Raw genomic sequence first — 57,671 nt, 5'->3', positions numbered from 1 at the left:
CCACTTCACCTTTTCCCGGAGTATCATTTACATAAATTAAAGCACTTTGATTTTTTCTTTTACCATTCACCAAAACCAATGTTCTGGAAGGCCCTAATCCTCTTAAATCTGCAGGATCAAAATGAGCCGTTGCATCAGAAACAGTTTGTTGGGATGAATTGAAAGATGGAACGGCATAGGTTAAAGCTTTATCAAAAGTTGCCTGCCCAGTGGATTTTAATTGTACGGCAGAAATATTATCAATAGGAATTGCTGAGGTAATGATGGTTCTTGGCTTGGTTCTACCCGTGGTAACCACAACCTCATCTATTTTATTTTGTTTTATGCTGTCCTGAGCATATCCCATTGCACCAGCTCCACTTAATACTAATGCATAGATTTTTCCATTAAATAAATTCTTTCTCATGTCAATTGTTAATTATTCAATAAATCTAATAAAAAAATTAATATTAAACACAAAAATTAAAAATATAATAAAAATACTATTTCATATTTACGAAAATCATACCATTTCGCAAAAACAAGAATTAATCTACAAAACATAAAGCAATTTACTAATAGTATGAAAAAAAATAAATCAATAACACCACATTTGTATAAAAAAAATTAATTAGTTAACATCAGAAATAAACATGATTTCATTCTTACTGGCAAGTGGTTTTCAGTAAATTGGGATTGCTTCGCTTATGACTCGCAGTGAATGGCCACAAAAATGGCCGGGAGAAACCGGCCATATCCAAATTATTTATTTACCTCTACGTATTGTATGATGGTCTGATTTTTTGGGTTGTAGATAATGGTACTACTGTTAGGAAATCTTTTCAGTTTATAATACTGAATATTTTTGTCGGATTTAAGCTCCTCGAAAACCCTGGTATCAAAAGTATTGTCAGGAAGAAATTTTGATATAAAGCTTATTTTATCAATTATATTCTGGCCATCAATCTTTCTGGCAGTTTTATCAGATTTATTTTCATCCGATGTTGGCTGACCTTCCAAAAATGGCAGTAATACTGCAATATCAGCTTTATATTTAAAAATATATCCTTGAGGTCTTCCGGGAATTCTAATTTTCTTCCCTTTTTCCTCCGAAACAATGGAAGTTCCAGTACCAGGGAAAACGGTATTGAACTTAACATCTTCGGAATTGGTTATAGAATTAATAGATTCATTGACGGTTTTCTTTACTGTTTCCTCAACAACCTGTTGTGTTTTTTGCTGTACAGTTTCGGTTGTTTTCTGAACAGTCTGGTCAATTTTTTCCTCTATTTTATTGCATGATACTAATAAAAAACTGGTAATAACAGGCAAAATATACTTCTTCATAATTCTAATAATAGCGATTTTTTTATTAATATCCTTTTCTTCTAACGCAAAAGTAGGGATCAATATTTTAAGAAAGAAAAAAATATTTTTTTAATATGAAAAATCCTGCTGACAAACTGTTGTCATTCTCCTCTCTTACCTTTGTAACAACAACAAACAAAACAAATACATTATGACAACTACAGCAACAGCCACTAAACAATTCATGACTTCTGAACAGCTATTAAACGACTGGCAGGGACACAGGAATCTTACACGAAGAGTCATTGAATCTTTTCCTGAGAAAGAGTTATTCGAATTTTCTGTAGGCGGAATGAGACCTTTCGCAAAACTGGCAGTAGAACTGATCAGCATTGGCGGTCCTGCTTTAAAAGGAATTGTGGAAGGAAATATGGAAGCTTACAGTGAAGAAGCTTTTAATCCGAAAACTAAGGAAGAAATTTTGAAAAAATGGGATGAAGAAACGGAAGTGATCAATCATTATTTCAATCAGATTTCTGAAGAGCGTTTCCAGGAGACCTTCAATTTATTCGGACAATATGAATTTCCGGTGTATCAGAACATTCTTTATTTTGTAGACAACGAAGTTCACCACCGTGGACAAGGTTATGTTTATCTGCGAGCGTTAGGAATTGAACCTCCTTTCTTTTGGGAGAGATTCTAATAAAAGGAAAGGGTAAAATTGCAGAAAGGGTAAACAAAACGGATATCTTTTTTTGCAACACAGCCAATTTGCTTCGTTGCAATTTTGCCTTTTAATCAAACCATTTCATTTATTTGCCTCAATTAAGTTTTAAACCTCAACAGCTGTCTTGTTGGGGTTTATTATTGATGTCTTTCGACCATTTTTACGAGCAGTTCATTCAAACGTATACGAAGGCTTTCTGGTTCCAGAACTGTAGCATAGTCGGCAAAAGTGATGACCCAGCGGGGAAATCCGTCACTGATCCATTCTGTTTCAAAAGTGAGTTCCATCCCATGTTCGGTTTCTACTTCTTCTATCAATCCGTAATATTTTTTAGAATTTACCAGGTGAGACATTATTTTTTTATCTACTAAAAGTCTGGCTCTGACTTTATTTCCATTGGATTTTTTACGGTAATCATTCACCTGCCCATATTCCTGCAGGAAAGGATTCTGTGTTTTTGAAATTTCCAGAATTCTGTCGATACGAAATTGTCTGAAATCTTTTCTCAAGGTACAGTATGCCATGATGTACCAAATATTAAATTCGAAAAACATCCCGACTGTTTCAATAATTCTGTTGCTTACTCTTTCATCTACGGTCTTATATCTGATATTAAGCTGGGTTTTCTCCGCAATGCTTTCGAGAATGATAGGAATCACATTTTTCAGTGAGTCGCCCGAATCCGTATGAAAGCTGAAAACATCAATCTGCTTTTCTATATTTTTTATCAGATTTTTATCAGAATATTTCAGTACCGAACGTACTTTTTCCATTGCTGCCTGATAATGATTCCCTAAGCTTTGGTGGGAAAATTTCTGCATCAGCTTTTCAGCGGTAATGAAACTTAACACTTCTTCTTTGGTAAACATAATCGGAGGAAGTTTATACCCTTCCATTAAAGAATAGCCGTTTCCTGCTTCTCCAACAATAGGAATACCCGCATTTTCCAGGGTTTTTACATCACGGTAAATGGTTCTGATACTTACATCAAACTTTTCAGCCAAATCCTGTGCCCGAACAACAGGTTTCGACTGTAATTGGGTAAGGATAGCCGTTACCCTATCGAGTTTTTTTAGATAGTGATCGTTCATGATACAGCAAAGCTAAAATTCTTTTTTGAGGTATAGGTTATAAATTAGGTCTGCTTTTGAGTTTAGTTGTCTTTAAAAGTATTCACCAGTTTATCAAGATTCAGACTGCGGGCGGAGGCATCAAAAATTTCACGGTAAGTTCCTTCTTTATTGTAGAGTTCATCATGAGTTCCATTTTCAACCACTCTTCCTTTTTTCATCACATAAATGATATCTGAATCCAGAATCTGTGAGAGTGAATGGGAAATGATAATCACCGTTCTTCCTTCTTTTATGGCATCCAGAGAGTTTTTGATCTGTTCTGTGGCAATGGCATCCAGACTGGCTGTCGGTTCATCCAGAAAGATGATTGGAGGATTTTTAAGGAACAGTCTTGCAATGGCAATTCTCTGCTGCTGTCCTCCTGAAAGCTGAGTGGCATCATGCTGGTATTTTTCAGGAAGATCCATAATCTGGTCATGCAGATAAGCTTTTTTTGCAGCTTCCTGAATTTCTTCAAAACCCGCATTCATGTCTCCATAACGGATATTATCTTCTATGCTTCCCTGAAAGATATGATTTTTCTGAAGTACCAACCCAAGATCGCGTCTCAGAAAAGTATTGTCATATTCATTAAGATTTACTCCATCCAAAAGAATTTCTCCGGAATCCGGAAGATAAAATTTACACAAAAGATTGATCACCGTTGATTTTCCTGCACCGCTCAATCCTACCAAAGCTGTAGTTTTTCCGTTTTCAATTTTCATGGAAACATGATGTAATGCTTTTGTACCGTTGGGATAAGTAAAGTCAACATTTTTCAATTCAAAAGTTCCTTTGATTTCTTTTTCTACAAAACTTCCGTTGGATTCTGTCTCATGATCTGCATTCAGAATATCGAAATATCCTTCGGCATAAATCATAGCATCGTTCATATCATCATAAATCCTGTGAAGCTGTCGGATAGGCGCTGAGACATTGTTAAAAAGCATAATATGAAGCATGATTGCACCGATGGTCATTTGCTGATCAAGCACCAGATAAACGGTTAAAAGAATAATCAAAACTACGCCGAACTGCTCAATGAACGTTTTTAACCCATCATAAATGAAATTGGTTCTTCTTGTGATCATCTGGCTTTCCATCAGCTCCATCTGAAGGTCGTATTGTTTTTTACCTTCAAATTTTTCCCGGACAAAACTTTTAATGACCATAATAGAATTGATCAGGTTCAAAAGTCCTGATGTCTTCTTTTCTCTTTGATTTCTAAGCTGGCGTCTCACTCCGCCCAGCTTTTTGGCCTGCAGGGAGCTGATGTAGAAATAAATCGGAACAATAATGGTAGAAACAAGTCCCACATAGACATTCTGCATGTACATAATGATCAGGGCAATAATGGCATTGGAAAAAAGAGGCAGGATATCAATAAAAAAGTTCTGAACCAATCTTGTTAAACTTTCTATTCCACGGTCTATTCTGATCTGTAATTTTCCGGACTCATGGTTTTCATCATTAAAATAAGCAACTCTGTAGGTCAAAATCTTATCAATGGCTGACTGTGCCAGCACGGAGCTCACATTAATCCTTATTTTTTCGCCATAAAATTTCTGCCCGAAGTTGATGAAGATATTCAACAGTTCTTTTCCCAGTAAAATAATGGAAATAATAATGAGAATATGAATTCCCTCTGACATCGGATGTGGAAGATGCGTAAGTTTGGTGACTTCATCCACTGTGTATTTCAGAACAATCGGGTTAACCTGTGCTGCGAGAGCTCCCAGAAAAGTAAGAAACAAAGTTCCGTAAATCATGGGTCTGTAAGGTCTGATGAAGGGGACAAGCTGTTTATAGATTCCGAATAAGGTAACGGTTCTGTTAAAAGGTTTAGCCATAGAAATCATTTTAAATGAAAAACGTACCGCTTTCAAAAGAAAAAGGTACGAATTATTATTAAACCGATCATCTAAGATTTATTTAAAAATCTTTCAATGTACCGTCGTTATTGATATATTTGAATTGATAGTTTGAATCAATTATCTTCCCTCCTATTTGTACAAAAGATCCCCACATTCCTGACCAATCTTCAAAATCATTTTCCTCAGATGTATCCCAACGGATTACTGTTGAAAATTCATGAAACTTTACATTCACTATAATACCATATTCATTATCCAAAAAAACCTTGGTTCCTACTTGAAAATCTTCATATTTATAAGGATCATTCATTTATCCTTCAAACAAATAAGTTGTAAGGTAATGCAGTTCTTTTCTGCTAGCTTCTTTAGACTCTGCTCCTGCCTGTTCTAAAGAGTATTGGGAATTGATTTCTTTTTTCTGCAAAACAAATGAGTTGTTGGCATTCTTATCCACTACCTCATTAAAAATATGCTCAATTTCAGAATTCGCTAAGGTAGCAAAGCTGACCTCTTCAAAGCCATGTAATAATCTAAGATCATCAAACTGACTGAAGTTTTCATTGACAAATCCCTGCAGCTGTACTTTTGAATCAAAGTTACCAGCCCAGATATTGTAAGCGTATTTCTTCTTTTTAGGTTTATCCAGAATACTTTGATAGACGAAGTTTTCACCCAGATAGGCTTCTCTTACCTGTGGATCATTGGCAAGGTCTTCCGGAAGTCCTTCTTTCAGGATCTTTCCTTCAAACATGATATAGGTTTTATTCGTAATTGCTAAAGTCTGCTGTACGTTGTGGTCGGTAATCAGAATTCCAATATTTTTATCTACAAGACTTCTTACAATTTTCTGGATATCTTCTACGGCAATCGGGTCTACCCCTGCAAAAGGTTCATCCAGAAGGATAAAGTTCGGGCTTGTGGCAAGACAACGGGCAATTTCTGTTCTACGCCTTTCTCCCCCGGAAAGAAGATCTCCTCTGTTTTTACGAACGTGCTGTAAAGAAAACTCTTCAATCAGCTCATCACATTTGATCTGCTGTTCACGTTTTGAAAGCTTGGTCAGCTGTAATACGCCCATGATATTTTCCTCTACAGATAGTTTTCTGAAAACCGAAGCTTCCTGAGCCAGATATCCGATTCCTTTTTGAGCACGTCTGTACATGGCATCGGTAGTAATCTCCTGCTTGTCCAGAAAAATTTTCCCTGAAGTAGGCTTAACCAACCCTACAATCATATAAAACGATGTGGTTTTTCCTGCTCCGTTCGGACCCAGCAAACCAACAATTTCTCCCTGTTGAACCTGTACAGAAACGCCTTTTACAACTTTTTTAGGACCGTATTCCTTGATTAAGTTTTCTCCTCGTAAAATCATAGGGCAAATATATCAAAAATATAAACTTCACTTATAGGTTAATATCAACTTGTTTACGTTAAATGCAAACTTATTCATTTACAATCCATTGTAACTTTTCATCATTTTAATCTACTCATCGTAAAACATATCAATCAATTATAAATAGTAAGAAATGGAAAATTACGGGTATACAAAAACAGAAAATGTACAAAACCAGCAAAGCAATGTTCCTTATCGTTCGGAAAAGAAAATCCCTGCCGCTTTATTGGGAATTCTTGTGGGATGGCTTGCATTAAATAAATTTTATCTGGGTTATACAAAAGAGGGAATCATTCAATTGGTTCTGAATGTTGTTACTTTAGGAGCTGCCTCCATCATTCCTTTTATCGAAGGTATTTTATATCTTTTTATGAGTGATAAACAATTCGATGATACGTATGTGTATGGAAAAAAAGGCTGGTTATAAGAATTATAAATATCATCATAAAAATTCCGGCTGTTCTTTTCAGAACAGCCGGAATTTTATTTTAATACACGCTATTTTATTTATTCAATAAGATAGCTGCTTCTTTTGCAAAATATGTAAAGATCATATCTGCTCCTGCTCTTTTGAAACATGTCAAGCTTTCAAGGATCGTTTTATCATTATCCAGCCAGCCGTTTTGAGCAGCAGCTTTTACCATGGCATATTCTCCACTTACATTGTATACTGCGATGGGAAGATCAATGGCTTCACGTACTTTGGAAACAATATCCAGGTAAGGAAGTCCCGGTTTGATCATGATTACATCGGCTCCTTCATCAATATCTTTAAATACTTCATTCAGGGCTTCACGGGTGTTGTGAAAATCCATCTGATACGTTTTTTTATCTTTCGGAATTTCCATATCATCTTTTGGAGCACTGTCTAAAGCGCTTCTGAAAGGCCCATAGAAAGAACTTGCATATTTGGCAGCATAGCTAACAATTCCTACATCTGTAAATCCGCTTTCTTCCAATGCTTCACGGATAACCATTACTCTGCCATCCATCATATCACTTGGTGCTACAAGATCTGCTCCTGCTTCTGCATGCGATACTGACATTCTTGCCAGTGCTTCATTGGTAGCGTCATTTAAAACTTTTCCGTTTTCAATGATTCCGTCGTGTCCGTAGATTGAATAAGGATCTAAGGCTACATCCGGCATTACAATCATTCCCGGAACGGCATCTTTAATTGCTTTGATGGTGTTCTGCATCAATCCGTCTTTGTTCCAGGCTTCTTTTCCTGTATTGTCTTTCAGATGTTCTGACACTTTCATGTACAAATTGACAGCTTTCACTCCCAAAGAAAATAATTCCTTACATTCCTTCACTGTTAAATCTATACTCCGCCTAAAAATTCCCGGCATAGACGGGATTGCCTCCTGCTTGTTTTCGCCCTCCATTACGAAGATCGGCATTACAAAATCATCAGTTGTAAGCACATTTTCTCTTACCAGACTTCTGATAGATTCATTAACTCTAAGTCTTCTATTTCTTGAATGTATCATTTTTGGAATACTTTTTGAATAAGTTTCTACAAATTTAATATAAGTTCTACAATAAACTATTGTATGAAATTGTAGAATTTGTTACATTTGTTACATATATTCGAGAAATTATAAATTTGATGAAAAAACTTTTACTTTTATTTCTATTTGCAGGCACTTTTGTTGGGTTTTCCAACAATTTAAAAGCTCAGCTAAGAGAGCCGGCTTCCACCACTCAAAAGGCGGATGATGGTGTATTGCTTGCCTATCCAAATCCTGCAAAGGATTTCCTTATCATTAAGGCAAAAGATTCTTCTTTAAGAATCAAAAGCGTGACTTTTTATTCAATTTTGGGTATGCAGGTCGCCAATTATACGGTGAATATGAACTCCGGAGAGATTAATATTGAAAAATTAAAGCCCGGAAAATATATGATCCGATATATTTTAAGTGACAACACGCAGAAAGTTACTCAAATCGTGAAACAATAAATTAAAATCCTGATAATCATCAGGATTTTTTCTTTTACATTAATTCTGTTTTAATATTTCCGTAACTTTCGGGACTTTTTCATACTAATAGTAAAAAAGAACAATTTAATGCTAAAAGCTGAACATATTAAAAAGACCTATAATGCCGGAAAAAAGGTCGCCCTGGATGATTTTAGCATCCATGTTCCAAAAGGCAGTATTTATGGCCTTTTAGGTCCCAACGGAGCCGGAAAAACTTCTTTTATCCGTATTATTAACCAAATTACTCAGGCAGATTCTGGAAAAATCCATATCAATGGTGAAAAACTGAACCCAGGCCATATTAAAGATATTGGCTATATGCCTGAAGAAAGAGGACTGTACAAAAACATGACTGTGGGTGACCAGATTCTCTATTTCGGGGAACTGAAGGGAATGAGCAAAAGTGATGCTTTGAACGAAGCCAAAAAGTGGTTTGAAAAACTGAACATCGACCAATGGTGGAAGAAAAAGCTTTCCGAACTTTCTAAAGGAATGGCTCAAAAAATTCAGTTCGTGGTAACCGTTCTTCACAGGCCTCATCTTTTAATTCTTGATGAACCTTTTTCAGGTTTCGATCCTGTGAATGCCAATTTAATCAAGGATCAGATCATTGACCTTAAAAATAACGGAACAACCATCATTCTTTCTACCCACAGAATGGAAAGTGTAGAAGAAATGTGTGATTATGTTGCGTTGATCAACAATTCAAAGAAAATTATTGACGGAAGGGTTTTTGATGTAAGGGAAAAATTCAAGAAAAATATTTTTGGAATTACGCTTTCTGAGGTAAGCAGTGATCAGTTTGAAAATTTCAGAAACAAATATGAGATATTCAACCTATCCAATGAAAATAATCTTGTTTCTTTTGATCTGAAAAATGAAGAGAGCCAGAATAATGTTCTTCTGGATCTTGTACAGGTAGGTAAAGTGAGATCATTCGACGAAAGAATTCCCAGTATGAATGAAGTGTTTATTAATGCTGTAAGTAATCATTCTTAATTTTATGAATAATATTTTTTTAATTACCAAAAGAGAGTTTCTTACCCAGGTTAAGAAAAAGTCTTTCATCATATTAACTCTTCTTGCCCCTGTCTTGATTATTGCTTTCGGAGCAGTTGTAGGATTAATGTTTAAGGCGAATGAATCACACAGTATCATAGAAGTGGTTGATAAGAGCGGATTGTTTACCAATCAGCTTAAATCTAATGATAAATTAAACTACGTTTTTGTTTCTGCAGCGGATGAAAAGTCCAAAATTAACAATTTAAAAGGAAATGAATCTATGGACGGCATCCTGATTCTTCCTGAATTGAAAAATCAGAATTTTGATGGCCTTGAAAAGGAAACCCGACTGATTATCAACAGTAAAATAGGTTTTGATACAAAACAACAAATTGTATCTGATATCAGCAATGTTGTCCGAAAAGAAAAAATAAAGCAACTGGGTATTCAGGAAACTCAATTAAATGATCTTGATAAAAACTTTACTTTAAAAACCATTAATGTTTCGGATAACAATAAAGAGGATTCTGATCTTGCTTTTGGAGTGAAATCCGGATTAAGTATGGTACTGATGTATGTTACTTTTATGTTCATCATTATTTATGGGGTAAGGGTAATGCGAAGCGTGCTTGAAGAGAAAAATAACCGTGTTGTAGAGATCATTATTTCTTCTGTAAAACCTTTTGAACTGATGATGGGTAAAATTCTGGGAGTAACCATGGTTGCACTGACCCAGTTTTTGATCTGGATTACCATGTCTGTTATTGGCGCATTGGTACTCAATACAGGGTTCTCTCCTCTTCAGAAGAATATTCCGGGTGGAAATGAAGAGATTGCAAGTAAACTGGATATGGGACAGCTTGCGACTCAGATTTCACACAGTTTACTGGAGCTGAATTTTCCGTTAATCATCTTTGTATTCATCGTATTTTTCCTTTTAGGATATATTTTCTATAGTTCTATTTATGCAGCTATTGGTTCTGCAGTGGATAACGAAACAGAGACACAGCAGTTTACTTTATTTGCTATTTTACCATTAACATTAGGAATGTATGGAAGTTTCACATTGATGAACAACCCGGAAGGTCCTTTAGGCTTCTGGTTATCCATCATCCCGTTTACTTCACCGGTTGCCATGATTGCCAGAATTCCGTTCGGAGTTCCTGCATGGCAGATTGCTTTGTCTATTACATTATTGTTGCTAACCACTATTTTCATGATCTTCCTTGCCGGAAAAATCTATCGTGTAGGTATTTTAATGTATGGGAATAAAGCTACGTTAAAAGAGCTTTGGAAGTGGATTAAGGGGTAAGAAGTAAAAAGACCAACTGATCAATACCTTTATTTTCTTAAGGTTTGTAATAAAAAAATCCCGGAAATTGAATTTCCGGGATTTTTTTTATTCTGAAATATTCTATTTGAATATATAGCTTAAGGTAAGTGCAATGACCTGTTCTGATTTTTTCTTATCAGTACCCTTGGTTTCTTTTTTAAGACCAGGATAAGTATCACTAAGACCTAAGTCGTATTTTAAGGCTACTTCAAGTTGTCTTTTGTAGCTATATCCTACTCCCAGCCCAAGTCCCCAGTTAAAACTGTTCGCCTTACCATTAACGCCTGCCGGCTGGTTAGGATCAGTAACATCCGGATCATAATAAGGTCTGCTTACAGGAGCATCTTTAACGTTCTGGCTCAGCAAGAAGTTAAATCTAGGTCCTATTAATCCAAAGAATTCTGATTCTGCTTCAGAAAAATATCCTTTGAAATAAAGAGGCACACTCAGGTAGTTATTAGCATATACTGCGTCATAACCGCTTACACCTTTAGCATCCTTATCTTTTCCTGTTTCTCCTGCACCATAGTACTGAACTTCAGGTTGAATAAAGAATTGGTTTGCCTTTCCTACGGGGATCAATGCCAAAGCTCCAGCCTGGAAAGTGTATCTTGGGCCTGAAGGATTGTGGGCGTTCGATACTCTGGAGTAGTTTAAACCTCCTGTTACTCCAAATCTTGTACTTTTCCACTGCACCTGTGCGAATGATAAAGCAGAAAGCATTAAAGCAGAGGCTAATAAAAGTTTTTTCATATGTTGTGGGTTTTATATTATCCTAGAATTTTAGCTACAGTAGCACCAATATCAGCAGGAGAATCAACAACGTTGATACCGTTTTCTCTCATGATTTCCATTTTTGCCTGAGCTGTATCTTCAGCACCACCTACGATAGCACCTGCGTGTCCCATTGTTCTTCCTTTTGGAGCAGTTTGTCCAGCGATGAAACCTACAACAGGTTTAGTAGATCCGCTTGCTTTGTACCATCTTGCAGCTTCAGCTTCAAGACCTCCACCGATTTCACCGATCATTACAACAGCTTCAGTTTCAGGGTCGTTGATAAATAGCTCTAAAGCTTCTCTTGTAGTTGTTCCGATGATTGGATCACCACCAATACCGATTGCAGTAGAGATACCGTAACCTGCTCTTACTACCTGGTCAGCAGCTTCGTAAGTAAGAGTTCCTGATTTTGAAACGATCCCTACTTTTCCTTTTTTGAAAACGAAACCTGGCATAATACCAATTTTAGCTTCTTCAGAAGTAATGATTCCAGGGCAGTTTGGTCCGATTAATCTGCAGTCTCTGTCCGCGATATAAGATTTTACTTTTACCATATCAGCTACAGGAATACCTTCAGTAATACATACAATTACTTTGATTCCTGCTTCAGCAGCTTCCATGATAGCGTCTGCTGCGAATGCCGGTGGTACGAAAATGATACTTACGTTAGCTCCTGCTTTTTCAACAGCGTCAGCTACTGTATTAAATACCGGTTTTCCTAAGTGCTCGCTGCCTCCTTTTCCTGGAGTAACACCACCTACTACGTTTGTTCCGTATTCAATCATCTGACCAGCGTGGAAAGTTCCTTCGTTCCCTGTAAATCCTTGTACAATTACTTTAGAATCTTTGTTTACTAAAATTGACATTTTATTGTTGTTTTAATTTATTTATTATTTTATTAATGCTCACAAATTTACTTAAATTTCTTTGATTTTGGATAAAACCTTTGGAATTGTTTATTTGAGATTTCTCAGTTTTACTTCTTTTTTCAGATAAGTTTTAAAATCTTCTGCAAACATCCCGATATAGGTTCCTTTTTCAAGATCTCTGTTTACTCCTGTTTTTCCCAAAATTACAGATCCTGCCTCTATTTTATTGCCGGAAGCGATTCCTACCTGTCCCCATAATGTCACTTCATCTCCGATGATACAGCATCCTGCAATTCCCACCTGAGAAGCAATCAGACATTTTTTCCCGATAACGGTATCATGTCCGATCTGAATCTGGTTATCCAAAACGGAACCTTCTCCAATGATGGTAGAGTCTGTAACTCCCCTGTCAATGGTACAGCCGTTACCGATCTCTACATTGTTTTCAATGATAACATTTCCCACAGAAATCAGACGATCAAAATTTCCATTTAATTTTCTGTAATAAAATGCATCACCTCCTAACACTGTATTGGACTGGATAATGACGTTATCACCAATTTCCGTACGGTCACCGATTACAACATTAGGGAAGATAAGGGTATTTTTCCCGATTTTCACATTATTTCCGATCACTGCTGAAGAGTGAATCTTTGTACCCTCTCCTATTTCCACGTCGTGAAGTTCTTCCGTGAAATTATAGATTCTGGTAAAATGGGTATTGATTTTATTAAAGTCTCTGAAAGGATCATCAGAAACCAAAAGTGCCTTGCCTTCCGGAGAGTCTACTTCTTTATCAATTAAAATAATAGTGGCTGCAGAGTTTAGTGCTTTGTCATAATATTTAGGGTGATTCACAAAAACGATATCACCTGGTTTTACCATGTGAATTTCATTTGTTCCCAATACTTCAAAATCTTCCGGCCCTACAAATGCTGAGCCTATTAAATCTGCAATCGTTTTAAGCTTTTGCGGAGAATGGAATCTCATAACAATAGATTTTCTTATAAAACAAAATTCGGAGTGCTGATGCAAACCGAATTTATGTAAATTTTATTTATTCTTTTACTCTTTCTAAGTAGCTGCCGTCTTCAGTGCTTACTTTAATTCTGTCTCCCGGTTCAATGAACAAAGGAACCATTACTCTTGCTCCTGTTTCAACGATTGCGTTTTTAAGGGCATTGGTTGCCGTGTTTCCTTTTACACCCGGATCAGCTTCGATAACATCAAGGTATACTGATTGTGGAAGTTCAGCAGAAAGTGGAGTTTCATCAGCCTCTTTCAAAATGATGGTTACTTCTTCACCAGCTTTCATAAACTGAGAGTTCTCAATCATTTCTTTATTGATGTATAGCTGAGAAAAGTCATCATTGTTCATGAAGTGGAATCCGTTCTCATCATCATACAGGTACTGGAACTTTCTGGTGATTACTTTTACTTCATCAATTTTGTGCCCAGCAGAGAAAGTATTATCAATTACTTTACCGTTAGTCACTGATTTTAATTTTGTTCTTACGAAAGCAGGTCCTTTTCCTGGTTTTACGTGAAGAAACTCGATTACTTTAAAAATATCGTTGCTATATTCGATGCAAAGACCTTTTCTGATATCGTTACTTGTTGCCATTAATATATATTATCTTTTTTTACTTAAATTGTATTGGCTGGCAAGCAAACAGGCAGATTTGCAAATTTGCTTTTTAGCATTTCTCTTAATTACTATCTTTACCGGTTCCGTATCCTTTTACGATACCTCTTGGTGAGTTTTGAATAAACTGTAAGATTTCATCTCTTTCAGCCGTTGGAAGCATTTCTTTTTCAATATGGGAAATAGCCTGGGAAACGTTCATCTTCATTTGGAAGATTGCTCTGTAGATTTTCTGAATTTCAAAGATCTTTTCATTCGTAAATCCTCTTCTTCTTAAACCAACAGAGTTGATACCAGCATAAGACATCGGCTCTCTTGCTACTTTTACGTAAGGTGGAATATCTTTTCTTACCAAGGTACCTCCCGAAATCATTACATGTTTCCCGATTTTACCGAATTGGTGAACTGCTGATAAACCTCCCATTACGGTATAATCACCAATTTCCACATGTCCTGCAATACCACAGCCGTTTACAATGATAACGTGATCTCCAATAACGCAATCATGGGCAATATGCGAAGTAGCCATAATAAGGCAGTTCGCTCCTATTTTAGTATATCCCAAAGCCTTTGTCCCTCTGTTTACGGTAACACACTCTCTGATTGTTGTGTCATCACCGATAATTACCTGGGTATCTTCACCATCAAATTTCAGATCCTGAGGAATTGCAGATATTACGGTACCGGGAAAAATCCTACAGTTTTTTCCTATTCTTGCACCATCCATAATGGTTACATTAGGACCAATCCATGTTCCTTCTCCTATTTCTACATCCCCTGCAATGGTAGTGAAAGGTTCTACGATTACATTTTTGCTGATTTTCGCACGTTTATCAACGGCTGCTAATTGATGAATCATTTAATCAACTTTATTTTTTGCAACTTGAGCCATAAGCTCTGCTTCTACTGCCACAGTGTCTCCTACATATCCATATCCCTGCATATGAACAATTCCTCTTCTGATAGGCTCAATCAATTCAATTTTGAATATAAGCGTATCTCCTGGAATTACTTTTCTCTTGAATTTCACCTTATCAATTTTGATGAAATAAGTAGAATAGTTTTCAGGATCCGGAACGCTTGCCAATACAAGAATTCCTCCTGTCTGTGCTAATGCTTCTACCTGAAGAACTCCAGGCATTACAGGTTCTTTAGGGAAGTGTCCCACGAAGAAAGGTTCGTTCATGGTTACATTTTTCAAACCTACAACGTGAGAGTCTGAAAGTTCAAGAACTTTATCAATCAATAAGAACGGAGGTCTGTGAGGCATAAGCTTCATAATTCCGTTGATATCGAATACTGGTTCTTTTGTCAGGTCAAAATCCGGAACATTTTTCTTTTTCTGCAATTTCCACTGGCGGTTTAGTTTTTTTGCAAACTGGGTATTCACATAGTGTCCCGGTTTGTTGGCTATAACTTTACCTTTTATTTTTACTCCTGCCAGAGCAAGGTCACCAATTACATCCAGTAATTTGTGTCTTGCTGCTTCATTAGGATAGTTTAAATTAAGATTATCAAGAATACCGTTTGGTCTGATGGATACATTATCTTTTCCAAAGGCTTTCTTTAATTTTTCTGTTGTTTCAGGAGTAAGATCTTTATCTACATATACAATAGCATTGGAAATATCTCCACCTTTGATCAAACCATGATCTAAAAGCATTTCCAATTCATGCAGGAAGCTGAATGTTCTTGCTGATGAGATTTCGTCTTTAAATTCTGAAATATTTTTAAGAGTAGCATTCTGAGTACCTAATACTTTAGTCCCAAAATCTACCATAGTAGTAACTTCGTAAGTATCTGAAGGAATGATGGTGATTTCCGAACCTGTAGCCGGATCACTGTACGTAAGAACTTCTTTTACCACAAGATATTCTCTTGCAATGGTTTGTTCTGCTACTCCAACACTTTCGATTGCTTCCACAAAGTATTTTGAGGATCCATCCAAAATAGGAGGTTCAGAGGCATCCATTTCTAAAATTGCATTATCAATATCGCAGCCAACAAGGGCAGCCAAAAGATGTTCGCAAGTGGTAATTTTTACCCCTAATTTTTCTAATGTAGTTCCTCTTTCAGTTGCTACAACATAATTTACATCAGCTTCTACCTGAGGATGTCCCTCCAAGTCTGTTCTTACAAATACAAAACCTGTATTTTCTTTAGCAGGTTTAATGGTCAGTTTTACTTCTTTACCGGTATGAAGGCCAATTCCAGAAAGAGTTACCTCTTGCTGAAGTGTTTTTTGCATATCACTCATTAGTATTATCTTTTGAGTTATTCTCAAGATTATTTATTCTATTTACTATTCCAGGTAAGTTCCTGAAATGAACATAACTCCTTAAATAGTCATTGTAACTGATTGCGGGTGAACCATACAATGTTTCTCTGTCATTAACACTAGAATTCACGCCACTCTGAGCCTGAATTTTCACCTGATTTCCTATTTTGATATGTCCTACAACGCCTACCTGACCACCAATCTGGTTCCAGTCACCGATAGTTGTAGAACCAGCAATTCCTGCTTGTGCAGCAATTACGTTGTTCTGACCAATTTTCACATTGTGGGCAATCTGAATCAAATTGTCAATTTTGGTTCCTTTTCCGATGACAGTAGAGCCAATGGTAGCTCTGTCAATACTACAATTTGAACCAATTTCTACATCGTCTTCAATAATTACATTTCCAAGCTGTGGTATTTTTTTGAAGCCTTCAGCTGTTGGCTGGAAACCAAAACCATCACCTCCGATTACGGTATTGGAATGAATTACACAGTTATCTCCAACAATACAGTAGTCGTAAATTCTGGCACCACTGTCTATCTTACAGTTTTTACCAATTTTCACTCCTTTTCCTATATATACATGTGGATAGATCTGTGATCCTTCCCCTATCTTAGCTTTCTCGGAAACATAGGTAAATGCTCCGATATAGGCTTTATCACCTATGACCGCTGAGTCATGAATAGATGAACCATTCTCAATACCTTCTTTTCTTCCCTGCATTTCCTGATATAAATTCATCAGAATCTGAAAAGAAAGATAGGCATCCTTTACAACGATTAAGGTAGGGTTATAATGATTTTTCTCCAGAAGTTTTTCCGAAACGATGATAACAGAGCATTTTGAGCTGTCCAAAAAATGAGAAAACCGATCTTGTGCTATAAAAGAAAGATGTCCTGATTCCCCATTTTCAATTGGTGAAACTCCCGTAATAAGTGCATTCTCGTCACCTATTATTTTTCCGTCAATAAAACTTGCAATTTGCGAAGCTGTAAATTCCATATTCTGCAAAGATAAGAAATTCTATAATTTGCAAACATGTTTTAGTTTCAGATCGTAAATTTTAATATTCTTTAAGAGTCCAGTATGGAGATATCTCTTGGAAACATAAGGATATAGCGGGTTGTTTTATTTACAATCAACCCTGATAAAAGCTGATCTTCCGACTCATGCAGCTTTGTTCTCCTGCCATTTTTATGCAGTAAATAGATGGGTTGTTTCTCTGCATGATAAGGCAGTAATTTTCTTTTAATTTCATGAACCAATTCATTACCATTATCAATTCCGAAAAGTTCATTACTCTTTTTTATTTTTTCATCAATTATTTCCTGGTCAAATGGATGTGATGAAATAATGGTTTTAGGCAGATTTCTCTGAATTACACATTGACACCAATACGACAAAACAAAGTCATCCGAATTCTGCCATTCTTTCATTGCCTGGATCACATCATTGTCATCAAGTTTTGTAAATCGTTCTATATCTTCATCCGTTGCAGCACTCTTTTCACGGTATAAGAAATATTGCAGATTATCCGTTGCGGGAAGTTTTGCTCCCTGAGAAATCAGATACTTTGCTCTTTCAAGGATTTTCACCAAAAGAAACTCTGCCAAAGCTGACGTTTTATGATAATATACCTGCCAGTACATAAACATTCTGGCTGTAAGGAAATTTTCAATGGAATAAATCCCTTTTGCATCAATTACCAGTTCGCCTTCTTCACAGACATTCATCATGGAAATAATTCTCTGCGTATTAATATTTCCTTCAGACACTCCTGTAAAAAAGCTGTCTCTTTTAAGATAATCCAAACGGTCAACATCCAATTGGGAGGAAATCAATTGGTTGAAAAATTTTCTGTGATATTTCCCCTGAAACATTTCAATCGCCATTGAAAGCTGGCCTTCGAATTCCTCATTAAGCTTGTTCATCAACAGCAGAGAAAGATTTTCATGATGCCAGTCATCCATCAGCATACTTTCAAGGGCATGGGAAAACGGACCATGACCAATATCATGCATCAGAATGGCCAGCATTGCTCCTTTTTCTTCTTCCTCAGAAATTTTCACTCCTTTCTGCTTCAATGTTTCAAGAGCGGTAAACATCAGATGCATTGCTCCAAGAGCATGGTGAAACCTTGTATGGGTAGCCCCTGGAAATATCAGATTCAAAAGCCCAGTCTGCCCGATTCTTCTTAATCTCTGAAAGTAGGGATGCTCAATGATATCAAATAAAATTTCGTGTGGTATTTTTATAAATCCGTGAACGGGATCGTTGATGATTTTTAGCTTATTCTGCATTGAAACGTCAGTATTAGTAAACAAAGTTAGGCATTTTAAAGTTTAGCCTTTCATTAAATTACTATTAAAATATTGGGATAAGCCGTTGATCTACCCAATATTTTCATCAAAAACATCATCATATCAATTGTAGAAATTCTCTGCCGGATATTTATTTTCAATTCAATATTTTTTGAAAACCTTTTGCGGCTGTTATATTAAAGGATTATCTTTGAGAGAAAACACGACAACCTTTAATGAGACTCTTCTCGCTTTTCCTCTTTTTACTTTTAAGTTTAAACTTTTCCGCACAAATGATCACTGAGACACAGAAGTTGGAATCTCTGTGCAGAGTTTGGGGATTTTTAAAATATTACCACCCTCGTGTAGCTAAAGGAAATCTGAACTGGGACAAGGAGCTTTTTCAAAAGATCAATGAACTTGAAAATATTAACGATAAGGAATCTCTCAATGATTTGTATTCCGAATGGATTGAAAGCCTCGGAGAAGTCCCGCGATGCAAAGAATGTTCAGTTAAAGATCAGAAAGTGTATTTCCTTAAAAATTTTGATCTGCGCTGGATAGATAATTCGCAAATTTTCTCAGATCATGTATCTCAAAACCTCCGCTATATTGAAAACAACAGGAATCTTGAAGACAATCATTATGTTGGAAAAAGTGGAAGAAAAATATATTTCAGGAATGAAAAATCCTATGGTTCTCAATTTACTTCTAAAAGAAATAGTTTACTGGAGTTATTCAGATACTGGAATTACGTAGAATATTTCTTCCCCTATAAATACGAAACCGATCAGAACTGGAATGACGTCCTTACAGAAATGATTCCCAAATTTTTAATGATTGATAATGATGAAGATTTTCATTTGGCATTGGCAGAGCTGGTCACTAAAACGGATGACTCACACGCCTATATTTCATCAAAAAAGATTCAGCTTAATCTGTATGGTCAACGAAAGGTTCCCGTAGAATATTCCTATGCTGAGGGGAAATTAGTGATTACAAAAATTAATACCACGCGATCCCGGCATAAAAGTACTCTGCATCCGGGAGATGTCATTTATGATATTGAGGGAAAAACTATTCCGCAAGTGATCAACAGTTTGGGAAAATATGTACCCGCTTCCAACTCATGGGGTAAAGTCAGCAAAATAAAAGACAAGCTTCTCTTCAGCAACAATGATTCTATTTCCGTAAAGATTGAAAGAGAAGGTCAAAACCTGGAAATAAAAACCAGAACATACCTTACTAAGGATATTATTCATGAAAAAATTCCCGCTCCCAAAAAGTGGAAATTTATGGATGATGAAAAGAAAATCGGGTACGTCAATATGGGAATTATAGAAAAGGAAGATCTTGATGAAATGTACATCAGTTTAAAATCTGCAAAATCCATTATTTTTGATCTTAGGAATTATCCCAGACAAACGATCATTCCATTAAGTTACCTTCTTCTTCCTACCCCCTCGGTTTATTATCAGTTTACTTTTCCTGATACCAGATATCCCGGCAAATTCTACAGCAGAAAAAATGTCACCGGCAGAAAAAATCCTGAATACTATAAAGGAAATGTCATCGTTTTAGTAGATGAGAATACGCAAAGCCAGGCCGAAACTACTACAATGATGTTCAAACACCATCCTAAGGCGAAAATTATCGGGAGTAATACTTCGGGAGCCAACGGAGATGTTATTGTCTTTAAAATTGCTGATCTTAATACGCGGTTTACAGGTCTTGGCGCTTATTATCCTGATGGCAGAGAGACCCAAAGAATCGGAATTATTCCTGATATCCTTATAAAACCTAGTATAGAAGGAATAAAAAACGGAGAAGACGAAGTACTGGAAAAGGCTTTGGAGTATATAAAAAACACTGATTAAATGAATAGAAAATGTGAATTATTTTACCGTATTTTCATTTAACTAATATTTAACTTTTAATCTTTCGATTTTGTGAGATTTTAAAAGGAATTGGTCAACATTTTGATACTATAACCATGTAAAAAATAAATTATGTCAGAAAAGATATTATGGATAGATGATGAAATAGATTTACTTAAACCTCATATCGTATTTTTAGAAAAAAAGGGTTACCAGGTAACCCCTGTAAATAATGTGAACGAGGCTTTGGAACTTATGGATTCAGAAAAATTTGCTTTAACGCTAATTGATGAAAATATGCCGGGTATTTCCGGCCTGGAGGCTATTCCTATGATTAAGGAAAAAGATAATGCCTTAAAAATTGTCATGGTTACCAAAAGCGAAGAAGAACATATTATGGAAGAGGCTATCGGTTCCCAGATTGCCGACTATATATTAAAGCCCGTAAACCCTAATCAGATATTACTTTCCCTCAAGAAAAACCTTCAGGAGGATAATCTGGTTGAACAAAAAACAATTTTACAATACCAGCAGGAATTCAGAAACCTTTCGATGGAACTTTCTTACCTGAGAACTTATCAGGAATGGGCTGAGTATTATAAAAAGATCCTTAGCTGGGAAATCAAATTTGATAAGGTAGCAGACAATGAATTTGCAGATCTTCTGCAGTCTCAGAAAGAAGAAGCGAATATTCAGTTTGCTAAATTCATTGAGAAAAATTATGAAAACTGGCTTACAGATTCGGATAAACCCATGATGAGCCATACACTTTTCAAGGAAAAAGTGAAACCTGAAGTAGAAAAAGAGAAAGTTCTTTTACTGATGGTAGATAACCTTCGTTATGACCAGTGGAAAGTAATTGAACCTTTATTTACAAAATATTACAATAAAATATCGGAAGATTATTACTATAGTATTCTTCCTACGGCAACACAGTATGCAAGAAACTCTTTCTTTGCGGGATTAATGCCATCCGAGATTGAGAAACGTTTTCCGGATAAATGGTTCAATGATAATGAAGAAGGAAATAAAAATGAATTTGAACGTGATTTCCTGGAAGACCAAATGAAAAGAATTGGTCTTGGATCAAAATCGATGAAGTATCTTAAAGTACTGAATGCTGATTTTGAAAGAAAGATCTACGATGATTTCAATCAGCATAAAAATAATGACCTTTTGGTCATTGTATACAACTTTATTGATATCCTGTCACACGCGAAAACAGACAATCACATTGTAGATCAGCTAATCCGTGATGATAAGACTTTCCGTTCTCTTACCTTCAACTGGTTTGAAAATTCTTCTTTATTGAAGATCATTAAAGCGGCTGCAGAAAATGGCTATAAGCTGGTGATCACCACAGATCACGGAACCGTATACGTTAAAAAACCAAGTAAAGTGGTGGGAGACAGAGAAACGTCTACCAATATCAGATATAAAACCGGTAAAAGCTTAACGTACGATGACAGTGATGTATGGGCCATTACCAACCCGGAAAAACTTTTCCTTCCAAAAGGAAACCTGAGTTCGAAATATATTTTTGCTAAAAACAATATATTCCTGGCTTATCCTAAAAATTACAATCATTTTGTAAATTACTATAAAGAAACTTATCAGCATGGAGGAATTTCACTGGAAGAATGTATCATTCCTATCAGCGTATTAGAACCCAAGTAGTTTTTTTCATAGTTTATTTAATTTTGGGTTAAAGGCGGAAAAAATCGAATGATTTTTTCCGCCTCTTTTTAAGGCACTCATTTTGCATAACAGAAGGCAACCTTAAATAAATATAATCTTATGAAAAAGCACATTTTTATTACAGCAGCATTCGCAACATTATTTTTAACTTCATGTAATAAAGAAAAGAAAGCAACAGATTCCACACCCACTACTGTAGACAGTATTGCTTCTAAGCCTTCTGATTCAGCAGCTGTTTCAGGTACTCAGGATGAAATTGTAAAAAGTACTTCGAAAGACAAGAATGGGAAAACCCTGGACATGACCTTCAACAATACCAAAAATACGGCTACTGTAGTATTCAACAATGAAACCATTGAGCTTCAGGGACAAAAGCCTGCCTCAGGAATATGGTACAAGAATGACCATTATGAACTGAGAGGAAAAGGCGAGGAAATAGAACTGACAAAAGACGGTAAAACAGTTTTTAAAAAATAAAATCACATAATTAAAATATAAAAAGTCGGCTTTGAAATTCAAAACCGGCTTTTTTATTTCCCTACATTTGAAAAAATTTATTTTGTTTATGAAATTAATCACTTATAATGTCAACGGGATTAGAGCAGCTTTTACAAAAGATTTCCTGGGCTGGCTTAAGACTGCCGATCCGGATATCATCTGTATTCAGGAGAGCAAGGCCGGAAATGATCAGATAGATATCGAAAGTCTTGAAAAATTAGGGTATCACAGTTATTGGCATTCTGCAGTAAGAAAAGGCTACAGCGGAGTCGGAATTGCTTCAAAAATAAAACCTAATCATGTAGAGTATGGTTGCGGTATCGAAAGCTATGATAATGAAGGAAGAATCATCCGGGCAGATTTTGACGGATTTTCTGCCATTTCCGTCTATGTTCCTTCCGCTTCTAATATTGAGAGGCTGGATTTTAAAATGCAGTTTTGCCATGACTTTCTTGAGTATATCAAGAATTTAAAAAAAGAAATTCCTAACCTCATTATATCAGGTGATTTTAATATCTGCCATGAAGCTATCGATATTCACAACCCTGTTGGCTTAAAGAATGTTTCCGGTTTTCTTCCCATGGAAAGAGAGTGGATGACCAACTTCATCAATGAGTGTGAACTGATTGACAGTTTCAGATTCTTTAATAATGAACCGGATCATTATACGTGGTGGAGCTACCGACAAAATTCAAGGGAAAGAAATAAAGGCTGGAGGTTAGATTATAACTTCACTTCCTATAGTTTAAAAGATAAGCTCACAAGAGCTGTTATTTTAAAGGAAGCTGTACATTCTGACCATTGTCCTGCATTACTGGAATTGGATGTATAATCAACAGGGCATTCATCCATACAAAAAGCCAGCTGAATCAGCTGGCTTTTTTTAATTTAAATCATAAAATTAATCGACAATTTCATATTCGACTGGAATAGTACCATGATTGATATCTCCAATCTCATCGAACGCAGCTTTAGACATGTCTAATGCTCTTGATGAAGGGCCACCATAAGGGCCTCGGTCATTAATTCTCACTATAACCTCTTTACCATTTCTAAGGTTAGTTACCTTAACGTTTGTTCCAAATGGAAGCGTTCTGTTTGCTGCAGTAAACTTTGAGTTATCAAAGATTTCTCCGCTAGCGGTTTTTCTACCGTTAAATCTATCGTGGTAGTACGATGCATAACTTGTTTTTTTCGTATCTAAGGTATTACTTGTAAATGAGTAAACACCTAGGGTTGAAATCATCATTATGATTACGAGAATGAATCTTTTCATCATTTTGAACTTTTATTGGTTTTGACGGGACAAAAGTATCAGGAATCTTTATAAAACCCTACTTCACATGTTAAAGACAGTTAATAAAATCTTAAATAAACGTTAACAATCCTCGTCATACACTATGAATAGGGCTTTCAGACTGCATTGTTAAAAAGTGTTAAAAAAAAGCTTAAAAAGTTAACATAATTAACTAATTCTTGCATAATTTAAAAATTTAAAATTAAAAAATAACTGAAAATCAATAAATTACAAAACACATAGTGTTAAGATCCAAGTCTAAAAATTTATACCGAGAAATATAAAGTCTTAAAATCTGCCTTTGAAGAAAACAGGTAACACAGGTCGTTCAACCTTATAAAACAATATTTATGGATCAAAATTTTAACGTCTATAAATTCTGTTAAAATTTAAAGTCTGATTCATTATTTTAATAATCTCCGGATCATGGATAAAAAATTGACCAATATTTTTTTATTGCAGAAAAATTGATGAACATTGTATCTTTAAAATAAAAAACCAATGATCTCTCATTGGTTTTATGATGTAATTAAAAATAAATTTTATTTATTTTAAATATTCTAATACGTAATCATATGTTCCATTCGGATATACTACAGACATGCTAGGAGATCCTGTAACAGCAGCTCCTGTAGCTGGGTCATATGAATATAATTCTCTAGAATACACTGTATTACTACCAGCTTTATAAATAGTAATTGTATACAGAGCAGTCATTCCGGTTGGAGCAGGAATTGTAACTGAGGTACTCGTACCACTTGCAGTAAAAGTTCCTTTTATACCGTATACCTGTGCACTGTTAATTTGTCTGTTTGTAATCGTTTCAGTAGTAAGAATGTTTTCTTTTGTATTTGCAGCAGCAGCGATAGGTCTCCAAGTACCACCACCAACAGTAGTGGACTTATTATCATAATACCAATACCCTGGGGAAAGAGTACCTTGAGTAGCTCCTACTCCGGCAACTCCACTAGCAGCTGTATTATAAACAATCATACCATCAAAGCGAGTTGGAAAAGACGTTGCTAAACCTGTAGGCGAACCTCCAAACGCTGTAAATGCAGTTAAATCTGTTCTAGGGAAAATTAATCCTTTTCCTACATTGGTTGTACCATTGGCCGTTGAATTAGAAGATGCATCAATAAAAGCAGACATATTATTAACGGCCGTATTTGAAGTATTATTTACAATTCTGACTTGTGCAAAAGTTAAACTTGCACCAGCTGTCATTAATATAACAGCTAAAAATTTGTTAGTGAACTTTTTCATTACTTTAATTTTTAAATGTTATACAATTAATATCCAGAAATTATTGACCAAGGGCTGGTAGCATCACCAGTATACATTAAAATATTCCCTTGTCCTGCAATCAAAGTCTGATTAGCAGTTTCTCTTGGAGCCGGGCTTAGTGTAATATCTGAAGTACCAATTACAGAAACATAAATTCTTTTTCCAACTGTTACACCAGTTGTAGGCAATGTCAATTGAGTTGCAGTACTGGTTGTGAATAAAATTATGTCATCCGTTGGAAGTGCAGTATAGCTACTACTCTGGCTTGTAACATTTAAAGCAGTATTTACAGGAGCAGCTCCGCCTACAGCTTTCCAAGTAGAAGATGTAGCATCATAATAATAGAATCCTACAGCTGTAACGTTTGCTGTTTTAGGAGTTGCAGTACCATCAATAGTTGTAACAAAAGCTAAAGCACCATTTTGGGCAGCAACATAAGCAGCATCTTTTGCATACAACTGAGATCTTGTCATACGAGGGACTAGTAAGGCATCAGGTTTTGCATTGTCTGTAGTATTGGCTACTACGTCTAATGTTGCGGCAGGTGTGGTTGTGTTAATCCCCACTCGCCCCTGTTGAGCCTTAGAAACGGCCGAAAGGCCAACAAGCATAATTGCTGTTAATAAAATTTTTTTCATAAGTTTTTAAAGATTTTTAATTACATTTTTTTCATCAATATTTTCTAAAAAAGAATATGTATCTCAACTTGTGAATATTAGATTAAAGCTAAAATAATCATTTCAATTAAGCTTTAACCACTTTTAATATTAACTAATTGAAAAACACATCATTTAAAAATATCTTTTCCTTCGCAAATTTAAGACATAATTTTCGAATTTATATACACTATAAAAGAAAAATTAAAAAACCTAAATCAGTCCAAATTATAAGATGTTAATTATCAGTATTTTAAAAAAATACTATTGAGAAAATTCTATATTAATTTATAATTAATAATTTAATTTCAAAGATGTTATTTTCACTTGATTAATAAGTATTTAGCTAAACCAAATCTCCGTATAAGTCAAATTCTTCGGCAGAGGTAATTTTAACATCTGCAAATTCGCCAATAGAAATATAAGTATTTTCAGCTGAAACCAAAACCGTATTATCTACATCCGGTGAGTCATACTCTGTTCTTCCGATGAAATAATTCCCTTCTTTACGGTCAAAAATACATCTGAATACTTTCCCTAGTTTTTCCTGATTTTTTTCCCACGAAATTTGAGACTGCAATTCCATAATTTCTTCTACTCTTGCCTCTTTCACTTCTTGTGGAATATCATCTTCCAAAACATAAGCGGTAGTATTTTCTTCGTGAGAATACGTAAAGCAGCCTAATCTGTCAAACTTCTGCTCTCTTACCCATTCTTTAAGCTCCTGAAATCTTTCTTCCGTTTCACCTGGATATCCAACGATAAGTGTTGTTCTGATCGCCATATCAGGAACTTTTTCTCTGAATTTTCCTAAAAGGGCATTTGTTTTCTCATGGGTAGTTCCTCTCTTCATAGATTTCAGCAAATCTGAATTGATGTGCTGAAGAGGAATATCTATATAATTACATACTTTAGGTTCTTCACGGATAATATCAAGAACATCTTCAGGGAAACCGCTTGGAAAAGCATAATGAAGACGAATCCATTCTACCCCTTCTACTTTAACCAATTCTTTTAGGAGGTCACCCAATGCTCTTTTTTTATAAAGATCCAACCCATAGTAAGTAAGATCCTGAGCAATAAGAATTAATTCTTTGGTCCCTTTTTTTGCCAGTTTCTGAGCTTCTAAAACCAGTTTCTCGATTGGAGTTGAAATATGGCCTCCTCTCATCAGCGGGATAGCACAGAAAGAGCATGGCCTGTCACAGCCTTCAGAAATTTTAAGGTATGCGTAATGTTTCGGAGTTGTTGTTAATCTTTCTCCTACCAATTCATGTTTATAATCTGCTCCAAGATGCTTTAAAAGTACCGGAAGGTCTCTGGTTCCGAAATATTGGTCTACATCCGGAATCTCTTTTATCAAATCCGGTTTATATCTTTCAGATAAACATCCTGTAACAAATACTTTCTCAACCTCGCCTCTGTTTTTGGCATCAACATAATCAAGGATGGTATTGATAGACTCTTCTTTAGCATTATCAATAAATCCGCAGGTATTGATGACCACAATGTCCCCACGGTCTTCGTGAACCACTTCCTTGCCATTGGCTTTCAGCTGGCTCATTAATACTTCAGAATCATATACATTCTTGGAACATCCAAGAGTGACTACATTGATTTTCTTCTTCCCTACAGATTTTGTACGCATCGTTTTGATTTTGAGTCTGCAAAGATACAAAATATTGGAGAGTTAAGATTAAAAAATGAAAACCACTTTATAAAAGTGGTTTTCAGGGATATACTTTAAAAGTTTTTTTCTTTAAATGCAGGAGCGTTCTGGTCTTTTTCTGAAAGTATGGCATCTTTTTCATCAACCTTCCAATCAATATTAAGATCCGGATCATTAAATTTTACGCTGCCTTCTGATTCTTTGTTATAAAAATTGTCACATTTATAAGAAAATACAGCATGGGTGCTCAGTACTGAAAATCCGTGTCCGAAACCTCTCGGTACATAAAGCTGTAATTTGTTTTCTGCAGTAAGTTCTACTCCGAACCATTTTCCAAATGTGGGAGAATCTTCTCTAAGGTCTACCGCCACATCCCAAACGCTTCCTTCAAGGCAGGAAACCAATTTTGCCTGAGCATGTTCTCCTTTCTGAAGATGCAGTCCTCTCAATACTCCATAGGAAGATTTGGAAATATTATCCTGCACAAAGTGCCCGTTCATTCCGGTAAGTTCTTCGAATTTTTTTTCGTTGAATTTTTCAAAGAAGTAGCCTCTTTCATCTTCAAATATAGTAGGCTCTATGATGTAGCAGTCTTTAAGCGGGGTTTCTTTAATTTTCATAATAGTCAAAAACTCTATTTCAATGTGGTTATTAATGTTTTAAACAAGATCTTTGTATCGTTTTTGAAAGACATATTTTCAAAATAGTCCAGATTCATTTTTACTTTGTTCGGAAATAATACCTTATCATTGTAAGCTAAAGGATCTTCCTGGTTATTCAGAAGGTATTCTTCGTCTCTGTACTTAATGCTTGCTTCGCAGGTAAGTCCTGGTTTGAGTTCCAGAACTTTCCTGTCTTCTCCGACAAGTTTATCGTAATAGCCTTCGATATCGGGTCTGGGACCTACAAAACTCATATCCCCTTTTAAAATATTAAACAATTGCGGAAATTCATCCAGCTTAAATTTTCTGAGAGTCTGCCCTACTTTTGAACATGTTCTCTTCTGCTCATGAATTGTTTTAATTTTAAAAATGGTAAAGGGTTTTCCATACTGTCCTATCCGGGTCTGAAAAAAAATTCCGTTGGAAGAGGTGTCCAAACTTGCAATTACAAATAAAATAATCAGTACAGGCATAAGAAAAAGGATCAATATTGCCGCCAAGACAAAATCAAAAACTTGTTTCCAATATTTATACTGATTCATTAAATTCAAATGATATTAAACTCCAAAGTAAGTATGAACAACCTTTGCTATTCTTTCTCTGTCGTTTTCTGACAGATTAGAACCTGAAGGAAGACATAATCCGTTATCAAAAAGTTTTTCAGAAACATTCCCGCCATAATAAGGAGAGGTTTCAAAAACCGGTTGTAAATGCATTGGTTTCCAAAGCGGTCTTGATTCTATATTGTCTTCTAAAAATGCAAGTCTTAAACCTTCTCTGTTTTTTCCTGTGATTTCCGGATCAACAATCACGGCAGATAACCAGTGGTTGGAATAAAAATCATCATTCGGCTCTGAGAATACAGTTACCCCTTCAATATTGCGGAAAAGGTCAATATAGAAATTGTGCATTGCTCTACGGGCAGCCACTCTGTCCTTAAGCACTTCCATCTGTCCTCTTCCTATTCCTGCTACAATATTGCTCATTCTGTAGTTGAAACCAATATGTGAATGCTGATAGTGAGGAGCATTGTCTCTGGCCTGTGTAGAAAGGAAAACCGCTTTATCTTTATCCTCCTGAGTATGACAGACCAAAGCTCCACCTCCTGAAGTGGTAATAATTTTATTTCCGTTAAAACTTAAAATACCAAAACGTCCGAATGTTCCACATGCCTGGCCTTTATAAGTTGAGCCAAGAGCTTCTGCAGCATCTTCTATCACAGGAATCTGGAATTCCTGAGCAGTGGCTATAATTTCGTCCATTTTTGCCGGCATACCGTAAAGGTGAACTACAATGATTGCTTTAGGTTTTGTTCCTTTCCGGATTCTGTCTTCGATAGCTTCTCTTAGTGCTTTCGGGCACATATTCCATGTAACAGACTCACTATCAACAAAAACAGGTATTGCTCCACAATATGCAATTGGATTGGCTGAAGCAGAGAAAGTCATGGATTGGCAGATTACCTCATCCCCATGTACAACTCCACATTCAATAAGAGCAAGGTGTAATGCTGCAGTACCTGCAGAAAGCGCAGCTACTTTTGCATTTTCACCTAAAAACCGTTCCAGATCATTTTCAAATCCGTTAACATTAGGACCTAATGGGGCTACCCAGTTTTCTTGAAATGCTTCGTTGATATATTTTTGTTCATTCCCTCCCATATGCGGTGAGGATAACCAGATTTTAGTATTCATATTATTATCTTATTTACTTCGATACAGGGGGAAAAAATTAATATTTTTATCAACTATATCTTTTGATAGTTCATTATATTTTGTAATATCAGTTATATATTGCCAAACCTTAAATTCACACTGTTTATTTGAAAACCCAGATTTGAATCTAAAAAGAGAATCGTCATCACTTCCTCCTACTCCACCTCCTAGATGCAAAGACTCCATGCCGAGTTTATTTCCCAATAACCTTGCTTCATCCAGTATCAATTTCATAGGCGTATCTCTTATATATTGTTCAGAGGTTCCAGCCAAATGATATTGCATTATTTTTTTTGTTATTGTAAAAATTGCACCGGCTGTTATTTCTCCATCATATTTAGCTAAAAGAAGCTTGCTGTCAAAATTATCATTATTTAGAAAAGAATTAAAATATTCTTCTGAAAAAAAATATCCCGGGGTTGCATTTACTCGTTTCATGGTTTCATAATAGATTGCAACAAAATCATCAATATCTTTCTGAGAAGCAGCCTCTACAATAGAAAAGCCTTTTCTTTTTAATTGATTTATTTCTGATTTATTCGATTTTCTATACTTAACCCTTTGTTCCTCTGGAGAAATTGTAAGATCAATAGCAATTGTTTTATTAATATCAACTACTTTTCCAAAATTGTTGAAAAAGATACTATTATCAATTAAAGGATGTAATCGGGAGAAAACAGATACAATTAAATTTTCTGAACAGTATTTATCAAATGATTCCTTAAAAAAGATTTGAAATTCCGGATCAAAATTGAAATTTTTCTGATTTGTAATAGGTCCTGCGTAACCATATACCGAAGTACAATCAAAAAAACCGGACTCTCCAATTGGTCTTATTACTAGTGGTAAAGCTACAAATTCATCATTACGATATGCTACAAAAAGTTTGTTAACAAAGTTATTATCTATTGAATGATAAAATGAGGTATGATGAAAATCATATAAATTTGAAGACTTTACTATTTCATTCCATTCAGGTTGTAATTGATCAATAATTTCAAATTTATACATATTGAAAAAAATTATTTATGGTGTTGGCAATATGTTTAATTTCTTCATGAGAATATCTGAAATCCATATGGATACATAATATCCTATTTTGCAAGTCTTTATCATTTTCAAGAATTTGATCTGGCCATAAAATAGCTGGAAATATTTTATTCTCAATTAAATATTCTCTCAATCCATTTCTCCTCTCATAATTTTTGAAACAAAGAACTAAACAGAAGCCATTTTTATTGTTTAGTATTTGAAATTCATCTGTATGTTTAATTTCTCTTATTCCCAATAAAAGATTTTCTCTTGTACTTGTAATTAAATCAAATACAGGCAATGTCTGTAATTGTGATACAGCCTTTATAGGCAATAAGGAGTTCGTCTGCTGGCTTTCAAACATATTCTCAGCTTCCTTATAATATTTTCTATATAAATTATTATCAACTAGTCTATCCTGAAGATATTCTGCTTTTAGAAACATGGCTACCTCTTTTTTCTGATAGGTCTGTTCTGCAGCAAGTGAAACCTGCAAATCTTCTGAAAAATTTTCATTCTCTTTAAGGCTGCAAAACCCACCGGCTCCTATGGGTAGTTGTTTACGTAACGATCCAAAATAATAATCAGCAGATCCTTTACCAATACTCAGTAAATCATGAGTTACATCCTCTATAATAACCGCTTTATTAAGAAAATCCAGATCAGGTTTTGTAATGCCAAAAAAATTAACATTAACAATTACTGAGCCTTCCTCATCATTCCAACTAATATTATTATTCACAAAAGGATTATATTCATATAAAATAATCTCGATATCTAAGTCCTGACAAAAAGTCATAACCTCATGGCAATAGTAACTAGGAAATCCTACCTTTTGCCATCCATATTTCGTAATTCCAAACTTAAGTAGATTATATATAGCTGTTCGTCCGGAAAAAAACAAAGTTATATTATCATGATGATTCAAAAATCTTGCTTCACTTTTTTCCGGATATATAAAATGAAAATCCGAACCAAATTCTTTATTCATTATTATTTTTCCCAATAATTATTTTCCTTGATAAGATTGAAATAATCATCACGTGTGATTCCTACCACAACTTCATCCCACCATTGATTTTTTCTGAAGTAATGATTTTTCTTAATACCTTCTGTAACCCAACCACATTTTTTTGTATATACTCCTATTGAAGCTTCATTGTAAGAAATCATGGAACCATTCATTCTCATTAATCCCAGCTCTTCAAAAGCAAAACGATTAACAGCCATGATAGTATCAACACCATACCCTTTTCCTCTCATATCTTTATCTCCCAATAGCATTCCGTGAAATGCATTGCGATCTTTCCAATTAATATTAACCAGGTTCGCCATACCTATAAGTCCTAAATCTTCAGTATCAATAGCAAATCTCTGATTAGTTGAATTTAATGACAATGTTTCAAACCATTTTTCCTGATCACTCATTCCAGAAGGAAAATGCCAACCACCCAACATATAATTAATCTCAGGATCATTAGACCATTTATGCAATAACTCCAAATCATCCTTTTCAATGGCTCTTAAAACTACTTTTTTTCCTCTAATATTCATATAATTATTTTTTAAAATGATTTTTACTTAAATTTTTACTGATCCCTAAATCATCTACTTCATCTACGGTTTGCCCGTTCACAATTGTTGAAGATTTAAATAAGATGGATTTAACAGTCAAAAATACAATCTTAATATCTAAACTAAATGAAAGATTCTCCACATAATATACATCATTATTGAATCTTTCTGAAAACTTCATTTGATTTCTTCCTTTTACCTGTGCCAGACCAGTGATACCGGGCCGCACTAAGTGTCTTCTCTTATGATAATCTGAATAAAATTCTAAATACTCTGGCAATAAAGGTCTGGGACCAATAAGACTCATCTCTCCCTTTAAAATATTAAAAAATTGAGGCAGCTCATCCAGCGATGTTTTTCTCACAAATGAGCCAAATGGCGTAAGTCTTTCATTATCTGACAAAAGGACACCTTCACTATCCTTTTTATCATTCATTGTTTTAAATTTAACAATTTTAAAAATTTTGTCATTTTTACCCGCTCTTTTCTGAAAGAAAAAAGGACTTCCATGATTAACAATGGAAAGGCCTACCATTACAATCAAAAAAATGGGGCTAAAAACGAGTAAAAAGATTAATGTTAAAATAAAATCAATAATACTTTTAAAAAAAAATTTATACATCTGCATTTATATTTTATGCTTCTAAATTAGTTTATAGTCTTTTAAATTGTGTTAAGATTGTATTATTTTATGATAAGAACCTGATACCTGAAATTCTCTTTCAAGAAATGCCCAGCTATTTTGTTTCATTTCTTCAAATATAATACGATCCATCTCTATAAATTGGTCAATTGCCTGAACCATTTCGTTTAAGTCTCCTGAATAAACTGATAATCCACAATTATTTTTTACAATATCTGTTCCAATATCAGTATTATTATCAGTAGCTGCAAGGACAGGCATCTTATATTCAAGATAAGAAAGAAGCCTTGATGGGTAATTTGGAATTTTAAAATCTTTATGTAAAAAGATCAACCCTACATCACAGGTTTGAACCAATAGGTCATAATCACTCTTTGCAACAGCTGAAAGCAGCAATGCATTTTTGGGTTGAAAGCTGTCAAACCAATTTTTTATTTTATCATATTCTGTTCCGGATCCTACTATAACAAAAAAGGCTTTATCATCTTCTGCTTTTGCTTCTAATGTTTCTATAAGAAAATGTATACCTTGTGGTTTTCCAAAATTTCCACCATAAATAAAGGTCTTCTTTTGTAAAGGAATCCCATATTTTTCTTTAATTGCTTTTTTCAGTTCATCAGATACATTATTGTTGGGCTGGAGCCGAATAGAGTTTGGATTGATTTCAACTTTATTTTTTGGAATATCTGAATTATGGTCCAATACAAATTTTACATTTGCTTCAGACATACATCCTATCTTATCCGAAATCATGTATAATTCTTTCTCTTTCTTTCTAAAGTATTTGTACAGGATGCTTGTATCAGACAAGAGTTTCATGTCTACAGCATTCTGTGGAAAAATATCTTTTAAAAGCAGGTATGTCTTGGCATTATCTCTTTTTTTTATGTATTTAATAAGACCTGTAAATGTAATAGGTGGTGTTGAATAGATAATCAAATCAAATTTTACATTTGAAAAATATTTTTTTACGGCCTTTAAAAATATCTTTTCAATGGTGAGAGTAGAAATTCCTTTTTCTATTAGATTTGTTTTCTGAATATTTAATGTTTTTACATTTAGAAAAGTTGCATTTTCTTCTTTTCTCAGGTTGGTTTTTTTATTCTCTCTCCTTTCTACCGGGCTTACAATATATACATGATGATTATGATCTGAAAACTCGCGCATCAAATCCTGGTAAATACCCCGCTCCTGCAAAGTATTCATTTTAGCTAAGGTAAGAAACAATATATTCATTCTTATATCTTTCTCCAAACTACTCTATTAATATAATCTGTGTAGCTAAGAATAATTCTCACTACTTTTTCTGATACATTTGGCATTGAATAATCTGATACTTGTCTATAATTTCTTTCACTTCCAATTTTTTGATTTTTTAGCTGAACCAGCCCTTGTAAGATTCTTTCCGGAGATAGCCCTACCATCATTACTGATGCTTCTTCCATTGCTTCAGGTCTTTCATGGGCATCTCTGATATTAAGTGCTCTGAAATTTAGAATTGAAGATTCCTCTGAAATTGTACCTGAATCTGAAAGTACAGCATAACTTCTCATCTGCAGTGCATTATAATCATGGAAACCAAGCGGTTTCAGAAACTGAATTTCGGGTCTTACCTGAACTTGTTTTTTATCAATCATATTTCTTGTTCTCGGGTGAGTAGAAAAAATGATTGGATATTGATATTCTTCTGCAATTGCATTAAGACTGTTTATGAGTCCTCTGAAATTTTTATCGGAATTAATATTTTCTTCTCTATGCGATGATACAACAAAATACTTTCTTTCTTCAAGATTTAATCTTGTAAGAACATCGGAATTTTTAATTCTGGGAAGATAATGATTCAAAACCTCGTACATCGGAGATCCGGTTTTAATGATTCTGTCGGCAGGAAGGCCTTCTCTTAAAAGGTATTCTCTGGCAATATCCGAGTATGTCAAATTGATATCTGAAATGTGGTCTACAATTTTCCGGTTGGTTTCTTCCGGAACCCTTTGATCAAAGCATCTGTTTCCAGCTTCCATGTGGAAAATAGGAATTTGTCTTTTTTTGGCAGGAATAGCACAAAGACAAGAGTTGGTATCACCCAATACAAGAAATGCATCCGGCTTTAATTCTTCAAGAATCGGATCTATTTTCATCAAAATATTACCAACTGTTTCAGTCGCAGTTTTTCCTGCAGCTTCCAAAAAGTAATCGGGCTTACGAAGTCCCAAATCCTCAAAGAAAATCTGATTCAGTTCGTAATCATAATTCTGCCCTGTATGAATGATAATATGTTCTATGGCTTCAGAGGTGTCTAAAACTGATAATACTCTTGATAATCTAATGATTTCCGGTCGCGTACCTACGACCGTCATTACTTTTAATTTCTTCATCATAACAAAATAAAATTATAGATATAATTACTGCTGAAAAACTCCAAAACTCCATATTTCCAAAAATACTGCCTGAAGTAAGAACCAACACGCAATATTGAATAAAAAACAAAAAGAAAGGTAAATAAGATATATGCTCAGTGATATATCTTCCCTTAAATTTTCTTATATCCTTAAAATACAAACAGAATAAAACGCCCCCCAAAATTCCCATACTCATCAATACTTCGATAAAAATATTATGCGGGTACATTCCGTCCTCAAACAAGATACGGCCTCCAAAAATAATATTATCTTTAAAAATATTCCATCCTTTTAATAAATAATAATAGCGTCCACTTCCATTCCCTTCGAAGATAGCATTATACATTCTATTAATAAATTCAAAATCCGATGCTGACGTTTGTTTTAAACAAAAAATACTTATAACAAAAAGCACTACAAAAGATAATAGAAAAATCCAATACTTTAATTTATTGAGATACAATAATAATATCAATAGAATGATAAAAATTGCTAATACAGGACTTCTTGCCGAAGAACTAAATACGGTAAAAATTCCTAATAACATACCTAAAACAGGTTTCATTTTTTTTTTAGGAGATTGAAAATAATAGTAGATAGAAAGTATTAGTAATGATAAACCATAATGCCCCACATTAATATAATAGCTTACAAATATACCACTTGATTTTTCAAAATTTTTAAATATGAATATTGTCCATAAACAGCTTATCCCAAGTATTATTAATAAAAAATTAAAAACAAGACTATTCAGTCTAACCATAATTTCTTCCGTAAATCTTATTCCCAATATTGCTATATAAGGGATAAGATTTAAAAAAATGATCCTAATATAAATTTCATTTTCCTCTTTTGATGTATGAGCTAGGTAGAGGTCATTTTTAAAACTATAAATTGCTTTACATAGATAAAAGAGCCAGAAAAGAACAGTAAAAATTACTGTCACCTTTCTTTTCTTAATATTATTAAAGTTTACATAAATAACAAAAAAACTTAATAATAAGACTATGATACGAAATGGGACAGAAAAATAATTATTTGATGTAGCCTCTAATAAAAGAGCTAGTGAGTATGAAAATATATACCCAAAAGTCAGAAGAAAGGTAAACCAAATATCACTTTTTTTTGTCAGTTCCATATTAGACATTTAAAAAATAGGTATCTGCGTCTTCGGTATTGAAGGGCTCATTGATCCAAAAAATGGTATATAATTCTTCTTCTCCTACATTTTTTATACTGTGGGTATACCAAACCGGCATATCTACGTAAGCAGGTTCAGCACCATCAAGATAGAAGTCATAAACTTCATCAGAATCTATCTTTCTGAGTTGAATTAAGGCTTTTCCTTTTATTACAGCAAATCTTTCTATTTTTCTTGTATGAAAATGATTTCCTCTCGTGATACCGGAAACTGTAGTAGAAAATGAACATTGTCCACCAATTCCCAATCTGATTACTTCCACAAAGGCTCCTCTTGAATCAGTATGTTGTGTAAATTTTACTGGATAATGATTTTTAATATCGAAATAACATCTGAATGTATTAAAAAGATTTAGATCAAATTTTGATTCCAATACAGGGATTTCTCCGTTTTCGAAGTAAAGTTTTTTGTAGTTTTCTAATTTTTTGAGTACTTCCGAAACTTTGTTTACCGAAGTATGCGGAATCTCATATATGTTCTTAGTTTCACCAGTTTCTATTTCTATCTGTTTAATAATTTCCTGAACCAGTTCGGCAATATAAATCAACTTTACATCTCCATCCTTGTCAATTACTGGAGTTTCTCCATGTGTAAGTTTATGACAGAAGGTGGCAATAAAAGAATTATAGTTAGGTTTACCAAAGGGACCAAATACATTGGGAATAATCATTCCTGTAAATTTTCCTCCGGATGCTTCTGCCCATTTTATAAATATCTCTCTCCCTTCTTTTTTTGATTTTCCGTACAAATTATCTTTTCCTTCCTGAGAAGAAGATGAAAAAATAACATGGGCTTTTGAACCCGTTCTTTCCAGCGATGCTGTTAACTCTTTTACTAATTTTATATTAGTGTCATAAATAACTTTAGGATCTGGATGACGGTTCATAGCAGCCAGATGTACAATAACATCACATTGCTCAACAAAAGCATCCAATTTTTGTGGAATATCAAAGAATTCTTTATGGAAATCAATTCTTTCAAACTCTTCCGGATTTAATCCCAATGTGTTATATAAATGTGAACCAACAAAACCCTTCTGGCCTGTAATTCCAACTTTTTTCATCATAATAATTTTTTAAAATGGTCTATCGGGAACCGATAATCATCATCAATATCTCGTAATGAATGATCTACCATTACCAATAACTTTGATTTTTTTTCTTTTGCCTGGATTGCAATTGCGTAACCTTTGGGCATATGAAGTATATTCAGTCTGTCTGCATCCAGTTCAAATTCCAAAATATCAAATTCTTTTGAGGGATTTTGCCAGTTATCAATTTTCACTAATCTCAGAATAAATCTTCCATATATTACGCAAAACCACCTTTGTTCTATCTTATGCCCTGTCCAACCCCTGATAAATTCCGTATCCGCATTTTCTATACAATACATTCTCTTGATACCCAAGAAAACAAAATCATTATTATAGAGCAGACTTCCTCTTTCATCATAATGTTTTCCTCCTGTTATTATTTGCGGCATCTCTATCATAACAGGATACTATTCTGGATACTGCATTATATCTTCTCCCAAAACTTCTTTTCTAATCAAGGGGAGCTGTAATAATAATTTTTTTATTCCTTCCACGTCTTGTCTCTCTGTATTATGTGAATGATAATCTTCAATTTTAGAAATATCTTCTACTCCTTCAGAGAAATACTGAGCATAATTCAAATCTCTGTTATCAGCAGGAATTCTGTAAAATCCTCCCATATCTTCTGCTTTAATCATTTCCTCACGCGTACATAGTGTCTCATAAAGTTTCTCCCCATGCCTTGTACCAATGATCTTTACTGGTGCATCTGATTTAAACATTTCTTTCAAAGCTATAGCCAGATCTCCAATAGTTCCTGCAGGAGCTTTATGAACGAATAAATCACCAGGATTTCCATGTTCAAAAGCTACTAATACCAGATCAACTGCTTCTTCTAATGACATTAAAAACCTAGTCATATTCGGATCCGTTATGGTAATAGGTTCTCTACTTTTGATTTGCTTTATAAATAATGGAATAACAGAACCTCTAGAGGCCATTACATTTCCATATCTTGTAAGACATACTACAGTATCTTCAAGATTTCTGGAAGCAGCAACTGCTACTTTTTCCATCATTGCTTTGGAAATTCCCATAGCGTTGATGGGATAAGCAGCTTTATCTGTACTTAAACAAATTACTTTTTTAACTTTATTTTGAGCAGCAGCATCAATTACATTTTGTGTTCCCTCTACGTTTGTTTTTACAGCCTGCATTGGAAAAAATTCACAAGAAGGAACTTGCTTTAATGCTGCGGCGTGAAATACATAATCTACTCCTCTCATTGAAGATTCAACACTTTTATAATCCCTTACATCACCGATATAAAACTTCAGCTTATCACTTTTAAACTGATTTCTCATATCATCCTGCTTCTTTTCATCTCGGGAAAAGATTCTAATCTCTTTAAAATACTCTGTATTTATAAACTTTCTTAGAACAGCGGTTCCAAATGAACCTGTCCCCCCAGTAATAAGGAGTACTTTATTTTTTATTTCCATATGTGTTTATTGTATGGTTTTTTACCTTTAAAATGGGTAATATATCCATTATTTCTTTATTAGTTTTTCTTTTTCTTCAAAAGTAGGATAATTTATTAAGACTGCTTTATAAATTCCCTTAAATACAAACAAGCTTCCTGCAGCAACACCAATTATTCTGTGTTTATCAATAACCTGCTTGATGTCACTTAATGTACCTGCGCCTCCTAAAACAGTAAGGGGAAGTGATATTTTTTCTCTTATTTTATCTATAAGCCCCATATCATATCCCTTCATCACTCCATCCTGGTCTATTGAGTTGATAACAATTTCCCCAGCTCCTAATTCCTGTGCTTCTTCTACAAATTTAAATGGATTGATCCCCGTAGCCTTTTTCCCGTTATGAGTATACACTTCATAACCTCCGAAAAGTTTTTTCTTTACGTCTAAAACAACGATTACACTTTGTGAGCCTACTCTTTCTGCAATTTCAGTAATCAGTTTTGGATTTTGAAGTACTGCAGAAGATAATGCTATCTTTTCAATTCCCAATCCAAAAATTCTCTGGGCCTGTTCCAAGGTTTTTACTCCTCCTCCATAGCATAAAGGCATTCTCGATTGATTGGCAATTCTTTCTATTAAACTATAGTTAGGTTCTAAACCTTTTACTGTAGCATCAATATCAAAAATGGCAAGTTCATCAACTTCTTTTTCGTTAAAAATTCTTACCGCATTGATAGGGTCTCCTACATATTTAGGGTTTTTGAAATTAACAGTTTTTACAAGTCCATTATCCTGGATCAGAAGACTCGGTATAATTCTTGGCCTTAGCATGTATATTTAAAGTTTTGCAAAGTTGTGTAATAAGATTTCACCATAATGGTGGCTTTTTTCCGGATGAAATTGTATACCATATTTATTTTCGTGGTGAGCCGCTGAGGCAAATTCACCACCATAATCTGTAATAGCCATAACATCTTCCTGATTATTACAGTGGAAATAGTAGGTATGAAGAAAATAAAAGATAGAATTATTTTCTAATCCTTTAAATAATTCGATATCTTTTACAGGTTTTACATCATTCCATCCCATATGGGGAAGTCTGGTTACCTGATGAATTTTTGTTTCATCAAATTTTTTAACAGTGGCATCAATCCACATCAAACCATCAAGTTTTCCCTCATCACTATTATTGGCCATCATTTGCATACCTACACAAATTCCAACAACAGGAACTTTCTGTCCTAAAACAAGATCATCCAATTTATCTCTCATTCCTGAATTATTCAACTGGGTCATAGCATGATCAAAATGGCCAACTCCTGGAAGAATGAGTTTTTCCGCTCCTTCAAGATCTTCTTTTATTTTCGCTATCTTTACCGGAACATTTACTCTTTTATAAACATTCACAAACGCGTTGATATTTCCAACACCATAATCAATAAGTGTTATCATCTGAATAATCTTTTTTCTAATCCAAGCACTTTCATTGTTCTTGCTCCAAGACCAATAAGTTTTCTTTTATTTTTATAATCGTGATATGTTTTGTTTTCTCCTTCAAACAGTCTTTGAAGCTCTTCTGTTGTAAGGTCCAACTTGTGAGCTACATATTCAAATTCTTTCTGTAAAAAGTCTTCTGAAAGTTCAGGTCTTGAAACTCTATCTAAAGCTTCTTCTCTTGTCATCTGACCTGTTAAAATAAGGCTCGAAAAGTGAGCTCTCCTTTTTTCATATCCGAATTTTCTGGGTAACCAATAATCTTCAAAAAATCTGGTAAATCTTGATTCATGATGTTTATGCTGAAAGCTTTCCCAACCATATTTATCAAAAAGTAATTTTTCAACATCTTTTTTAATGTATGGAAGACAGTTCAAAGGTTTATAAACCTGCATACCCAAGACATATTTATAGTAAATTTTATAGGTCATAATATCAACCATAGGATATGTTTTAAGTTCTCTTTTTCCGAACTTTTTATGAATATCCATAATCAAGGTTTTATCAATACCAGGATATGCCCCCCATTCTTCTGGCTCTCTACAACATTCTGTAGAATAGTTTGCTCCTGTCAGTACATATTTTATTTTATTTTTTACTGCGAATTTATAAAGACTTGAGAAAAAAGCAACGTCTTGCCCAAGATCGATATCTGCAATCTGCGATTTTATACTCGCTACCTGTAGATCTTTCATCTCTTCCCAATTGATTACATCGGTATATAAATCCAGATTAAGACCATTCACCAGCTTTTCAATATTACTAACAGCTCTATCTGTATTCCATCCTGCATCTACGTGATACACAAGAGGACGAAGTCCCATTACTTCTTTAGCAACGTGCAATGCGTAAGAACTGTCTAGTCCTCCACTTAGCCCAATAATACAATCGAAGTCTCTATTTTTACCGTCTTTTTTAATTTTCTCGGCTTCTCGCTCCAGTTCCTGCATTCCTCTTTCATCGGTATGCCAGTTAGGTAAAATGTTTTCTATATAATTGACATAATAATCACTCTCCCCTTTTTCATTAAAAACAATATTAGGATCAGTGGTATCCATAATTGTTTTTGTACAAATTTGATATGGTCTCTCTTTTTTCATAATTTTATCTTTCTTTAATCATTATATTTAACAACCCTAGTACATAGTTGTCATAAAATGTGTCAAAATTTGTTTTACTTTTCGCAAATTCTTTTGTCATTTTCGGATCATTAATTCTATATGCATAGTCATCAAAATTCCATAAAATAAGCCCATCAATATTGAAGCCATTGTATTGAGTCTTCATTATTGTATTAATATATGTTCTAAAGTTATTATCATTAATCCTTTCACTTCCAATACTACTATTTGAAGGATGATAGCGGGACATGACTAAAGGATATACTTTTTTATTATACAATTTGGCTATTTTGATCATTTCCTGAGTATTATCTTCCAAATAATCAATGTTCTCCAAATTAAAATTCACATGATTATAGAATATATAAATAGATGGAAATAAAACATCACTCTTTTTTATAATCTCCTGAATACTTTTATATTTATCATAAAATTTATCAGATCTATCCCAATAGTTTGTAAAAGGAATATAGTAATATCCTATTTGAGCCTGAGGTCTTTCATTTTTAACAAATGTTAATACATCCAAAAATAGTTTTAAACTCTTTTTAAAGTTCTCACTAGTAGGAGGTTCGTTAAGAATATATTGCAGATATGGAGCTTCGATATCAATATATGCCATTCCTTTATCATTCTTATCCGGGAAAGAGCGAGTAACCTCAGCCCGAAGAAGGTTTTCGTCAAAGGCAAAAGGTTTTTTGGGATCCATAAACTGTGCATCATTTATGAATTTTACCGACTCAATATTGTTATCTTTTACAAATTTTTTGAATCCTGTTCCATTATTTCCTGAGCAAATAAGTACTTTAGGAGCGGTTCGTGTACTCTTCTGGCTTTTATCCTGACTTCTTTTTTGTCCGGTATATTTACAAGAAGTAAGTGTTAAGCTAATAAAAATTATATTAATTAGAAACTTTAACATGAGAAAGTGTTTTATTGATTAGGTGATTCCAATCCAGATATTTGGATGAAGTTTTAGATGCCAATTCTTTTCTTAAATTGAGTTCATTTTCACGATAAATAATATTCTCTATATTCTTTTTAATCTCTTCTTTGTTAATTTCTTCCTTTTTCAGCTCTGTAATTGCGCCAAACTCATTCAAATATTGAACGGACTGTTCTCCTGTATCTCCAACAATAAGTGGTAATCCCGAGGCTAAAGCTTGCTGCCAAACAATAGACTGGCTCGCTGGAAATACAGCAATATCAGATGCTGAAAGATGCTCATATACTCCTCTGTTATTTAACCAACCAATATAATGAATATTCGGATTATTATTTGACAATCTTAGTAATTCTTTTTTATATTCCTGGTTATATTGATCTGCATCTCCTACAATCATTAAATGAAGTTTTGGATCATTTATTTCATTAAAAGCTGCTATTAATAAATCTGTTTTCTTTGTGGGAGTGAATTTTCCTCCGGTAAAAATTATAATATCTTCATCCTTAATTCCCAGTTTCTTTCGAATTATTTTACCTTCTTCTTTGGATTTTATTTCTTCTACCAGATCAGTATCTGCTCCTAGAGGTAACAAGTCCATTGCATCATGAGGAATTTTATATACTTCATTTAAGAACTTTGTACTTCCCGGCACTATAGGATAAAATTTTGTGATATGCTTACGAATAGGATCCATATAAAGATACTTCCTGAGCACTTTATGTAAAATATTTAAAGATAGCCAGCCATTTGCAGAATTGCTATAATCAGCATGATAATCCATAATCATTTTGACATGAGGATTTCTTTTTTTATAATCCAGCATTTCAAACATATTAGGCATAATATCGTGGATATAAAGAAGATCTGGTTTTACTTCTTCCACTATATTTTTAATAGAGGTATATTTTTTTATTTTTCCTAAGTAATTGAACTTAAAAGGCAATTTTATAATTTTTGCCCCATGATCATACAGTACTCTTTCAGGAGCTGAATTATCATGTTTATTGTTATAGTAGTCAAAAACATTCTCATAGGTAGAAGTGATTACTGTAACATCATGCCCGTGTTTTCTGTAATACTTTACCAATAAATTTTCTTGATACTCTAAACTTTCTATATAAAGCTCACAAAGCATTAATATTTTCATTTTTTATTTGAGTTTTTAAACTTTAAAAATTTCTTTTCTACAAAAAACCAGGAAATTGAGGCTAAAATTATAGTACCTGCGAAAACTAGTATTAAATATTCCGTTTTTACCAGCATGCTTCTTTGTACTAATATGTTTATTATCAGCATATGGTATATATATATTCCATAAGATATATCATTATGCTTCAGTAATTTGTTGCTTACATTATTAAATGTAAAGCTTGCTGATAACACTACAAAAACCAGAATAATATTAGAAATAAGATGATATGGGCTTCGTAAAAAATAAGAGTTCAGATCATTACCTAACCAATTCCCAAAAATCATTATGTAAGCTAAATAAAAGCCAAGCCAAAGCAATCCTTTATTATCAACAATACCTTTTATTTTATCCCAATAAATATATGCCAGCACTCCAAATAAAAAATTGTACAAATAGGGAAGTACTGTAACTCCTGCCATTTTACTTATCGTTGCTTCATCAGGAAATTGAGCAAAATAAATATTGAAGGCCAGAGATGCTATCATAAAGGCCAAAATGACAAAAAATCTTCTTTTATTAAAAGTTTTAAGTAAAAAGTACAATATAGGAACGAATATATAAAACTGTATTTCCACTACAATGGTCCATAAACTACCATTAGGTGCAGTTACCCCCCAGAATCTCAAAATATCCGGAGTCCAGAATTGAAAAACAGTAAGCTGTCCTATAATCCATAACCAAAACTCTTTAGCTTTAAGTATAAGAAATGGCTGCTGTGCATCATATAATAATAATGCAATCGTTATGAGCAAACAAAACCAAAGTGCAGGATATAATCTTAGTAATCTGTTTTTGATATATTTAGTAATATTATCTGAATTTCTATCAAATGACCAATAGATTAGAAAACCACTAATTGTAAAAAAAATAGGAACACCAGGAAAATAATAAGCAAACATGTTCCCAAACTCTCCTATAGCTCCTTTGATTTCAAGATGGTGAACTGAATGGGTAAAAACAACTTGCAAAGCTGCCAATAACCTTATCAGGTCAAAATTATTTATTTTATTTATATTTTTTTGGGTTATCATGAGTTCTTTTTAATCATTAAGTAAAGCATCTTAATATGGTTTTATCCTATTTCATATTCACTTTGTACACAATTAACAACATTAATTTTACACTTGATGAATAAACTTCGTTAATGTGTGTTTAACAGTCTTGCTATTCATTTGAAAATTATATTGTATAAAATATATGGAAATCCAGAATAAACTTACTCTCCATGCATCAAATGATCCACTTTTCATATCTTCAAGGAAAAACAAAAGACACATAATATACATGACAAGGAGTTTTTTATCTCTTCTTACGAGTTTTATATTACGTATAAAAAAATAAAGGTAAATCCCAAGGTATACTATCCCTCCTACAATACCCAATTCTATTAAGCTTTCCATTAATAAGTTGTGCGGAAATTCTACTTGATCAATTCCCGTAAGTGCAATTCCTGAGCTTCCAATTCCTGTTCCTATAAACGGATGATCATAAAAACTATCTATTCCCTTATTCATAACCATTACCCTATATAGAACACTTGCATCTTCTCCAGATGCTTTAACAAGATTAAATCTGTCAATATTTACATTTTCTATAATCAGATCAATGATATTGTGAAGGTAGAATATGGTAATAAACAGTCCCACAGCAATGGAAAGAACTACTTTATAATTTAACTTAATATTTTTAAGATTAAGGAAATAGTACACACCGATACAAAGAATTAGATTAAATAACGGTCCTCTTCCTCCCAATTGGGTCAATAAGAATAATATAATTATTCTGTAAATAATAACCGGTATTGTTACCCGCACACTGGACAATGAAAAGATGAAACACGCAGAAAGCATAATACCTACGGTAAGATAGGTTGGGATATTTTCTGAATACTGTGTAACGTCAAAAAATATAATAAATGAATAGGTGAAATAGACATAAAATAATACTATTATCACAAAAACTCCTATTATATACATCAGTTTTTTTATCTCATCAAAGATCATTCTCTTCAATGCTATGAATGGATACAGAACTGTAAGAAAGTTAAGTATCATAGACACATTCTTCTTCTCAGAGTAGATGTAAGATACGGTATACAGATTTGAAACCATAAAGAAAAACATCAACAATAAAATCAAAAATAGCTGATTATAAACTTCTTTCCTGAAAATAGTAATTGATTTTACCTCTAAAAATATAGTGATTACACATAAAAACGCACTAAGAAGAGTGATATCAGCTGGAAAAGGGATCCATTTGAAGGATCCAGAAAACACGAAAATAAAATATATAAATACTTTAAAAAAGTTATAAGAAAAAACTGTTTTAAAAAAGTCTCTCATCTATTTTTTGTTTTTATTTAAAAATTCTAAATAAACTTTTTTATAAAAGTCAACTTCCCTATATACATAGGCATTATGCCATAATATGATAAAATCACCTCCTGTTCTCTGTATTCTTTGAAGAAGGATATCCAAAGACTGCTTGGCCTCTGAAACGGAATATTTTTTATATGAACTTAATGTAACGTCCATTGCAATAAGTGATTTTTCCTTAATCTTATAGGGCCTATCATTTTTAAAATCATAAGGATGGAATTCATGGGATGTTCCACATTTAAAACCTTCTTCTTCAGCAAATCCCATGGTATAATCTATTTCAACTCCTTCAGCCTGTAGATTATCAAAGGTCTGTTGCCTATCAAATCTTAAATAGTGTTGCCTGGAGTGGACGACAGGATATCCTATTGCTTCTTTTACTCTTTCGATCTCCATCTTAAGAACAGTCCTATCTTTATAAGTATAAAATCCTGGATGGACACCGATCATCATATCCGCATTCTGTATCTGCTTTAAAATTGCTTTTAAATTCCTATCTTGAATATTATGCCCAGCATCGAATGCAGATGGATTTGCTCCCATAAAGAAAAAAATGGACTTTAGCCCATTAGCTTTGGAGTCTTTCAGAAGGGTTTCTATTCCTCTAAAATAAGGATCATTACGTTGATCTGAAAGGCTCTGAAAAAAAAACTTTACTGCAATTATAACTTCTTTTATATTTTTTGATCTGAACAGCTGTGATAGAATTGATTTTATTGATTTTAGAGGTCCGGTAAATCTGTAAATATCATCAATATCATGCGTTGGAGTTATTGAAAATTGTCTGGGTTTAATTTCTATATCAGAATATTCTTTTTTTAAAATTATCCTAAGCCACATGGCATATTCATCTACTAAAGGTATTTTAATAGTATTGTACTTCTTTGCAATACTATTTTTATATAGAAATCTATCATGTTCATCTCTTTCTTCAGAGACAAATTCATCCAAACTTGATAATAGAATAAATGATAAAGAAAGAATATCAAAATTGACAGTAATATTGTCATTTTCTGTATGATAAAGAACATTTTCTTTACCTATTTTAAGAATGGGAATTTTATAATAATCATCAAAGGCAGAAATATCTGAAAGTTCAAGATCCCCCAAAAGAAGTTTCTTAAAATTTTCAGTCCCACAAATACTGAAATTAATATTTTTATTTTTTAATTTAATTTCAATATTGTTTTCTGAAAATTCAACAACAGAAAATTCAATTTTATATCCCAGAGCAATCTCCAAGATAGTAGCAATTGTATATTTTAGTGCATTTTCAGTTCTCATCGAAAAAAATTCGCTGCTTCTATTTTGGTCATGGATTCTTTATGTCCTCCATAAATAATTTTCACCTCATCAAGATTCAGTACTTCCTGAATAGACTTTTCTGCCATTTTTTTATTACCTGAAGGTAATTTTGTTACTGTTTTTTCGCCATTTATCATCAGATCACCTACAAATATATCTTTATTGATCTTAATACTTATACAAGAATCTGAATGTCCCTTTGTGGGATAAAACTCTATTTTCTGACCATGCCAGTTAATGCTATCCATTTCAGTAACAGCTATATATTTTTCAATTTTATAAGAAAACTGTTTTCCATAAAATACTGAAAGATTTTTTTTACTGTTTTGTATATATAAAATAGACTCACTGCTTAAAACGCATATAGGATTATATCGGGATATTATATCTTCTACCCCATATACATGATCAAAATGGCCATGAGTAATTATGCAGTACTCGATAGTAATACTTTCCTTATCAATAAACTCATATAGTTCTTCATGATTTTGGGTACCAGGATCGATAATTATTCCATATTTCTGTTCATTAAAAATTAAGAAACAGTTTGAGTCTACAGGTCTATTTTCAAATTTTCTGATGAATATCTGCATTTTTTTAAGAAGATATATTTATAGAACGCCCCCCGTCTACAGTCATCTGTTGTCCTGTAATCCATCTCGCATCATCAGATAATAAATAGTTTACTGCATTAGCAATATCTTTTGCATACCCAATTCCCAAAGGATACTGCGCCTGCATTCTGACCATTACATCCTCATTATCAAATATGTTTTGAGTCATTTTCGTCAGCACTGCACCTGGTAATACAGAGTTAATTCTAACCCTTGGAGCTAGTTCTACTGCCAAATTACGCATCAATCCATCCAGAGCCGACTTGGAAGCACCATAAGTACTCATGGCTTTTGCCCCGCGGTTACTAATATTACTTGAAATAAACACTACAGAATTCAATAATGAATTATTGAATTTTTTATTAACAAGCAGTTTAATAAGTAAGTTTGCTGAGAAAACATTTGTCGTAAAACACTCCATCATAAAATCATTATTAATCAATTTCAATGGAATCATTTTCATAAATCCGGCACAGTGTACCAGCTTATGAACATTAATACTGTTCTCATTGAGAAATTGTACTAATGTTTTTTCTGTGTTTTCCAAATTACTTAGATCAAGAGCAAGAATATGGGATGTACAGCTATCTGAAAGCTTACTTTTAAGCTCATTTAGCTTCTCTACATTTCTACCTGTAAGAACCAAATCATAGACTTCCGCTAATTTTACAGCTATCTCTTCTCCGATTCCTGCTGTAGCTCCTGTTAATAAAACTGTTTCTCTCATTTTTTTATATTGCTGTGAATCCTCCGTCCACTGATAAAATTGTTCCGGTTATCCATTTGCTCATGTCTGAAGCTAAAAAAACGGCTGCATTCGCAATATCCTGTGCTTCTCCAAGTCCCATAGGATGAAGAGCATTTAATCTCTGATTATATTCATCATCAAAGATACTGGAAACGCCATCCAGCATTTCAGTTTTTATAAATCCAGGAGCAATACAATTTACTCTTATTTTTTTTCCGGCCATTTCAATTGCCAAAGACTTGGTAACTCCATGCAATGCAGATTTGGACATTGAATATGCCACATTTGCAGATGAACCTACAATTCCGTAGACAGATGAAATAAATGTGATAGATGGATGTTCTCCTCTATGGTTTTTGACACTGCAGAATATTTTTGAAAGCTCAAGAGCCGCCAATGTATTAATTTTGAAAACTTTTTCTGCAGTTTCAGCTTTAAGTGTCTTTAATGGCTGTACGCAAGGAATCCCCGCAACATTCACCAAACCGTCAAGCTTTCCTATTTCTGAAATTTTACTTTCTACGGCCTGCTTTAATCCGCTGACATCTGAAAGGTCATGTACCAGCAATAAAGAATTATTCTTACAAAGTTTCTGTGTTTCTTTAAGTCCATCTTCATTAATATCAAGTAACAACAGATTTGCGCCTAATAAAGATAGGCTAACTGCAGTTACTCTACCTATACCTGACCCGGCACCGGTGATCATTATATTTTTAGAAGAAAAATCCAGAAAACCAGTTTCTTTAAGCATTCTGTTTAGATAAAATTAAATTATAAAGTCCTTCAACAGTTTTAGAATCGGTAATTTCCTGATTGACTAACGATACTCCATATTCTTCATCTGCCATCGCAATAATTGAAAGAGTAGCCAGAGAATCCCAAGCTTCAAAGCTTGTAAGGTTATCTGCAAGATTTACCTGATCTACTTCTAATATTTCTGACATTTGTTCCAAAAAATTTTCCATATTTATATTTTAAGTTTAAACTTCTATTTGTTTACAAAAATTCATATTTCCTATATTCATAACGATAGTCCCCCACGTAAGTCCTACCCCAAAACCTGAAAAACAAACGTCCATAGTTTCTTTTTCAAGTCTTTCTCCAATGTTAAATGTAGTAGTAACTGGTATTGTAACTCCACTGGAGTTTCCGTGATTTTCCACCACATTGCTTGGAAGTTTGTCTCTGCTTACACCAATTTTATCGGCTAATTTCTGAAGCATAAATTTATTAGGCTGATGGAATAGGAAATATTCGATTTCATCAACTTTTTTTCCTGCTTCTTCTAAAATGCGTTCCACTTGTTTAGGTACGTTTGTCTGTACAAAGTTGAAAACATTGTCTCCTTGCATAACCAGATGATTTTTACTTCTTTTGTTTCCAAAAGAGTCTTCATAAAGTTCTCCAGTTTCTGCGGTGATTGGGCATCGTGCTCCACCAGCAGGGATATTAAGTGCCATTGCACCTTTTCCGTCCATTAATATTTCACCATATATAGGGCTGTTATTCTCATCTTTTTCTATGATGGTAATAGCTGCTGCATCTCCTATAAGGGGATTACTGTTTCTATCCTGTTTTGAAACTTTTGGACTTAAAACATCGGCATTACAAAGTAAAACTTTATTAATTGAAGGATTATCCAATAACATAAATGCTTGTTGAAGTCCAATAATAAATCCTGCGCAGCCCTGATTAATATCCATACATAAAACATGGTCTGATAAATCCAGATACTGATGCAGTAAATTACTCGTAGGAGGCATTATATATTCTGGAGACTGAGAAACAAATAGAATGGCATCTATTTCTTCTTTATTCAATAATCCTTTATCCAGAAGATAATCAAATCCTTTTATCACCAAATCGTAGCTGGTAATATCCTCAGATTCAACAATACGTTTTGTATTAAACCCCATCGCCATTTTCAGCTTAAGAGATTTTGCTTCTGAGAAAGAATAGTTATGCATTTCATCTTCAAATTTTACAACATTTGCAGGTAGAATGCTCAGTATTCCGGATATTTTTTTATTTGATGTTTTAATTTTCATAATTATACAGCGCCATTTCTCTTTAAAACATTCTCAATAGATTCCAATGTTTCAAAGTTTTCAGGTAAAATATCTGTTCCATCTATCGAGATTGAAAATTGTTCATCCAAAGTTGTCACCAAAGAAACCATATCAAAGGAATCCAATAATCCACGGCTGATAAAATCTGTTTCCTGAGAGAAATCGAATTCTGGCCTTACGCTGTTTAATATCTCAATTATTTTATTCTTCATATTTAAGTTTTTTATTTAATAATACTACATTATACATTTCTTCTTCTACAAATCCAAAATGTTTATATCTTTTAATAGCATTTTCATTAGTATCAATTACCCAAAAGATTTCTCTCTTTACATCTTCAAATTTAGTAAAAAACACGTCCATAAGCTTGGATCCTATTTTTTTACTTCTATGATCAGGTGACACAAACCAATATCTGAGATGGGAAGTAATCCCGTTCTTTTCAAATACAATAAACCCCTGAATCTCAGAATCGTCTGAATAATAATAAACATTCTTCTGTTCTATCATTTTCTGAAGCTCTCTACGGGTAGGAATCTGTTCTGCAAATTTATTAAAATATTTGTGATAAATATTTTGCAGTTCATCTAATCTATCTTCTCCAAGCTGATAAACGTTTTCAGGAAGATTGAATTGAACCACATCCTTTCGCATCTTATTCATCCTCATAAGTCTTGTATATTTATAAAAACCCGTGTTTGTAAACTCAGAAAATATTTCTTTAAGGTAGTCTTGGTTTCCAACAACTTCAGAAACAATAATTATATTTTCAAATTGTTTATTAATTATCTCAAGATTGTTTTTAAGATCATTAAGATCATTTGTGATAAAAAAAAATTTATAGAAGTCATCCTGTTCAATCAGGAAATATAACCCATTTTCTGAACGGTATGCAATTGTTTTTTTCTCATCAGTCAGGAAACCAAACTTTTCTTCAGACAAAAAGAAATTTGTACGAAATTTTTTACTTCTAAGTCTTATTTGATCTTCCTTAATAAGATTAAAACCAAGTACTCCTGTTTCTTCCATTTAAGAATTGATTTGTTGATTTAAAAGAGCTCTGTCTATTTTACCATTAGGATTTCTAGGCATTTCTTTAAGAAACTTATAAGAAGTTGGGATCATATATTTAGGAAGTACGTTTAAGATTTCTTTTCTGAAGATATTAAGCTCTACTTCTGTATCATTTTCATAAACCAGAACAATCTCTTTTCCCTGTCTGTTATAAACACAACAAGCGTTTTTAACAAGCTTGAGACTGTTTACAACAATATGTTCAATTTCTCCTAATTCAATTCTGTACCCTTGGTGTTTTACAAGGGTATCTTTTCTTCCTTTAAATATTATTTCTTCTCTCTCATTTAAAGAGACAATATCTCCTGTTCTGTAAATTGTTTCAGGATAATGCCTGTTAAGTGGATTGTTTACGAATGCTGCTGCTGTTTTTTCAGGAGCATTATAATATCCCAAGGCTAATGAAGATCCTCTCACACATAATTCTCCTTCTTCGCCTTTCTCTGCTAGTTTATTTTCATCAGTAATAATTAATACATCTGTATTTCTATAGGGAAACCCTATCGGTAATGGCTCATTATCACTAAACTCTCTGTCTATGATATAATAAGTACAGTCAAGTGTGATTTCTATAGGTCCATAAAGGTTCGCAAATTTTGTATGGGACAAAGACTTGTACCAATAGTTAAATTGTTTTGTAGGGAATACTTCACCTGCAAACCAAACTAGCTTTAAAGAGGATAGGTCTATTGTTTTCAAAAGATCCATATTGGCAATATTCACCATAATGGTAGGGACCCAGAAGATAAAGCTTACCTTCTCCCTTTCCAGTATTTCAAGGATTTTTATAGGGAATGCCGCCATATGTTCCGGAAGTACTACTATTGTACTGGAATGTGCCATCAACATGCATAATTCATAACTGTAAATATCAAAAATAACCGGAGAAAGAGATCCTATAATTTCATTATCTGAAAACTTAAATATATCATTGGATATTTCAATGAAGTCTATAAAGCTTCTGTGATTCAGTGCTACACTTTTAGGTACCCCTGTTGATCCTGATGTATTGATAATACAAGACATATCAGTATCAATAGATCTGTTCTCAAGTCTTGAATAAAGGTCTTGAGATCCTTTACCAGGATCAAAAACCTGGTTAAAATTAATATCATCAATTATGATCAGTTTCTCTTCGGGATAAATACTTTCAATATTCTTCTTAAAAGCATTAGTTGTAATTAAGTATTCAGGTTCAACAAGATTTAAAATTGCGGAAACTCTCTGCAAAGGACTTTTAACGTCAAGATTTAAATAAGCATTACCAGAAAACATAATACCAAGATCTGCTGTTACGCAGTGGATGGATTTGGGTAAATAAACTGCCACTGGCTTGTTTAAAATATCTTTTTTCGCCAGCAATAGATTTGCCAGAATAGCAGTTCTTTTATAAAGATTTTCAAAGCTGATTTTATCTTCATTTTCTACGACAGCTGTTTTATCAGGGAATCGTTTTGATGTATTGATAAAATATTCAATCAGATTTTTTTTCATAAGTACTATTTATTTACTAAATGTATATTTTTTGGGATCCGGATCTGTATAAACAACAACTCCTTTTCGGCCTAATTCAATGGCACGATGAACAACATATTCAGCGTCAAACATTGTGATATTTAGATTTGAAAGCTTATCTATTTTATATTTACCTGGGTCAAAATACTTTTTTACAACTCCCCAATGTGATTTTTCGGTAAAACTATAATAGAAGTCATCTTCTTTAGTCAGATAATTTTTAGTGATGATTTCTCCATTCTCTTTTTTAATATTGATCTTCGCATTTTTTTTAAAAAACAGATCAAAATATTCATACTCTCTCCTTAAAATACTGTCTGCACAATGCATTATAGTTCCCACATGATGTTTTCCTAATCCTAAAGAAAACACTTTTGCCTTTACATCAGCAAGTTTATAATATGGAGAATTTTCATCCCAAGAAGATTCAGAATACACATGAGATTCTGTCAAATATTTGGCTAATTTTCCAAATGCAGCTACAGAGTGGTAATCAAGGCTTCTTTCTATTTTTTTATAATTTCTGAAAACTTCTGGCAATAAACCGGCTAATGTAGGGGTTGTTTTAATACTAAACGTTCCTCCTTTCTTTCTTATTAATGGATATGATGGCATTAAAAGAGTTCCCTCTTCACCAATTAAATCGAGCAACATATCAATAAAAATTTCGGGAGTACCTTCATAATTATAAAATTCATCCCAAGAACTATGAATAAAAATTACATTTCCTTTTTCTACACCCATTTTCCGGAGTTTCTCTGCTAATTCCTCAGATGTAATTTTTTTTCGATAAACGTGTTTATCGAACTTCCTTTTATATTTATTCCTTAGATGAGTTAATGACCTTACTTTCAGCTTATTCCTCAGAAGATCGAAAATTTTTCTTTTCATTGTTGTCTAAACTTTTCCCATTGCAAGTCTATACGTCATTATCATTTGAATTAAATACGTAATACTCCTTCCAACAGACAATAATAATAGTGTATAAACGATATCACCTTTAAATAAAATATACCCTAACCCTAATGATGCTACAGTAAAAATAAGAAATAACATCTGCCATAAAAAATCAAATTTTTGTTTTTCTGCAATTACAAATAGCCATCCCGTAGGCATCGTTATAAAACTCAGTAGATACATTACACATAATATCTGCGCAAATATCCCGGAATCTTTCCATTGACTGCCAAAGAAAAATGCAAAAAGATCCGGAGCAAAAATAAAAAGAATAATGAATGGTGGTAAAGCACAGGCTATTAACAATAATGTTGTTTTTTTATATATTCCGGAACACTCTCCATTATTTCTATAATCCTCTGCGGCTTTCTGTTTAAACACATCTTTTACAGCATTTCCAATAAAGGATAACGGAACGCCCAAAAATCGATCAGTAAGTGCATAAAATCCCACTACTTTAAATCCAAATTGAGATGTTAAATAAAAAATAACAATTTGGACAGACAATGTATTAATCAACTGGCCTGGTATATTAAATTTAGCAAAATTAATATACTTGAAAAAGAGCTTCTTCATCACTCTTTTGTCAATACCTTTAAAACTTGCTTTGTCTTTCTTTAAAACAATATAAAATCCTGAAACAACTGCCATTACCTGTCCAAAAATCTGCCCTTTAATAAGTCCAAGATTTAAAATATTCATTTGAGGAAGTAATGCTGAAATTCCAGCAATTGAAGAGTTATTAATAATTTTATTCTTAATAAGGTTCTGAAAATATTTCTTCCTTACAAACCATTCATTTAAGAGGTTAAATGCTGAAAATAACAATCCTGCCAAAGGAATGTACACCAAAAAATTATTGTGACTTTCAAAATTGAAAGCCTTATAAATTAATTTATCAAACAAATAAATAATTACAGAACTCAACGCAAAAAAGAAAACACTTATTCCTAAACACAGCACTATTAAATTGGCTGCAACCGAGTCTTTTTTCGGAAGAATAACAGCCATTTCATACTTAAGCATCATAAATACCAATAAGAATGAAAGTACCGCTGAAAAATTAGAAAATACTCCAAAGTCTTCTGGAGTATATATTCTGGTTAATAGAAACGAAAAAAGAATAGGTATTAATTGTGCAAAGAAAGAACCTCCGATCATCACCAAAAGGTTTTTCCTGAAATCACTGCTAAGCATTTCTTTAAGCCGAAGAATAAGATTATTTATTGGCATAAATTCTTTCTATAATATCTACTACTTTCAATCCTTCCAAAGCATTGGTTGTAATAGTATTTCTACCTTTTAATACGTCTACTACATTTTCAATAATATAGTGATGATTTGCTGCAGAACCTTTATAAGCACCATAATCATTCCCTGGGTTTGTAGGTGGTAATTCCGGCATGACATAATCTTTGACATTGCAAACCTCCACTTTATCCATATATTGCCCTCCAATTTTTATAGCGCCATTCTCTGCAATAATTGTCATTGAACTTTCAAGGTTCTGATTCCATACAGATGTAGAATAGTTTAATGCTCCCATCCCACCGTTTACGAAATCAAAACTAATAAATCCTGAGTCTTCAAAATCTGTAAGAGTCTGGTGGTTAAAATCAGCAAATTTTGCCTGTATATTTGTTATATCACCGAACAACCAGTACATAATATCTATAAAATGAGAAAACTGGGTAAATAATGTACCACCATCCAGATTTTTCTTTCCATGCCATGATTCCGGCTTATAATATCTGTCATCACGATTCCAGTAGCAGTTCAGCTGAACCATGTATATTTCACCCAATTTTCCACTTTCTACCATTTCTTTAACCCAGGCGGAAGGTGGAGAATAACGATTTTGCATTACAGCAAAAACCTGTTTGTGTTTGTGTAGAGCCTGAAAAATAAGTTTTTCCGCATCCTGCTTGTTCAAAGTCAGCGGTTTTTCCACAACAATATGCTTTCCGGCATCAATTGCTTTATAAGATTGTTCAAAGTGGAATCCGTTTGGAGTAGCAATATTGATAACATCTACTTCTATTTCTGATTTCAAAAATTCATCTAATGACTCAAAGAAAGGAATATCATAGCTTTCAATTCCTAAAGCAGATTTATCCTTTATGTCTATAAGAGCTACAAGCTCACATTCAGAATTTCTTGTGATCATTTCGGCATGTCTCTTTCCGATATGTCCGCAGCCCACTACTGCAAATTTTATTTTTTCACTCATTTGCATATTTAAATTTTTGAAACTTTATTATTTTCTAATTTGTATTTTTCTCCACTTTCTTCACAAATGGCAATATTTTCTGTGTCAAACTGAAGTTTATGACCTAATTCGCTCATCCAACCCATTTGTCTGGCAGGGTTTCCCACCACCAATGCATAATCCGGAACTTCTTTTGTAACCACAGCTCCTGCACCGATAAAAGCATACTGACCTATATTATGTCCGCAAACAATAGTTGCATTAGCTCCTATAGATGCACCTTTTCCTACATGGGTCTTCAGATACTCATTTTTTCTGTTTACTGCACTTCTTGGATTTATCACATTGGTAAAAACCATTGAAGGTCCTAAAAACACATCATCATCACACGTAACACCTTCATAAATAGAAACATTATTCTGAACTTTCACATTTTTTCCCAAAACTACTTGGGGAGAAATAACAACATTTTGTCCAATATTGCATTTTTCACCCAAAATGCAGCCTGTCATAAGATGTGAAAAATGCCAAATTTTTGTTCCGTTTCCTATTTGACATCCTTCGTCAATAACGGCTGTTTCGTGTGCAAAAAAATCCGACATATCTGCTTTATATTAATTAAAATAGTTCTTAATTTCTGTAATAATAATATCCAGTACTTCCTGATCAAACTCTGTATGTACCGGAAGGGAAATAACTTCTGTACAAAGCTGCTCTGTAACAGGAAGACTAAAACCTTTC

At 33.7% G+C, this 57,671-nt stretch carries 61 protein-coding genes and 1 pseudogene (2 of these 62 only partly in view); 9 read left to right on the top strand and 53 right to left on the bottom strand.

All coding sequences use genetic code 11. The features are described 5' to 3' along the window. Together ACODR7_RS04245 and ACODR7_RS04240 are read right to left on the bottom strand one after the other, a co-directional pair. Positions 1-406, bottom strand: partial view of a TonB-dependent receptor plug domain-containing protein gene (locus tag ACODR7_RS04245; RefSeq protein ID WP_488837521.1) — the 5' portion only. It extends 2,015 nt beyond the left edge of the window; 406 of the gene's 2,421 nt are visible here — the first part of the coding sequence; its start codon is at positions 404-406; its stop codon lies beyond the left edge, outside the window. 335 nt (positions 407-741) lie between these two features. Next, positions 742-1,326 carry a hypothetical protein gene (locus tag ACODR7_RS04240; protein ID WP_488837519.1) on the bottom strand — a complete coding sequence of 195 codons (585 nt, stop codon included), beginning with the start codon at positions 1,324-1,326 and terminating at the stop codon, positions 742-744. Between the two features lie 172 nt (positions 1,327-1,498). On the opposite strand from ACODR7_RS04240, the gene ACODR7_RS04235 reads away from it, so the two are divergent. Next, the gene (locus tag ACODR7_RS04235) at positions 1,499-1,990 is read left to right on the top strand and encodes a DinB family protein (protein WP_488837517.1); all 492 of its coding nucleotides are present in this window, start codon (positions 1,499-1,501) and stop codon (positions 1,988-1,990) included. A gap of 161 nt (positions 1,991-2,151) precedes the next feature. Here ACODR7_RS04235 and ACODR7_RS04230 read toward each other — a convergent pair whose 3' ends face one another. From ACODR7_RS04230 to lptB, 4 genes and pseudogenes are all read right to left on the bottom strand, one after another. Next, entirely contained in the window at positions 2,152-3,105 is a 954-nt protein-coding gene (locus tag ACODR7_RS04230; RefSeq protein WP_488837515.1) for a helix-turn-helix transcriptional regulator, read from the bottom strand. Positions 3,106-3,167: 62 nt separating this feature from the next. Then, positions 3,168-4,895, bottom strand: a complete 1,728-nt coding sequence (locus ACODR7_RS04225) for an ABC transporter ATP-binding protein (RefSeq protein WP_488837549.1) — start codon at positions 4,893-4,895, stop codon at positions 3,168-3,170. Positions 4,896-5,058: 163 nt separating this feature from the next. Continuing rightward, entirely contained in the window at positions 5,059-5,310 is a 252-nt protein-coding gene (locus tag ACODR7_RS04220) for a hypothetical protein (protein WP_488837513.1), read from the bottom strand. Positions 5,311-5,646: 336 nt separating this feature from the next. Next, positions 5,647-6,372, bottom strand: a pseudogene (gene lptB / locus ACODR7_RS04215) (LPS export ABC transporter ATP-binding protein); the annotation flags it as partial. Between the two features lie 154 nt (positions 6,373-6,526). On the opposite strand from lptB, the gene ACODR7_RS04210 reads away from it, so the two are divergent. Continuing rightward, on the top strand, positions 6,527-6,820 hold the full coding sequence (locus ACODR7_RS04210; RefSeq protein WP_047434469.1) for a TM2 domain-containing protein: 294 nt from the start codon (positions 6,527-6,529) through the stop codon (positions 6,818-6,820). Between the two features lie 76 nt (positions 6,821-6,896). Here the strand turns inward: ACODR7_RS04210 and hemB are convergent, their stop codons facing one another. After that, positions 6,897-7,886, bottom strand: coding sequence for a porphobilinogen synthase (gene hemB / locus ACODR7_RS04205; protein ID WP_488837511.1), 990 nt, complete (start codon positions 7,884-7,886; stop codon positions 6,897-6,899). 119 nt (positions 7,887-8,005) lie between these two features. Here hemB and ACODR7_RS04200 point away from each other — a divergent pair, with 119 nt between their 5' ends. From ACODR7_RS04200 to ACODR7_RS04190, 3 genes are all read left to right on the top strand, one after another. Continuing rightward, positions 8,006-8,356, top strand: coding sequence for a T9SS type A sorting domain-containing protein (locus tag ACODR7_RS04200; protein WP_488837509.1), 351 nt, complete (start codon positions 8,006-8,008; stop codon positions 8,354-8,356). 108 nt (positions 8,357-8,464) lie between these two features. Next, positions 8,465-9,376 carry an ABC transporter ATP-binding protein gene (locus tag ACODR7_RS04195; protein ID WP_488837507.1) on the top strand — a complete coding sequence of 304 codons (912 nt, stop codon included), beginning with the start codon at positions 8,465-8,467 and terminating at the stop codon, positions 9,374-9,376. A gap of 4 nt (positions 9,377-9,380) precedes the next feature. Then, positions 9,381-10,691: an ABC transporter permease gene (locus ACODR7_RS04190; protein WP_488837505.1), complete on the top strand. Its 1,311-nt coding sequence runs from the start codon at positions 9,381-9,383 to the stop codon at positions 10,689-10,691. Between the two features lie 102 nt (positions 10,692-10,793). Here the strand turns inward: ACODR7_RS04190 and ACODR7_RS04185 are convergent, their stop codons facing one another. From ACODR7_RS04185 to ACODR7_RS04150, 8 genes are all read right to left on the bottom strand, one after another. Next, positions 10,794-11,465 carry a porin family protein gene (locus tag ACODR7_RS04185; RefSeq protein ID WP_488837503.1) on the bottom strand — a complete coding sequence of 224 codons (672 nt, stop codon included), beginning with the start codon at positions 11,463-11,465 and terminating at the stop codon, positions 10,794-10,796. 17 nt (positions 11,466-11,482) lie between these two features. After that, on the bottom strand, positions 11,483-12,355 hold the full coding sequence (sucD, locus tag ACODR7_RS04180) for a succinate--CoA ligase subunit alpha (RefSeq protein ID WP_002977143.1): 873 nt from the start codon (positions 12,353-12,355) through the stop codon (positions 11,483-11,485). 90 nt (positions 12,356-12,445) lie between these two features. Then, positions 12,446-13,348, bottom strand: a complete 903-nt coding sequence (locus tag ACODR7_RS04175; protein WP_488837501.1) for a UDP-3-O-(3-hydroxymyristoyl)glucosamine N-acyltransferase — start codon at positions 13,346-13,348, stop codon at positions 12,446-12,448. A gap of 67 nt (positions 13,349-13,415) precedes the next feature. Then, positions 13,416-13,982: an elongation factor P gene (gene efp / locus ACODR7_RS04170; RefSeq protein WP_076596574.1), complete on the bottom strand. Its 567-nt coding sequence runs from the start codon at positions 13,980-13,982 to the stop codon at positions 13,416-13,418. An 85-nt stretch (positions 13,983-14,067) separates the two neighbouring features. Next, positions 14,068-14,862 carry an acyl-ACP--UDP-N-acetylglucosamine O-acyltransferase gene (lpxA, locus tag ACODR7_RS04165; RefSeq protein WP_488837498.1) on the bottom strand — a complete coding sequence of 265 codons (795 nt, stop codon included), beginning with the start codon at positions 14,860-14,862 and terminating at the stop codon, positions 14,068-14,070. Next, positions 14,863-16,260, bottom strand: a complete 1,398-nt coding sequence (locus ACODR7_RS04160; protein ID WP_488837497.1) for a bifunctional UDP-3-O-[3-hydroxymyristoyl] N-acetylglucosamine deacetylase/3-hydroxyacyl-ACP dehydratase — start codon at positions 16,258-16,260, stop codon at positions 14,863-14,865. Beyond that, a complete protein-coding gene (gene lpxD, locus ACODR7_RS04155) occupies positions 16,253-17,284 on the bottom strand; it encodes a UDP-3-O-(3-hydroxymyristoyl)glucosamine N-acyltransferase (RefSeq protein WP_076596577.1) in 1,032 nt (343 codons plus the stop codon). Before lpxD ends, ACODR7_RS04160 begins: the two co-directional genes overlap by 8 nt. 71 nt (positions 17,285-17,355) lie before the next feature. Then, positions 17,356-18,582: an HD domain-containing protein gene (locus tag ACODR7_RS04150; protein WP_488837494.1), complete on the bottom strand. Its 1,227-nt coding sequence runs from the start codon at positions 18,580-18,582 to the stop codon at positions 17,356-17,358. Between the two features lie 293 nt (positions 18,583-18,875). Between ACODR7_RS04150 and ACODR7_RS04145 the strand changes: the two genes are divergently transcribed. From ACODR7_RS04145 to ACODR7_RS04130, 4 genes are all read left to right on the top strand, one after another. Then, positions 18,876-20,459 carry a S41 family peptidase gene (locus ACODR7_RS04145; RefSeq protein WP_488837493.1) on the top strand — a complete coding sequence of 528 codons (1,584 nt, stop codon included), beginning with the start codon at positions 18,876-18,878 and terminating at the stop codon, positions 20,457-20,459. Between the two features lie 132 nt (positions 20,460-20,591). Continuing rightward, positions 20,592-22,136, top strand: a complete 1,545-nt coding sequence (gene porX, locus ACODR7_RS04140; protein ID WP_488837491.1) for a T9SS response regulator signal transducer PorX — start codon at positions 20,592-20,594, stop codon at positions 22,134-22,136. Between the two features lie 120 nt (positions 22,137-22,256). After that, positions 22,257-22,634, top strand: coding sequence for an MliC family protein (locus tag ACODR7_RS04135; RefSeq protein ID WP_488837489.1), 378 nt, complete (start codon positions 22,257-22,259; stop codon positions 22,632-22,634). Positions 22,635-22,722: 88 nt separating this feature from the next. Then, positions 22,723-23,487 carry an exodeoxyribonuclease III gene (locus ACODR7_RS04130; protein ID WP_110367156.1) on the top strand — a complete coding sequence of 255 codons (765 nt, stop codon included), beginning with the start codon at positions 22,723-22,725 and terminating at the stop codon, positions 23,485-23,487. 69 nt (positions 23,488-23,556) lie between these two features. Here the strand turns inward: ACODR7_RS04130 and ACODR7_RS04125 are convergent, their stop codons facing one another. The 38 genes from ACODR7_RS04125 to ACODR7_RS03940 all read right to left on the bottom strand — a co-directional run. Then, positions 23,557-23,934, bottom strand: coding sequence for a septal ring lytic transglycosylase RlpA family protein (locus ACODR7_RS04125; protein WP_488837487.1), 378 nt, complete (start codon positions 23,932-23,934; stop codon positions 23,557-23,559). 564 nt (positions 23,935-24,498) lie between these two features. After that, a complete protein-coding gene (locus tag ACODR7_RS04120) occupies positions 24,499-25,218 on the bottom strand; it encodes a hypothetical protein (protein ID WP_488837486.1) in 720 nt (239 codons plus the stop codon). 26 nt (positions 25,219-25,244) lie between these two features. Beyond that, positions 25,245-25,877, bottom strand: a complete 633-nt coding sequence (locus ACODR7_RS04115; RefSeq protein WP_488837484.1) for a hypothetical protein — start codon at positions 25,875-25,877, stop codon at positions 25,245-25,247. A gap of 364 nt (positions 25,878-26,241) precedes the next feature. Further along, positions 26,242-27,543: a 30S ribosomal protein S12 methylthiotransferase RimO gene (gene rimO / locus ACODR7_RS04110; protein WP_488837482.1), complete on the bottom strand. Its 1,302-nt coding sequence runs from the start codon at positions 27,541-27,543 to the stop codon at positions 26,242-26,244. A 95-nt stretch (positions 27,544-27,638) separates the two neighbouring features. Further along, positions 27,639-28,184 carry a dTDP-4-dehydrorhamnose 3,5-epimerase gene (rfbC, locus tag ACODR7_RS04105; RefSeq protein ID WP_488837480.1) on the bottom strand — a complete coding sequence of 182 codons (546 nt, stop codon included), beginning with the start codon at positions 28,182-28,184 and terminating at the stop codon, positions 27,639-27,641. A gap of 14 nt (positions 28,185-28,198) precedes the next feature. Next, on the bottom strand, positions 28,199-28,768 hold the full coding sequence (locus ACODR7_RS04100; protein WP_136523174.1) for a sugar transferase: 570 nt from the start codon (positions 28,766-28,768) through the stop codon (positions 28,199-28,201). A gap of 15 nt (positions 28,769-28,783) precedes the next feature. Further along, positions 28,784-29,920: an aminotransferase class I/II-fold pyridoxal phosphate-dependent enzyme gene (locus tag ACODR7_RS04095; protein WP_488837478.1), complete on the bottom strand. Its 1,137-nt coding sequence runs from the start codon at positions 29,918-29,920 to the stop codon at positions 28,784-28,786. A 9-nt stretch (positions 29,921-29,929) separates the two neighbouring features. After that, a complete protein-coding gene (locus ACODR7_RS04090) occupies positions 29,930-30,952 on the bottom strand; it encodes a GNAT family N-acetyltransferase (RefSeq protein ID WP_488837476.1) in 1,023 nt (340 codons plus the stop codon). Continuing rightward, positions 30,945-31,964 (bottom strand): hypothetical protein, encoded by a 1,020-nt coding sequence (locus tag ACODR7_RS04085; RefSeq protein WP_488837474.1) that lies wholly within the window; start codon positions 31,962-31,964, stop codon positions 30,945-30,947. Before ACODR7_RS04085 ends, ACODR7_RS04090 begins: the two co-directional genes overlap by 8 nt. A gap of 2 nt (positions 31,965-31,966) precedes the next feature. After that, positions 31,967-32,527, bottom strand: coding sequence for a GNAT family N-acetyltransferase (locus ACODR7_RS04080; RefSeq protein ID WP_488837473.1), 561 nt, complete (start codon positions 32,525-32,527; stop codon positions 31,967-31,969). Between the two features lie 4 nt (positions 32,528-32,531). Beyond that, entirely contained in the window at positions 32,532-33,170 is a 639-nt protein-coding gene (locus ACODR7_RS04075; protein ID WP_488837547.1) for a sugar transferase, read from the bottom strand. A 51-nt stretch (positions 33,171-33,221) separates the two neighbouring features. Continuing rightward, on the bottom strand, positions 33,222-34,427 hold the full coding sequence (locus ACODR7_RS04070; RefSeq protein ID WP_488837472.1) for a glycosyltransferase family 4 protein: 1,206 nt from the start codon (positions 34,425-34,427) through the stop codon (positions 33,222-33,224). A 2-nt stretch (positions 34,428-34,429) separates the two neighbouring features. Beyond that, positions 34,430-35,566 carry a non-hydrolyzing UDP-N-acetylglucosamine 2-epimerase gene (wecB, locus tag ACODR7_RS04065; RefSeq protein WP_488837545.1) on the bottom strand — a complete coding sequence of 379 codons (1,137 nt, stop codon included), beginning with the start codon at positions 35,564-35,566 and terminating at the stop codon, positions 34,430-34,432. Continuing rightward, entirely contained in the window at positions 35,514-36,728 is a 1,215-nt protein-coding gene (locus ACODR7_RS04060) for an O-antigen ligase family protein (protein WP_488837471.1), read from the bottom strand. The genes wecB and ACODR7_RS04060 overlap by 53 nt, the downstream gene beginning before the upstream one ends. 1 nt (position 36,729) lies before the next feature. Further along, complete coding sequence (locus ACODR7_RS04055) at positions 36,730-37,854, bottom strand: polysaccharide biosynthesis C-terminal domain-containing protein (RefSeq protein WP_488837543.1); 1,125 nt, start codon at positions 37,852-37,854, stop codon at positions 36,730-36,732. After that, positions 37,854-38,273 (bottom strand): cupin domain-containing protein, encoded by a 420-nt coding sequence (locus ACODR7_RS04050; RefSeq protein ID WP_488837470.1) that lies wholly within the window; start codon positions 38,271-38,273, stop codon positions 37,854-37,856. The genes ACODR7_RS04055 and ACODR7_RS04050 overlap by 1 nt, the downstream gene beginning before the upstream one ends. 18 nt (positions 38,274-38,291) lie before the next feature. Then, the gene (locus tag ACODR7_RS04045; RefSeq protein ID WP_488837469.1) at positions 38,292-39,326 is read right to left on the bottom strand and encodes a polysaccharide biosynthesis protein; all 1,035 of its coding nucleotides are present in this window, start codon (positions 39,324-39,326) and stop codon (positions 38,292-38,294) included. A gap of 48 nt (positions 39,327-39,374) precedes the next feature. Beyond that, entirely contained in the window at positions 39,375-40,139 is a 765-nt protein-coding gene (locus tag ACODR7_RS04040; RefSeq protein WP_488837467.1) for an AglZ/HisF2 family acetamidino modification protein, read from the bottom strand. Positions 40,140-40,145: 6 nt separating this feature from the next. Continuing rightward, complete coding sequence (hisH, locus tag ACODR7_RS04035) at positions 40,146-40,760, bottom strand: imidazole glycerol phosphate synthase subunit HisH (RefSeq protein ID WP_488837465.1); 615 nt, start codon at positions 40,758-40,760, stop codon at positions 40,146-40,148. Beyond that, positions 40,757-41,902, bottom strand: coding sequence for an N-acetyl sugar amidotransferase (locus ACODR7_RS04030; protein WP_488837464.1), 1,146 nt, complete (start codon positions 41,900-41,902; stop codon positions 40,757-40,759). The genes hisH and ACODR7_RS04030 overlap by 4 nt, the downstream gene beginning before the upstream one ends. A gap of 4 nt (positions 41,903-41,906) precedes the next feature. After that, positions 41,907-42,845: a hypothetical protein gene (locus ACODR7_RS04025; protein WP_488837463.1), complete on the bottom strand. Its 939-nt coding sequence runs from the start codon at positions 42,843-42,845 to the stop codon at positions 41,907-41,909. After that, positions 42,826-44,016 carry a glycosyltransferase family 4 protein gene (locus ACODR7_RS04020; protein ID WP_488837461.1) on the bottom strand — a complete coding sequence of 397 codons (1,191 nt, stop codon included), beginning with the start codon at positions 44,014-44,016 and terminating at the stop codon, positions 42,826-42,828. The genes ACODR7_RS04025 and ACODR7_RS04020 overlap by 20 nt, the downstream gene beginning before the upstream one ends. Next, complete coding sequence (locus tag ACODR7_RS04015; RefSeq protein WP_488837459.1) at positions 44,013-45,092, bottom strand: acyltransferase family protein; 1,080 nt, start codon at positions 45,090-45,092, stop codon at positions 44,013-44,015. Before ACODR7_RS04015 ends, ACODR7_RS04020 begins: the two co-directional genes overlap by 4 nt. 87 nt (positions 45,093-45,179) lie before the next feature. Further along, complete coding sequence (locus ACODR7_RS04010; RefSeq protein ID WP_488837457.1) at positions 45,180-46,115, bottom strand: O-antigen ligase family protein; 936 nt, start codon at positions 46,113-46,115, stop codon at positions 45,180-45,182. A gap of 288 nt (positions 46,116-46,403) precedes the next feature. Then, a complete protein-coding gene (locus ACODR7_RS04005; RefSeq protein WP_488837455.1) occupies positions 46,404-47,723 on the bottom strand; it encodes a polysaccharide deacetylase family protein in 1,320 nt (439 codons plus the stop codon). Beyond that, a complete protein-coding gene (locus tag ACODR7_RS04000) occupies positions 47,720-48,337 on the bottom strand; it encodes an MBL fold metallo-hydrolase (RefSeq protein ID WP_488837453.1) in 618 nt (205 codons plus the stop codon). The genes ACODR7_RS04005 and ACODR7_RS04000 overlap by 4 nt, the downstream gene beginning before the upstream one ends. Before the next feature lie 4 nt (positions 48,338-48,341). Further along, the gene (locus ACODR7_RS03995; protein ID WP_488837452.1) at positions 48,342-49,085 is read right to left on the bottom strand and encodes an SDR family NAD(P)-dependent oxidoreductase; all 744 of its coding nucleotides are present in this window, start codon (positions 49,083-49,085) and stop codon (positions 48,342-48,344) included. A 4-nt stretch (positions 49,086-49,089) separates the two neighbouring features. Continuing rightward, entirely contained in the window at positions 49,090-49,857 is a 768-nt protein-coding gene (locus ACODR7_RS03990; RefSeq protein WP_488837451.1) for an SDR family NAD(P)-dependent oxidoreductase, read from the bottom strand. After that, on the bottom strand, positions 49,850-50,050 hold the full coding sequence (locus ACODR7_RS03985; protein WP_227944283.1) for an acyl carrier protein: 201 nt from the start codon (positions 50,048-50,050) through the stop codon (positions 49,850-49,852). The genes ACODR7_RS03990 and ACODR7_RS03985 overlap by 8 nt, the downstream gene beginning before the upstream one ends. Before the next feature lie 36 nt (positions 50,051-50,086). Further along, positions 50,087-51,154 carry a 3-oxoacyl-ACP synthase III family protein gene (locus ACODR7_RS03980; protein WP_488837448.1) on the bottom strand — a complete coding sequence of 356 codons (1,068 nt, stop codon included), beginning with the start codon at positions 51,152-51,154 and terminating at the stop codon, positions 50,087-50,089. A 2-nt stretch (positions 51,155-51,156) separates the two neighbouring features. After that, entirely contained in the window at positions 51,157-51,387 is a 231-nt protein-coding gene (locus tag ACODR7_RS03975; protein WP_047386878.1) for an acyl carrier protein, read from the bottom strand. Next, positions 51,377-52,204 (bottom strand): GNAT family N-acetyltransferase, encoded by an 828-nt coding sequence (locus ACODR7_RS03970; protein ID WP_488837446.1) that lies wholly within the window; start codon positions 52,202-52,204, stop codon positions 51,377-51,379. The genes ACODR7_RS03975 and ACODR7_RS03970 overlap by 11 nt, the downstream gene beginning before the upstream one ends. Further along, entirely contained in the window at positions 52,205-53,743 is a 1,539-nt protein-coding gene (locus ACODR7_RS03965; protein ID WP_488837445.1) for an AMP-binding protein, read from the bottom strand. A 9-nt stretch (positions 53,744-53,752) separates the two neighbouring features. Then, positions 53,753-54,655, bottom strand: a complete 903-nt coding sequence (locus ACODR7_RS03960) for an AAC(3) family N-acetyltransferase (RefSeq protein ID WP_488837443.1) — start codon at positions 54,653-54,655, stop codon at positions 53,753-53,755. A gap of 6 nt (positions 54,656-54,661) precedes the next feature. Then, on the bottom strand, positions 54,662-55,918 hold the full coding sequence (locus tag ACODR7_RS03955) for a lipopolysaccharide biosynthesis protein (RefSeq protein WP_488837541.1): 1,257 nt from the start codon (positions 55,916-55,918) through the stop codon (positions 54,662-54,664). A 22-nt stretch (positions 55,919-55,940) separates the two neighbouring features. After that, positions 55,941-56,951 carry a Gfo/Idh/MocA family protein gene (locus ACODR7_RS03950; RefSeq protein ID WP_488837441.1) on the bottom strand — a complete coding sequence of 337 codons (1,011 nt, stop codon included), beginning with the start codon at positions 56,949-56,951 and terminating at the stop codon, positions 55,941-55,943. Positions 56,952-56,959: 8 nt separating this feature from the next. Continuing rightward, positions 56,960-57,532, bottom strand: a complete 573-nt coding sequence (locus tag ACODR7_RS03945) for an acyltransferase (RefSeq protein ID WP_488837439.1) — start codon at positions 57,530-57,532, stop codon at positions 56,960-56,962. A 12-nt stretch (positions 57,533-57,544) separates the two neighbouring features. Further along, positions 57,545-57,671, bottom strand: the end of a protein-coding gene (locus ACODR7_RS03940) for a DegT/DnrJ/EryC1/StrS family aminotransferase (RefSeq protein WP_488837437.1). The gene runs 998 nt beyond the window's last position; the window shows 127 of its 1,125 coding nt (coding positions 999-1,125); its start codon lies beyond the right edge, outside the window — the gene reads right to left on this strand; its stop codon occupies positions 57,545-57,547.

The organism is Chryseobacterium sp. FG46, assembly GCF_057809135.1.
The sequence above is the reverse complement of the archived record's forward strand: the minus strand, read 5'-3'. Positions and strand labels throughout refer to the sequence as shown.

Excerpts from the sequence above, each read along its gene's own strand:
- ACODR7_RS04240 (WP_488837519.1), bottom strand. The coding sequence starts at position 1,326 with ATGAAGAAGTATATTTTGCCTGTTATTACCAGTTTTTTATTAGTATCA.
- ACODR7_RS04235 (WP_488837517.1), top strand. The coding sequence starts at position 1,499 with ATGACAACTACAGCAACAGCCACTAAACAATTCATGACTTCTGAACAG.
- ACODR7_RS04230 (WP_488837515.1), bottom strand. The coding sequence starts at position 3,105 with ATGAACGATCACTATCTAAAAAAACTCGATAGGGTAACGGCTATCCTT.
- ACODR7_RS04225 (WP_488837549.1), bottom strand. The coding sequence starts at position 4,895 with ATGATTTACGGAACTTTGTTTCTTACTTTTCTGGGAGCTCTCGCAGCA.
- ACODR7_RS04220 (WP_488837513.1), bottom strand. The coding sequence starts at position 5,310 with ATGAATGATCCTTATAAATATGAAGATTTTCAAGTAGGAACCAAGGTT.
- ACODR7_RS04210 (WP_047434469.1), top strand. The coding sequence starts at position 6,527 with ATGGAAAATTACGGGTATACAAAAACAGAAAATGTACAAAACCAGCAA.
- hemB (WP_488837511.1), bottom strand. The coding sequence starts at position 7,886 with ATGATACATTCAAGAAATAGAAGACTTAGAGTTAATGAATCTATCAGA.
- ACODR7_RS04200 (WP_488837509.1), top strand. The coding sequence starts at position 8,006 with ATGAAAAAACTTTTACTTTTATTTCTATTTGCAGGCACTTTTGTTGGG.
- ACODR7_RS04195 (WP_488837507.1), top strand. The coding sequence starts at position 8,465 with ATGCTAAAAGCTGAACATATTAAAAAGACCTATAATGCCGGAAAAAAG.
- ACODR7_RS04190 (WP_488837505.1), top strand. The coding sequence starts at position 9,381 with ATGAATAATATTTTTTTAATTACCAAAAGAGAGTTTCTTACCCAGGTT.
- ACODR7_RS04185 (WP_488837503.1), bottom strand. The coding sequence starts at position 11,465 with ATGAAAAAACTTTTATTAGCCTCTGCTTTAATGCTTTCTGCTTTATCA.
- sucD (WP_002977143.1), bottom strand. The coding sequence starts at position 12,355 with ATGTCAATTTTAGTAAACAAAGATTCTAAAGTAATTGTACAAGGATTT.
- ACODR7_RS04175 (WP_488837501.1), bottom strand. The coding sequence starts at position 13,348 with ATGAGATTCCATTCTCCGCAAAAGCTTAAAACGATTGCAGATTTAATA.
- efp (WP_076596574.1), bottom strand. The coding sequence starts at position 13,982 with ATGGCAACAAGTAACGATATCAGAAAAGGTCTTTGCATCGAATATAGC.
- lpxA (WP_488837498.1), bottom strand. The coding sequence starts at position 14,862 with ATGATTCATCAATTAGCAGCCGTTGATAAACGTGCGAAAATCAGCAAA.
- ACODR7_RS04160 (WP_488837497.1), bottom strand. The coding sequence starts at position 16,260 with ATGAGTGATATGCAAAAAACACTTCAGCAAGAGGTAACTCTTTCTGGA.
- lpxD (WP_076596577.1), bottom strand. The coding sequence starts at position 17,284 with ATGGAATTTACAGCTTCGCAAATTGCAAGTTTTATTGACGGAAAAATA.
- ACODR7_RS04150 (WP_488837494.1), bottom strand. The coding sequence starts at position 18,582 with ATGCAGAATAAGCTAAAAATCATCAACGATCCCGTTCACGGATTTATA.
- ACODR7_RS04145 (WP_488837493.1), top strand. The coding sequence starts at position 18,876 with ATGATCACTGAGACACAGAAGTTGGAATCTCTGTGCAGAGTTTGGGGA.
- porX (WP_488837491.1), top strand. The coding sequence starts at position 20,592 with ATGTCAGAAAAGATATTATGGATAGATGATGAAATAGATTTACTTAAA.
- ACODR7_RS04135 (WP_488837489.1), top strand. The coding sequence starts at position 22,257 with ATGAAAAAGCACATTTTTATTACAGCAGCATTCGCAACATTATTTTTA.
- ACODR7_RS04130 (WP_110367156.1), top strand. The coding sequence starts at position 22,723 with ATGAAATTAATCACTTATAATGTCAACGGGATTAGAGCAGCTTTTACA.
- ACODR7_RS04125 (WP_488837487.1), bottom strand. The coding sequence starts at position 23,934 with ATGATGAAAAGATTCATTCTCGTAATCATAATGATGATTTCAACCCTA.
- ACODR7_RS04120 (WP_488837486.1), bottom strand. The coding sequence starts at position 25,218 with ATGAAAAAGTTCACTAACAAATTTTTAGCTGTTATATTAATGACAGCT.
- ACODR7_RS04115 (WP_488837484.1), bottom strand. The coding sequence starts at position 25,877 with ATGAAAAAAATTTTATTAACAGCAATTATGCTTGTTGGCCTTTCGGCC.
- rimO (WP_488837482.1), bottom strand. The coding sequence starts at position 27,543 with ATGCGTACAAAATCTGTAGGGAAGAAGAAAATCAATGTAGTCACTCTT.
- rfbC (WP_488837480.1), bottom strand. The coding sequence starts at position 28,184 with ATGAAAATTAAAGAAACCCCGCTTAAAGACTGCTACATCATAGAGCCT.
- ACODR7_RS04100 (WP_136523174.1), bottom strand. The coding sequence starts at position 28,768 with ATGAATCAGTATAAATATTGGAAACAAGTTTTTGATTTTGTCTTGGCG.
- ACODR7_RS04095 (WP_488837478.1), bottom strand. The coding sequence starts at position 29,920 with ATGAATACTAAAATCTGGTTATCCTCACCGCATATGGGAGGGAATGAA.
- ACODR7_RS04090 (WP_488837476.1), bottom strand. The coding sequence starts at position 30,952 with ATGTATAAATTTGAAATTATTGATCAATTACAACCTGAATGGAATGAA.
- ACODR7_RS04085 (WP_488837474.1), bottom strand. The coding sequence starts at position 31,964 with ATGAATAAAGAATTTGGTTCGGATTTTCATTTTATATATCCGGAAAAA.
- ACODR7_RS04080 (WP_488837473.1), bottom strand. The coding sequence starts at position 32,527 with ATGAATATTAGAGGAAAAAAAGTAGTTTTAAGAGCCATTGAAAAGGAT.
- ACODR7_RS04075 (WP_488837547.1), bottom strand. The coding sequence starts at position 33,170 with ATGTATAAATTTTTTTTTAAAAGTATTATTGATTTTATTTTAACATTA.
- ACODR7_RS04070 (WP_488837472.1), bottom strand. The coding sequence starts at position 34,427 with ATGAATATATTGTTTCTTACCTTAGCTAAAATGAATACTTTGCAGGAG.
- wecB (WP_488837545.1), bottom strand. The coding sequence starts at position 35,566 with ATGAAGAAATTAAAAGTAATGACGGTCGTAGGTACGCGACCGGAAATC.
- ACODR7_RS04060 (WP_488837471.1), bottom strand. The coding sequence starts at position 36,728 with ATGGAACTGACAAAAAAAAGTGATATTTGGTTTACCTTTCTTCTGACT.
- ACODR7_RS04055 (WP_488837543.1), bottom strand. The coding sequence starts at position 37,854 with ATGAAAAAAGTTGGAATTACAGGCCAGAAGGGTTTTGTTGGTTCACAT.
- ACODR7_RS04050 (WP_488837470.1), bottom strand. The coding sequence starts at position 38,273 with ATGCCGCAAATAATAACAGGAGGAAAACATTATGATGAAAGAGGAAGT.
- ACODR7_RS04045 (WP_488837469.1), bottom strand. The coding sequence starts at position 39,326 with ATGGAAATAAAAAATAAAGTACTCCTTATTACTGGGGGGACAGGTTCA.
- ACODR7_RS04040 (WP_488837467.1), bottom strand. The coding sequence starts at position 40,139 with ATGCTAAGGCCAAGAATTATACCGAGTCTTCTGATCCAGGATAATGGA.
- hisH (WP_488837465.1), bottom strand. The coding sequence starts at position 40,760 with ATGATAACACTTATTGATTATGGTGTTGGAAATATCAACGCGTTTGTG.
- ACODR7_RS04030 (WP_488837464.1), bottom strand. The coding sequence starts at position 41,902 with ATGAAAAAAGAGAGACCATATCAAATTTGTACAAAAACAATTATGGAT.
- ACODR7_RS04025 (WP_488837463.1), bottom strand. The coding sequence starts at position 42,845 with ATGTTAAAGTTTCTAATTAATATAATTTTTATTAGCTTAACACTTACT.
- ACODR7_RS04020 (WP_488837461.1), bottom strand. The coding sequence starts at position 44,016 with ATGAAAATATTAATGCTTTGTGAGCTTTATATAGAAAGTTTAGAGTAT.
- ACODR7_RS04015 (WP_488837459.1), bottom strand. The coding sequence starts at position 45,092 with ATGATAACCCAAAAAAATATAAATAAAATAAATAATTTTGACCTGATA.
- ACODR7_RS04010 (WP_488837457.1), bottom strand. The coding sequence starts at position 46,115 with ATGATACTTAACTTTCTTACAGTTCTGTATCCATTCATAGCATTGAAG.
- ACODR7_RS04005 (WP_488837455.1), bottom strand. The coding sequence starts at position 47,723 with ATGAGAACTGAAAATGCACTAAAATATACAATTGCTACTATCTTGGAG.
- ACODR7_RS04000 (WP_488837453.1), bottom strand. The coding sequence starts at position 48,337 with ATGCAGATATTCATCAGAAAATTTGAAAATAGACCTGTAGACTCAAAC.
- ACODR7_RS03995 (WP_488837452.1), bottom strand. The coding sequence starts at position 49,085 with ATGAGAGAAACAGTTTTATTAACAGGAGCTACAGCAGGAATCGGAGAA.
- ACODR7_RS03990 (WP_488837451.1), bottom strand. The coding sequence starts at position 49,857 with ATGCTTAAAGAAACTGGTTTTCTGGATTTTTCTTCTAAAAATATAATG.
- ACODR7_RS03985 (WP_227944283.1), bottom strand. The coding sequence starts at position 50,050 with ATGTCAGAAATATTAGAAGTAGATCAGGTAAATCTTGCAGATAACCTT.
- ACODR7_RS03980 (WP_488837448.1), bottom strand. The coding sequence starts at position 51,154 with ATGAAAATTAAAACATCAAATAAAAAAATATCCGGAATACTGAGCATT.
- ACODR7_RS03975 (WP_047386878.1), bottom strand. The coding sequence starts at position 51,387 with ATGAAGAATAAAATAATTGAGATATTAAACAGCGTAAGGCCAGAATTC.
- ACODR7_RS03970 (WP_488837446.1), bottom strand. The coding sequence starts at position 52,204 with ATGGAAGAAACAGGAGTACTTGGTTTTAATCTTATTAAGGAAGATCAA.
- ACODR7_RS03965 (WP_488837445.1), bottom strand. The coding sequence starts at position 53,743 with ATGAAAAAAAATCTGATTGAATATTTTATCAATACATCAAAACGATTC.
- ACODR7_RS03960 (WP_488837443.1), bottom strand. The coding sequence starts at position 54,655 with ATGAAAAGAAAAATTTTCGATCTTCTGAGGAATAAGCTGAAAGTAAGG.
- ACODR7_RS03955 (WP_488837541.1), bottom strand. The coding sequence starts at position 55,918 with ATGCTTAGCAGTGATTTCAGGAAAAACCTTTTGGTGATGATCGGAGGT.
- ACODR7_RS03950 (WP_488837441.1), bottom strand. The coding sequence starts at position 56,951 with ATGAGTGAAAAAATAAAATTTGCAGTAGTGGGCTGCGGACATATCGGA.
- ACODR7_RS03945 (WP_488837439.1), bottom strand. The coding sequence starts at position 57,532 with ATGTCGGATTTTTTTGCACACGAAACAGCCGTTATTGACGAAGGATGT.